The sequence below is a fragment of the Pseudoalteromonas luteoviolacea genome (assembly GCF_018100925.1).
Lineage (GTDB): Bacteria > Pseudomonadota > Gammaproteobacteria > Enterobacterales > Alteromonadaceae > Pseudoalteromonas > Pseudoalteromonas obscura.
Genome location: NZ_JAGJEH010000016.1, coordinates 1 through 57,671, shown reverse-complemented (window position 1 = coordinate 57,671; position 57,671 = coordinate 1). Strand labels below are relative to the sequence as shown.

Here is a 57,671-nt window from a genome sequence, read left to right as displayed (position 1 = left end):
CTGTGCACATACGCTATAGCGGATCGCCAGTAACATTTTCTTTTGCTCAGACTCCTCAAACTCAGTAACAATGGATTCGCTCACGGTCGCCCACACTCCGCCTGTTAACTCAAAGTTATTAACGATTTCGTCAAGCTCTAAACTACTATCTGTGTAAGATAATTCATCACACCCATTCACCGAGATACTAGAACTAAATAACAAGCTATTGTGCTGATTTGCGATATTGGCTGCCTGCTCAGAAAAGCTAAACTCAGATTTGGCCGACGTTTCATCGCCAGCGTATGTGCTATCCAATCGCATTCCAAACTCTTTCAAAGTCAGTAGTTGCAACGCCTGTTGCTCGGTATAGCCCGCGGATACATATTGGGCTTTAAGTTCAACGAGTGATGGTGCCAATAAATTATGCGACCGTACATAAATTCCTATATATGCGCCGATGACACATGCAATACCAAATGCGCCGATCCGCGCAGCTTTCGCATCGTTAAAGTAACGGTCGTTTAGCCCCAAAATTGCCCCTAAAATGGTGGTCAATGCGCCAAGTAAAATACTCACGGTTGGTGTCACGCTGGTTCCCATAACAACACCAAATAAAAGGCCAATCCCTGCGCCACCAAACACTGCTACTTTTAGATTTACTTTGTTTTCCAAGGCTAATTACCTTATTAACAAATTGGGCGTTTTGTATTTCCTTTTGCGCCTTTTAGTTTTTTTACTGCCAAATCTATACTCGTATTGGGCTGATACCGTATGGGTGTAGCGACTTTTGCTCAGCCATAATTTTTCCAGTTTGAAGGCCAATACCGAGCTGGCATTTAAGCGATACTCTATCTCTGACATTAAAGCTAACTGTGCACTACTGCCCCAATAGCTCTGTTTATTATGATGTGGAAAAACTGAATACCGCCCACCAAAATAACCGCTGAGATGTTCAGTAAAATGATAGCCATATTCAACCAGCAATGCGTGGTTAACCTGACTTGTGTCGTTCAGAGAAGCACTGCCAAAATTGAGTTTTCGATAACTCATGACATAGTCAAAATCTAGGTGAGCGCTGCGAAAATGCCATACATGGCTCAGTAAAAATGCACCTCCAAACTCTCTATCTGTTACATGACTTTCTCGATATTGATATCTTTCAGAACCAAAATACAGATCTACACCGCTCGAGAATCCATGGGGCAGTGCATATTCATAAAAAAGCTCAAACCTTGATTTGTATCTACGATAATCGACCGAATCAGAAAAGTGTGCTGCTCCTTTACGCGTTATTCTTCCTTTTAACGCCGTCTGATCCAAGGTTAATTCCCCATAGATAGACGCATGAGAAAATAACTTACCACCCAAAGCAAACCGACCCTCGAGGGTATGTGAATCGCCATCAAATTTATCACTTTCAATTGCTATATTTGTCGGTGACTTCGACAAAGACAGAGTCTGGTTGCGAGTTGAAACAATGCCGAAGTAATTTACTTTTTTATACCAAGGCTGGCTGCTGGTTTGTTTCTCCTTAAGCGCAAATAACGGTTGAGCTTCAACGTCCAAACTGAAAATTAGCGCCACTAAGCTTAGCGAGAGACAATACACGTTTCTTAGCCGTGATATTCGATTTTTTTTAGCCATTCGCACCTGTCGCCCCCGTTACAGAAGCCACCGCGTTGGCAGCCTGAATTTTCATCTGTAGCTCGGTACTTTGTCTTTGCAGCAACTCAAAATCAATTGTGTTTATTTGCGCCTCATGTAATGACGCTTCTACCGTTGCTGGCACGCCCTCGACCAACCCACTTTGCGCAAGTTTAACCGCGCTGGTCATAACTGACGTTTTAAGGTCAGACAAAGTATCTTGGACTTGGTGATTATCAGGCTCAGAAACAAATTGGCTGATCGCTGAAGACAAAGGGGTTAATAGCGTAATGTTTTCTGCAATTGACGCATTTACGAGACTTAAGGTCGTCATTGCTTGATCTGAAGAGTCACTTATCTTTTCAACATCTGACAAAGTACTGTCCAAAAGGTTGATATCACCCTCGCTCAAGTTCAGCGCGGTCAAAACTAATCGGCTTGCTTGAAGTGAGGCCGAATCAACCCCACTTTGGTTCACACCATCCTGTAATTGATTAACGAGCTGGTCATAAACTAACGTTGTAAGCGCGTTTACTTGCAGTGAATTACGCTGGGTGTTGGACGATGACAAATGACTGAGCCTCAACCCTGTCAGTTCTGACGCGGGCACAATTTCTTGGTAGTTAGCGATTAAATTTCCGTTACGGTCATAGCACTCAGCGGTATCGCATACCATGGTGGTATTATCTAAGAGGTCTATTTTGATATGAAATAAGCTATTTTCATGAACGCTGAATTGGCTTTCGAACTGTGCTAGCTCATTGCTTTGTCCTTGCCAGATAGTTAAGTGATTAACATCACTAATGGTAATTAAAGCATTTGCCAATGGCCCTTTCAAAAGACTGCCATTGAGCAAAAGTTCATTGCTCCCTCTAATTAACCCCTCTTTATAGCAACCAGAAAGCACTGTCGCCACAATCGCTAGGCAAAAACAAATTCGACGTTTTACATTATTCATCAGATACCCTTTAATGACCCACTTATATAAGGGAACATGCCCCTGATGCACTCGTTTAAAAAGCACATATTATTTAGAAATAACAATAGGTTGTGTTGGTTCAAATTTAACAGTGAGCTCAGTAGGTGGGCCAGGATCTGGTACTCCTTGTGGATTGAGTGCAGGTATCACACTTAATGCACACACAATGTCTCCTTTGAGAACAATTGGCGCCCCGCCTTTGAAAGTAACTTCCGATAAAACAATGTCATTGATAGCGCTGAACGTTACGGTACCGCCTGCCGCATATGCACCATTAATATACGGTGACATATTGACCTTTTTCGTCAGAAACTTTTCGATATCATCTTGAACAGCTATCTCACCATGACAAACCAGCCCCTGAGATGCGACCTCTAGTGGCCCTGCGGTTGGCACAACTAAAACGCCTTTATCTAGCAGTAAGTTGAAAACCGTACTTTCGTTAAGAATTTTTATCATTGCTATTACCTGACACCACCAATAAATACTTAAACATCTAGCAACACTCATTTACTCTGACTTTTCAAACCAATACTGTGCAGAATTTACGATTTATACATGGTGTTAATGAAATTGAGGACTATTACTCATACAACGCGTGAGCCAGGCAGGTGTGAAAAATAATTGCTGTTTAGTTTGCTTTCCTGTGCGACTAATCGGATTGGAGCGTGAATAAATATGAGTACTAGCTTGGTGAACACTTATTTTGCATACAATATATTGTTGACAACATTCACAGCAGTGGCTAATTTATAGTCTCTAGGAACATAAAAGGAAATTAAAATGAAATTAAAATTAAATAAGTCACAAATTAAAAATCTTTCTAATAATCAATCTCTTGACTTAAACGCAACGCCCGCTATTGCTGGTGGTAGACCTGGTCGTGAAACAGAATACGACCGGGGTTGTCCGTTCTTTACCCATAGAGAAGCAAAGACATGCGGTATGGGTTGGACTTGCGGTGGTGTAAAATAGTACTTTTAGGTTTACCAAAGCGTCGCAAGGCGCTTTTTTGCTTCTTGAATACAGTTAAACCGGCTTTACATTCATCACAACACTTTTCATAAATCTACCAAAGTCTTACTTACTCACTTATTCACATCACCTAACGTGTAGTGGCTACAACTAAACCAAAAAGGATTATCATGTTCACTTCTCAAACTATAAAACCCCTGTTGTTGGGACTCAGCTTATCTTTTACATCAAACTTGCATGCCGCACCTAAATCGGAAGAAGCGCCATTGCTTTTGATAGGCGCTTCTTTTGCAAATGCAAAAATGCCCTATTTTGACAATCTACAAGCACCACTTAATGGCATCGCCATTAATTCCGGTCGCTACCTTTCTCTTGGAAATGCCTTAATTAGAGAGCCTCGCCTCTCTGGCCATCTCATCAACGAAGGGCAAGCCGGTGCAACCACATTTGATAGGTTAACGTGTTTTCCGGGTCCTGAGTGTGTGGGGCCCGGCTGGGAAGGCTATGAAAAGCAGTTTACTAAAGCACTGAGTAGAGTGACCTCTTTTTCAGGAGAAATATCCGCCCGATACATCGTTATTATTCGAGGTAATGATTGCAACCACCCTGACGCATTTGGTATTCCAATGTCTGAAACTTCGGAATGTACTTTAGAACAAATGCACACTTATATAGATACTTTCGTCAATGTTGCCAACAGAGCGTTAGCTGCTGGGATCACACCTATTTTTTCTAAGGCGCCGGATTATGATGCCATTGATTGGGAAACCCTTAGACAACGGTTTAATTGGCCATGGATCATAAGTAAAGATAACTATGATACTTTTTCAGAATTGAGGCTAAATCGCCTTAAAAATGAAGTACCTGATGCCATTTTTCTAGATATATGGCGTGGCTTTGAACCTATGGATGATGGTTTACATCCAAATCGAAAAACAATGCAACGCGCCGCTAAACGTATTGCCAAAGCCATTAAAAAACACCGCAAGCAGACAACTGAGTAAACTCTCTCAATGTCTGTCTAAAAATGAGGCCGCTACCCCTTCCTTGCGCGTATACGGCCTTCATCGCCATGTATTATATTCAATACCTTACGCGCCCAAGTCTACGCAGGTATTTTTGCTGATTCTCGTCAACCTTGACGGCTTTTTTAACCCAAGCCTCTGCCAATGAGCCAAATTGACTGACAGAGTGTGTTTCTTTTCGGTGTCGATATTTTTGTAATACTGTATGACCAATATCGCAGGCCTGTGCCCGCTGAACTAGACTACGTACGCTCTGCTCTCCCTTACCACACTCTGTCAAAACGTCGACCAGTCCCAGTTCATATAAATCACGAGCACTAAAACGCGAATTAGAATACATGACTTCCATCAACGCACACCGTGACGCCTTGTGCTTTAACTTTGATACCAGCAAGTGCTCTAGCCCATGATTAAAGGCAACAGGTGGATAGAAAAATTCCGCCCCTTCTTCTGCAACAACACAATCAGCACAAAGAGCAACTTCCATTCCAGCTCCATAAGCCCTGCCCTGTACCAACACGATGCTGGTTAGATTATGCCGAGAACCTGCCAAAATACGATGTAGCAAGGTCATGTAGTTAAAAGCATAATCTCGGAGCCAAGGCTCATTTTGTTGCTTTACACAGTTTGTTAAATTCGCCAAATCGCCACCCAGACTGAAAACACCCGATTTATCACTACTCAAAACCTTAATCGTATGATTTTGAACACCGGGCTCTGGTAAATAAAAGTGGCCTAGCTGCTGTAATAAAGATTTAGTAAAATACGGAGCTTTATCTAGCTGCATTGTTGCCCAATGTAACGACCCAGATCGCATGATCGCCAAGGGCTCACTGGCATAAACGGAAGTTGCTCTCACTTGCACAAATTCATTACCTGTTCTGATGTGTTGTTCATAGTGCTGACGCACTGTCAGCCACTTTGTGATTAGATATTTTGAATTAACCTTATCCTTCCAACACCATTCGACACTCGGCGATTCTGCTTCTATTTTTATATAAAACCTCTGGAGTTTATTAATGAAAGCCTTGTTACTGAGTTTGCTTATTTTAAGCACGTACAGTTTTGCAGATAATCAAGTGGCAAAAGTCATGCTTGCCAAAAAACAGGTCACAGCTCAGTCAGACAGTCACCATCGTAATCTCACGCGTAAATCCCCTATATTTATTGAGGACGCTCTGCATACGGGTAAGAACGCACGCGCACAAGTGAGATTCTCGGAGGGAACCATTTTGTCCTTAGGAGAACAAACGCAATTTGTTGTTAATCAATTTGAGTATCAGCAAAGCTCAGATGCTAGCTTTGAGTTTATCTCTGGCGCGTTTCGGATAGTTACGGGAGAAATAACCAAAGTGACCAATCCAAACTTTAAGATTAAAACACCAATGGGTTCTATTGGCATACGAGGCACCGATTTTTGGGGTGGAAACCTCTACGACGAAGATACGATTGATGTCATTTTATTAGACAGTGAACACCCAATCGTCGTAGAGAATGAGCATGGACGAGTGATTATTTCAAAGCCGGGAATGGGCACTACGTTACAAAAAGGCAAAGCACCAACCACACCAGAGGTATGGTCAGATAAAAAACTTCAGGACGCGGTCAAAACGATTCAATAATTTTCTGCATTGTAAAACAATACTTCTGGTTACTGAGATGTATGAAAATTACTATCCCCTCGCTTAAATGGAGCTGCTATTAAGCTTTAAAAATCAAAAAAACACACTTCTATTTACATAAAATTCAAATTATTAATTATCTATAAACAATGAACTTATCTGCAATGATGATTGAACCTTATGAATAAAATAGTAGATATACTTTTATATTTACAAAGCCCACCCCAAAAAGCCAATATGTTATTGATATTATTATTAATATTAAATCACCATCCTGTTTGATAGCGACTTTTCTTGGTTAATTTGCCTCGTACCTATTTCGTTTGCTACTTTGCATCTCGTCAACACTTTGGGCCCAAGTGATGATTGACAAAACTAACAAGTGATAAACAACCGAACTAATGAACGACCAAAGGAAAGAAGATGAAAATGTTTAAATTAGGTACTCTCGCTGCTGCTATGTTAACTACTGTAAGTGCAGTTGCTGCGCCTATTAATATCGCTGATACAAATGGTTATGATCGTCACACTGTATACTCATACGGCCCGGTTAGCCGTGTAGTTATCACAAGTGAGTTCGCACATAACTTCTCAGCTGATATTGAACTTCGTGATGGCGCACGTTGCGATAATGGTAACCTATATTCAAACGTTGACAGCAGCCATGTTGTAAATGTAGGTATTCAAGCAGATGCAGCTAACGCTAACGCAGCAAGTGTTGGTGTAACAAATGCAATTGCAGAAGACAAACTGACTCACAATAAAACGCTTCACTTAAGCTGTTACGATGCAGACAACACTTGGTACAATGTACTTGTAAACGTACCTGGCGCACCAATTGTAAACTGGGACATCACAGTTGAGCCAGCTGGTGAGTTCGTTAACCAACCTTACTCTTTTGGTTACCACACGGCTTTCCGCGTAAAGAGCACGCTTAACGTAAACAACCAAAACAAGAGCCAGTCTTACTGTCATACTGTTGCAAACCGTGGCCTATCTCTAGGTTTATTCCACGGACGTGATACTTCAAATACGTTCCACTCTGACGTTTTCACGCAAGACAAAGTGTACACTAACGACACTGCTCAGCCAGTTTTATACCAAATCGTACAGTGTGAAAACGCTGCTGGTAAAACAATGGCTGTTAAGGTATTCAACCTAACAGATCCAAACGGCATCTATACTTACGAAGACCAACTTATCATCAAGTAATTGTTGATAAAAAAGATTCAAAAAAACGGCAGCGTCTAAGAGCTGCCGTTTTTTTAGTTAAAGAATAGGCTCGCCAGTTGTTCGCGAAGACAGGAAGATAAAGGCATAATCACTTTGGTTACTCTTATCAAGGTTTTTATATACATAACCTCGATATCCTTCAATATCACTAGGTGCCCCATCATACCCTGACAACAACAAATGAGATCTATATGACACTTTTTGCGTTGGCAGCGAAACCACATCCCCAAATGTTAGCTTGGGCAACACAGATTTCACTGAGCCAGCAATATTCCATTTTATAGACTCAGTACCTTCAATATAAAACTGCCATGAAGCTGTTTGAATGCGTGCATCAAGATCAGTAAAATCATACGCCATCGTTTGTTCTTGTTCTAACGCGGTTACTGCGGATGACAGTTGCCCTGCTAGCTCTGTTGATGCTTCAGGCAACTTGAAACCTGTCACTTGACCCATTTCATCTAGTTGCGCTCTCACTCCACTCGACATAATTACATGATGCCCCTCGTGAGCGAAAGAGATACTCTTATAGTTATCTAGTTTATTGTTAGAAGATATGGATGGATAGATTTTTAGTTTTACTTGTTCTGCTGCATATTCAAAATTTTCTAAAATTCTATTTCCGTTATCGTCTAAACCATAAACATCCACCCTCGTTTTTACTTCAAATTGTGATGTAGGTACATTCACACTTTGATGAACAAAATCACTGCCAGTGACCACGATTGAGTTTACGTCCTGAGGCACATCAACAACAGCCAAAGTGTTCAATTCATAGCCAGGGTTATTTATCGAGTAATACAATTTCGCATCACTACCACATACTTCGGGCGCGTCTTGATAATTACTTATTGAGCCGCCTCCTAACCTTGAAATGCTATACATGCTATGGGTTACAGCGAGTGCGCTTAGATCTACCGTCACGTCCTTACACTCACAATAAACTGAGAAATCTTCAAATTCGATCGTTTCTAATTCAGCGCCATTGGCTATATCCAATTTACTGTATATCTTTCGAGTCGTGTCGTTTCTACCATAGCTTTCCATTCCAATGATAGACACATGTTTAGCTCCTTCTGGTACCTCCTGACTAAAAAATCCCTCCTTGTCGCTTGAATACGTTGCAATGGGCTTTCCGTCTTCGCCATGAAAAATGACACTGGCATTAGGGTATTCAACTAAGCCACATTTTGTGCGCCTTTTTACATTAAATGTAAGCGTTGTTGTTTGAATTTCAGCTTTTGGTGAAATTACTTCTTTTTCTGGGGAATTATCTGTAGAACTACCACATCCTCCAAGCGCAAACAACGAAGCTACAACTGGAGAAACTACGAATTTTTTCATTTACTTTATATTCTTTGCTTAAATCTTCGGCGCATTGTACACGTAATATAGCTTGAGTGCGGCTAAATTTAAGAAATACGAATAATAACCAACCACCTGTTTATAAAGAACTTTGAAATAAACGTTATACTCACGCAAACCTTACAAAAGAAACATCTATTTAACCTCTATAAAGCTACGCATTAGCCTCAACAGAAAAGCAACACTGCCTCCGTCTACTTCCCCAATATTGAGTTCCCAATGCATCATTTTACAAGAGGTTTTCTATCACTTGTTCTACTTCAAGTACTGGGACCCTATAAAAAATGCTTCTTTTCACCTGAACTGTTCTCAAGTTCACTGTTTACTTTGACTATATTTGGATATGTAAAAATTAACCAACAAGCAATATTTAGCATAATAATTCCAAACAGCATTTATACATATGAAGACCAACTTATCATCAAGCTGTTTCCTCGAAAAAAAGCAGCCCTTTGGCTGCTTTTATAGAGTTTTTGAATGTGATTTTAAATTAAATTTCGTAAATAGAAACTAGTAAAGAGAGCCTGCCTCTAAATCAAAGAGGAGTACACTGTCATCCATTTTTGACGTATCTTCCATCCCATGCTTTTCTATACTTTTTGAGGTTTTAAACAACATCTCTGAAATAGATTTATATACTATCTCTAATCTTTCCATATTATTGTTAAGGTAATAAACACCACCGTCACTTTTAGAGTAAAACAGGAAGTTGTCTAACTCTTCATCCATCTCAAAAATATATAGCTCTTCCGCTAACTCTTTTATATAGTACTCTTCCAATAACTCCCGAAGCTCTGTCATTGCATAGAAGTATGAAATCCAGTCGCAGTGGCCTTTTGGTATTGGCGCAATTAAACCTGCTTGATTTCTACCCATCGTATACAGATACAACAGCAGCTCTTCGGATACTTCTATATTATAAACAGCCTCCAGCCGAGCAATCTCTTGCATATCGTAACCTTTCAGTTCGTCAATACGTGGATAAGCATGCTCATGATTTAACAAACTCAAAAAGCCAGTGACCTGCTCTTTTGTCGGAGCTGGTTTTACGGCTGGTAGTTGCTCAGTAAGCACCTCCCTATATAGAGTGCAGCGTTTATTGTGATGAAACTGCGACTTGTCAACCGCACAGCGATTGTCCAGATAAGCAAAGAAATCCCAGCCTGAATCACGAATACTTTTCGTCTTGTCATTGTAGACATATACATGCTGATTTTTCTTGTCAAAGTCAAAGTAATAATATTCATCACCGTTTATTTCTAACAAGTAGCACCCTTCCTTAGGGAGTGAGCGTAATTCTAGAAATATTTCATACAAATTTTCACATTCTAATCTTAAATTTAAAAAGCTCTGCTTAGGGCTAAAATGAAAAAAAGTACCAGAGTCCAATAACCCGCCATCTTCTAACCCCATCACTGAAAGAAACGTCAAAAACTGTGAATACCGCGCCATCAACGGTGGCGCATATTTTAAAATTTCATCAATATCTCGCGCTGAAAATCCAACACAATTCAGGTTTGCCGGGTCCCTAGGACCCAGCAGTTTGCTCATTAAAACTTGAGACTCATTCATTTATTTTTACCTTAAGACCCTGGAGTTGGACAGACGCATTTTAAAAGGCTAGTCGAATTACAGCCACCTTTTTCGAAAGTTGGGTTATTTTAATCAGCTTAAAATAATGGTTGTAAAGGGTAAATAGTAGGAAGAGCGTATAAATTAGGTGTAAAAGTATTTACTTTTGCTTTCAGTAATTATTAAAAGCAATTAACGAGACAGTCAATACCGCCTCGTTATAGTTGCTTAGTGCTGATTAAGCATTCATCAATGCTTCTTCATCGAAGCCTTGGTCACGAATACAAGCTAAAAGCTGGCTTAATAGTTCATCTTCTACTGGTGCAACAGGCTCTTCGAGCAGCAATTGTGTGATATTGCCAAACCCAGGATGGCTAAAATCAGGGTTAGGTAAACCACGCTCCGCGCGAAGGGCTAACAACAACAAAGCGGCATAAGGCGTAAACTGCCAATTCATGTTATCGAATTCAAAATACATTTTACTCGGCGGCGACGCAACTTGTGCAACTTGGTCGTCACATAATTGAGTTAGATAACCTGTTAGTTCTTGTAAATCATCTGTATCCCAACGAGCAACAATGTCCGCATAAGCAAAGTCATCAACAATGGGCACCAACTGTTTACCGCCTTTAACTGCATCAAACAAGAGTATAATAAAATCACCAATATGACTTTTTGAGCGAATTATCCAGTTCTTTGGATATCCCACTTGTAGCAATTTAAATATATGCTCTGCCCGTTCCGGTTGTTGCAAAATAACCGCCATGACCAAATACAATACATTTGCCGATAATATTGCACGTTCATGCTCCCTTCCAAAACGCGTAACATATCGTTTTAATCGACAGTAAGAGAGAATACAGTCTAAGTAAGCATAGCTCAGGCAATTACCTACAAGCTGTATACTAAATTGACTATTCTGTAAGTATTTACACTGTGCTTCTATTGCATAATAATCTGCAGAAATTTGTATCTCAGTTGTAAAAAGTTCCCATGGTAAAAAAGGCAGGTGTTCATTTTCGACATTCCCCCTTACAACACATCCATGCTCAATATAATGAAACAACTCTTTTTTATTCTCCTCAAATACGCTTAAGTATTTTTGAGGATATTTTAATGCCTGCTTACGTTTACGTGTAAACTTTTCAAGTATTTTATCTGTCATGGTTTTCCTACAGAAGAAAGGTTTTTGTCTGTTCTAAGTTATTTTCCTATCTACCCATCAAGACCCTACCAAGAAATGATTACTTGCTCTGCACCAGGTTTTACCAATCGTAAACTTCACCTTCATCACCCACAATTTTCGCTCCAACGAAATTAGCTATGCTCTTGACCACTAATCTAACAGGATCTTTTTCATCATCGATCATTGAACTGGTTCCATTAAATGAAGCAATGCCATCATTAAAAAATATACATGTTTGCCATTCTTCATTTTCAGGGAATTGAACTGATACATTGTTTGGGTTACCACCCACAGTGATTATTTCGCCTGTTTTGGGGTTTCTGCCGACTGTTGGCTGCCCCTCAAGGTTAGCCCCTTGCGTTTTTAATACCGCTTCAACCCAATCAGGGAAGCTAATATCCCCGTTTTCTTTTGTTATATGTAATGCATATGCCATTTTTATCATCCATTTAATGCTTGGCTATTAGGCCTAATTGAATAAGGAAGGGGTTATCACCAAAACTTCCACCACGATTTTTTGTTCTCTGCCTTTTCTTCAGCTTTAAGCTGTTCTGGTTCTTGTTCAACCCCAGACGATGTATCTTCCAATTCCGATTCTAACCCCATATCCATTGAAGCTGAGTTACAGGTTCTAGCAAAGTCATCAAGCTGACTATTTCCATAAAATTGTGCTACGTCATAAGGCAGTATATTTTCATTATAAAAGGTTAACCTCTTGATTGATTTAAACGCGTTTTCGTCTCGCGAATAGCACTTTATAAACTCTTTTGCTTCTTCTTCCGGAACATTTAAATAAAGAACCTCCAGAGGGTCAAGAAAAATATATGGATATGTTAACGATTTAAAGTCAGCAACAGCTCGCTCCCAATATTGAGTGCCCAATACATCATCTTGACAAAAGGCTATCATTAACTCTTTACTGTTTTTGAGGTTTTCTATCGCTTTTTCTACCTCAATCACAGGGGCTTTAAAGGAAAATATTTCTTGTTCAGCTGAGCTGCTCTCCAGTTCACTTTTTACATCGACTAAATCTTGCTCTTGAAAACAGAAAAACCAAGGCACTGGAACCTTGTTTACACCAGTTGCAATGACTTTATATTTAACATTACTAGAGTACACTTCTGCGGCACATGCTGTTTTCTTTTCACAGTTGATTAAATAAGCATTATTTGACAAAAAACCTCCTTAAATAATAAATTATAAAATAGTCATCATACTTTACTAGGGTAACCCCCAAAAAATGCGCCTTCAACCTTAGAAAGCATTAAAAACATAGATTTAATAATCTTTATATCAACATATCAAAATACATCAACCAGCATCAACATTTTGAAATAATCAAAATTAACAACCTTGTTATAAATATATTTATTTTTAATGTGAAATTAGGTCTCACTTTTATAATCTAAAATGTCAACAGCTTAAATGCGACTGGTGAGGATAAAGAAAAAGATAACGGGGCAGTAATACTGCCCCGGTAGATTTATTGTTCTAGCGGCTGAAATTCACTTAACAGCTTAAACTCTGGGTCTTCTGTATGAGGTGACTGACCAAATAAGAGTTTTCTAAGCTTTATTTGAAGTGCTCTTTGCTCCCCCACATCACTATCAAATGGTTTATCATAAGCTTTAATGTGCGTTACATTATCCAGCTCCGTGACTTTAAGCCAATCAACATCATACAAAGCTTGTTTGTCCAACCCTACATGCTTAAAAAAGTGCTTACCTAGCCACATTTCGGCTGACACGCCTTCAATATAACCGGGTTTAAAGCGCCAGTGTCCTGGGTTAACTCGAGTATCTATAATAGTTTGATCTATCGGGGGTGGCTTACCATTGCTTATTTTAGGTAAATGATGATGAGGCCAACCTTGGCTTTCATGGTATCCAATATTTCGCATGCTTTGGCTTGTATTATACTCTTCATCCATTAACCTGGCCATGACAAAACCTGAGTGTTGTAATACTGGTTGCCACCACTGCGCACGCTGCTCTATGAGTTTATCAAAACCATCTATAATCAGTTGATCAAAGCACAATTCATCCATAGGCATAAATACCACACCGTGCGTGCTCTCATATTCCCTGCTAGGGTGCCGAATTGAAAAGGTAGTCGGCCGAGTGCGCGCTTTGTCTTTACTTTTTACATAATTTTCAACCTTAATCGTACGGCAAGTATCAATGTTAACCAGTTTAGTTAACCCTTCAATCTCTGTAAGTGCTCGGCTCATATCCACCAACTCCCAGAGCGATAGGGCTCTGGGAAATTGATCCGGTATAAAATTGATATTGAGTTTTAGACTCATTTTCCTGAAAACTCCTTAATAATGACTTGGATACCATGCTCCCTACCAAAATCAGCTAATTTTTTGGCGGCTTGAAGCCCTCCCGGCTGTACTCTAATATCCAGTGTTCGGTTTTCTTTGGGGACCCTGGAGTTGGACAGGCGCATTTTAAAAGGCTAGTCGAATTAAAGCCACTATCCACTTAACTGTTTACTTTGACTATATTTGGATATGTAAAAATCAACCAACAAGCAATATTTAGCATAATAATTCCAAACAGCATTTATACATATGAAGACCAACTTATCATCAAGCTGTTTCTTCGAAAAAAAGCAGCCCTTGGGCTGCTTTTATAGAATTTTTGAATGTGATTTTAAACTAAATTTCGTAAATAGAAACTAGTAAAGTGGGCCTACCTCAAAATCAAAGAGGAGTGTGCAGTCTTCAGCTATAACTTCGTTTATTACACCATTCCTTTCTATTTTTTCAGATCTTTTAGTTAGCAAATCTGAAATTGATTTGTATGCCATAAATAGCCTTTCACTATCATTGTCAATGTAATAAACACCACCATCACTTTTTGCATAAAAGAGCAGGCAGAAATCCTCATCATCCATCTCTAATATAAATACTTCTTCGGCTAAATCTGATCTACCGTATTCTTCCAGCAATTCACGTAACTCATTCGTTACATCTAAATACGAAAGCATATTGTTATGCATAACAGGTAATGAACTTAGAATACCACCATGGTTTCTTCCCATAGTAAAAAGAAACAAAAGAAGCTCTCCGGTAACACCTATATTATAAACAGCCTCCAACAGGGCAATTTCTTGCATATTGTACCCTTTCAGATTGGCAAGGTGCGGAAACGTATTTTTGTGATCCATCAGACTCACAAAATCTGAGGCCTCCTTCTCTGACGGTGCAGGTTTTGCAGCTGGTAGCTGCTCGGGAAGCACCTCTCTATATCGAGTACAGCGTTTATTGCGATGGAATTGCGACTTGTCAATAGCACAGCGGTTGTCTAGATATGTAAAGAAGTCCCAACCAGTATCTTTTATTTTCTTATTTCGATCATTGTAAACATATACATGCTGATTCTCCTTGTCAAAATCGAAGTAATAGATTTCATCAGCACAAATTTCCAGTAGATAAACGCCAGCCGCTGGAAAATAATCAGCTTCACGCAATTTTTCATAAAAGTTCTCATATTCGGAAACTAGATTTAAAAAGCTAACTTCAGAGTGAAAATGCAGTATGTTTTCAGAATCCAACAAGCCACCTTCTTCTACCCCCATCACCGAAAGAAACGTAAGAAACTGTAAATACCCTCTCAATGAAGCAGGGGCACACTTCAAAATTTCTTCAATATCTTTTGGTGAAAAGCCAACACAGCTGACCTTAGCTGGGTCTCGAGGACCCAGCAATTTGCCTATTAAAATTTGCGAATCATTCATTAATTATTTCTACTCCTTATATACATCGTCGTACATAGTGATGTCAGCCTCAGATAATTTATTTGCAAAATCCGCTTTACTATAGTTACAAGACTTACACATACCTGGATAGGCTGAATTGGTATTCTCTACAGCCAACTCGATTTTACCCGTATGCCCAGCATATTGCTCTACTAAAAAGCCCTGGATTTTCTTTTCCGCATGGTTCCAATTGTCTTGATAATGATCATTAGAATCTCCAAGTTGGCTAGGCTTCTTAATATAAGTGCTCGCAACCTTGTGGTTGTCAACAGTTATCACTCTGTAGTGCACGCCTCCAATTGTTACGCTGGGTGACCCTTTACCATCGTGCTGGAACCCACTTGCCCAAGGTTTAGTGTCCATTTTTTCCTTTGACCATGGATTTTTCTTCGTGGGGCTACCACTTAAGGCAAGAAAATGACTGACGCTACCATCTTTTTCGACAACAGACGCAATCGCAACACTTCTCCGTATTGGCTCCTTGTTTGCCACTCGATTGAATTTAATAATCCCTTCTTTTCTTAAAAAGGCACGCATTGCAGCGGGATCTAAAGGTGTATTACGAACTTCAGCAGTGCGCAGTACAGCCAAGTTATTAGGCAGATTTGCCGGTGGAGGCGGTAAGACTTTAACCTCTACTGCATCTGGCACTCCGTCGTTGTTGATATCGCGAAGATCAATTCCATCTATCCCTGTGAGCTCTTTCATCCGGGTTGTGTCAACGCCCTTGGCTTCCAACTTTTGCAAGATATTTGACAGCTTAACCAGCACAGCTGGTGCAGCAGCACCCACAGTCACAGTTCCAGCGAAACCACCTGAAATCGCTGCCGCAACAAACCTCGCGGAAAGCGTTCTACTTTCTCTATCGGTTCCTACGGTATCTATTACATGTAGAACTTGAGCGTATACTTCCTCATGTTGCTCAAGCAAATCAGCAATTCCATCGACTGAATTTATAATCAATTGACCATTTTGCTCTGCTGCTTGAGAATCGCCGTTGAGCGTCATGCCTACTCGTATCAAAGCTTCGGCTTGCGTGGCAATGCCTGAACCAACATCTAATATCCCAGCTAACACTGCTGCGGAAATAGCGACTTTCTCTTCTTGAGATATAGCGATTTCACTAAGGCGTTTAGCAATACTATCAGGGAGTTTGTTAAATGCTGCCTGCACTTCAAGATCTCTAGCGATATCGAGGTTCAACCCCATCTGATAAACGTTCTCAGCTGCTATACCTAATTCTTCACCGAGTACACCATTAGGGTTTGATCTCAAACGATTCAGGTAGTCGGCGATTACTGACCGAATCATTTTTGCATTGATATAGCTTGAAAAAGCGTTGAACTCAGCTGAATTCGCCGCTGCGTTGGCTGCAATATTAATTGCATTTGCATCTGCACCAGCAACAAAAGCACCCAACGCGGCACCCAATTTACTGAGGTCGACCCCTTTAGCTTTCAGTCGATCCAGCTCGGCAAAGATTCTAAGTTTATTGGCTCCTTGCTCCAACCTCATTTCTATTTCTAGAGGACTCAGTTTCTCAACGTCACGCCAACGAATTACGTTGTTGGTTTCATCTTCAAGAAACTTGTCAAACTCAGCCCTCGCTTCTTCCTTGGCAGCTTTATACTCCTCAGAATTTTCTAACTCAGAAGCGATGTACTCCCCGATCACAGCACCGCCCGCACCGCTGGCGCAAGATACATTTTTACTGGCGCCATTACCCGATGCTTGAACCGTTGCAACACCGAGCATACAGCCAACCGCTGCATGGGATATATATTTTAAGGCCTCATCTAAGTTTTGACCGCCATTCTGGTTAGGGTCGAATGCCTTCCCGATTTTGCCGGCCATGTGCTCGCCAAGTTCATTGACCGCATACATTTTTAACGATGTTTTGAATGAATCTCTGAATTCGGTAAAACCATCGCCATTAATAAACGTTGAGATCCCTGCCTTAACAATACTTTCTGAGATCGCTTGAGTTGCCTGATTACCAATATCTATTGCCAGTTCGCTGTTATACCAGCTCGACCCAGCGTCGGCGTTACTAAAAAATTTAAAGCTCTTAAATGCATCGCTGTTTAAAACACCCGCCGTTGCCATTGAAATAGCAAGAGACTTCAAGCTTTCGTCGCTAAGCATTGAATCAAGTGTATCGTTAATACTGTTACCAGCAGCAAGGCTCGACACTGCATGAGTGGTCAGTGTCACTGCGCCCGCTGACATAGCAGCTCCCATTGCTGCGCTGGTTTTGAACGCGGCAGGGATCGTGCCTCCTTGACCTACCAAACCTCCAGCAGGCCCCATTGCAACTGAAACTGCAATTGCAACAATGGCCATCGCTGCGGGGCTTAACGTACTGGTTTTATCATGTTTATGGATTTTCTCTAGTTTGCTATATACAACATTTAGGGTGCTGCTACAGTTATTAAAATCAGCATCTTGCTTCATTGCAAGGAAGGCATCTTCACTGAATTGGTCGGGTACAGTGGAAGATGCAAATGACGGACATCTATACTGAGGATCATTGTATACATCAACCATCCAGCTAAGACTGTCACTCTGTGACATTTGACTCATTACATCATGTACAGATTCACCATTGTACTGACCTAACTCCAGTGTAACACCTTGTGTTGCCTTAACCTGTACCCCACCAATGATTTCGTTATACACCGCAGTATCGACCGTATCTTGCTTAGTTTCGGTCTTTATTTTCCAAGTGCCTTTTTTTACCTTGTTATAAAAATAGTGGTCCTGTTCTTTGGCAAGCAATAGGTTAACCCTACCATTACGCGCATCTATAACCGTGCCTTCGCCCGCGTTTATTTTGGCAGCTTGTAACGTAATATCACCGTAATGGGACGCGATCCTTACACCTTTACCCGCATCAAGTGCTGAACGGATAGCTATGGTCTGGAACTCTTGCTCTTCCTCTGTGGTTTTCCCCCACTTGCCAGATTTTTGACTTTGAGTTTCGTTGAATTCATTGAGAATGTAGACACCCTGACCCGCCAAAAGGTCAATCACGCCTTTGTCTGCATGCAGCTCCGCAGCTTTAAGTTCAATAGCACCTGATGCAATCAGATAGATGCTGTCTTTGGCTGTTAGTTTAGTAGTGAGATGCTTTATTTCACTGCTAGTATGAGAGTACTGACCAATAGGCTGATTATTAACATAGCTGGTTTGTTGTGAAAGCAAACGGATGTTGCCATCAGCTCTTAGGCTGATTGTGTTTCCACTTACCGTACCACCTTGAATAACCAAGTCGCCCATGCTGTATATGCTAATATTTTCGCCATTAACAGAAGCAATTTGGCCAAATCGGGTCCCCTGTTCATATTCATTAGAGAAACGGTGCACCAGTGTTTTTTGCTCATACTGGCCCGCGATGATTTTAACATTTTCTCTGGCACTTAAATTGCCGGAATGGTTTCTTAAAGTACCACCAACAAATAGGTTCAGATCGCCATCGGAGGCTACCTGCGCGCCTGGATTGACAGTAAGGTCTCGCGCTGTACGTAAATATGTATCACGACCTGTTAGCAAGGTGCCATTGTTAACAGTAATATCTCTAAAGTTTACATCAGAGCCTGTAAATTCGACCAAGTGGCCATTTACGGTACGTGTTTCTATTGTCGAAGCGCTCAGGTGTACCACTGGAGACAGTACTTTTTCCCCGTTGATGTCTCTAAACTCTGGCCAGATAAAATCTTTACCAAAACTGTCGTAGACTGATTTAGGTACTTGCTCACCAAAAGTAACACCGCCCTTTCCAGCCAATTCATAGGCATTTTGGTACAACTGCGTTATTTGAGCCGTTTCATCAGCATACGCGGTTGAGATCATGTTTCGGTTCAGCTCGGCATAAATTTGCGAGCGGATTAAACGTGATTGTACAAACCGGTCACCAACCTGCTTTGATAGCGGGTAACTTGGAAAAATGACTGTGATTGAGCTGCCAGCAAGATGAATCTTTTTAGGTGCTGGTAATGCGTGCTTCTTATTCCTCAACAAGAGCTGATGAAAACCAGCCATGGTCTGAGCATTTAAAGCGCGAGGTTGCTCCACAACATGCTTTGATTTCACATACATTGTTTGGCGGTTGTCAGGCACCTTAGTGATTGCGGGAGAGCTTGCCAGCAGTTGATTTGCATTGGTCTTATCAAAGGCGTTATAGGCCTGTGCCAGAGTTGGTAAACACACCTGCCCCAGCAACATAAAAATATTTAAGTAGGCAATGGCCTTTTTGTAAAATGGCACGGGCTTGTCGGCCAAGTTATCTTTTTTCATCTTAAATTCCATTTATTTACCATCCATCAAGACTGCCACAGTGACCGTGGGTGATTTGGATACGTCGCGAAGAGTTGGCGTGTCATGATCGTTTAACTCATCATCTATCGAAATTTTATATCTGTAATTCACCGTCACTTTCTTACCGTCATCGCTGACAATAACATTTTGATATTCGAAATTTTGCGCAGTACAGGAGTAACGAGTATTGGCACAACGGTAGTCTTCAGAGCCGCTTACGTACTGCCTACTTCTAGCATAAGCTTTCGCAGCATCGTCTATTTCTTGGAAGGTATAACCTGTGTTTTCAAAATCTGCATCTGAGGATTCGCCAAGTATTGTACTTAAGGCAACTCTAACTGAGGAGTAAGTGCAATCTTCTGTTTGTGTCAAACCATGCTCTTCATAGCGATAGCCATCACATTTAAACAAACTTGCTGTAACCCATTGGTCGTCAACCTTGGGAAATGAATAGCCTTCATAAGTATCTTCATCCACAACTTTTACATACCGTTGGAAGTACTCCTTAATCTTGGTATTGATCGTTGCATCTAGTGAGTTTGACTCTGTTACAGTCAGGTCGCTTTGGCTTTCCATATTGGGGTTAATACCATACACATTACCGTGAATGGCTAGTAAGGTCTCACCTTCTACAGAAGTATCGACTGCTGCACCGCTACAATTACCTAAAGCAACACACTGTTTAATGGCATGAAAGTTACTTGTTTCTACTGTACTACTTAATTTGATGCCGATTGACTCTAAATCCAACTTTTGGAAACGCGCATTGTCAAAAAGCTCAATATACGAAAATGCATTGACAAAACGACGCCTAGTCGAAGGTTCCGCTTTGCTGCCAATTTGGAACTCGCCAAAACTGACTATTCGCCCAGGTGGAGAATAAGCAGATATTTGAGTCCCAACTCCATGTTCAACTGTATCTTGGCTTCCTTTATTATCCGACGTATAAGCGTAACGAGATATGATGAAAGAGGTAGTTTCTAAACGATAACGTTCGTTAAATAATAAGGGTGTATCAATATGGAATATCCCCTGTTGGTTAAGACGTAAAATGGCTGAAGAGTTGCGAATATACTGACTTGCTTTTAGTTCCAATTTAGACTCTGCCGCTATTGAGACCTGCTCAGACTGAGCAGTGTTTACGCGAATACCTGCACTCCAGTCAACACCACTTGGCTCTTCAATATGGTAAGGGTTAATATTTTCTATCGCTTTCGCTATAATTTTTATGTTGTTCGCATGGACTTTTGCACTCAAGCGGCTCTGTGCAGATCCGGTAGCGCTGTAGCTAGAATATGGGCCATGCTTAACACTGTTAACGTCAATAGATGGCGCACTCAGTGACTTATTTTCCGGCCAATTTAACCTGTTGGTACGAGAACCATTAGTGAAAATACCATCGTTCAAATCAACGCTCAAAGTACCTGCTTTGATCACTCCACCAAAGGTATTGTAGACATCACCTTCGATTTCGATATTGATTTTTGAGCCACTTAGAATGCCAGAGTTGATCAGTCGACTTGCAGCGAATTCGATACTCCCTGCATCAACATAACCTTGGTTTAACAGCCCTTTGTCTGAAAAACTCTTGATTGTTTGACCAATCAATCTAGAACCAGAACGAAAAGTCGTCGCACCGATTGCTTTCGTTGTGATGATACGGTCGCTATAGAGCTTACCGTAAACATTCAATGTCGCACTTTCATGCTCCGCAATTTGAATAAACACGCCTTCTGCTGGCGCGTAAAATTGTCCCTGCCTAGTGCTCGTTGCCAAAGCATCTGACATGGTATTGAGCTCAGTGCTAGCAGGGATAGTCACTGGCTGCGACGCAACAATACCAATACTCGCAGCTTTAAAAGTACCAGACGGCTGATAAGTATTCGACAGAGTCGTCGATGAAATCATATCAAGATCACTATAGCGAATAGAAAAGCGGCCCGGATACAAGTTAATACCGCCAGAGCCCAGTACATAAGAGCCCCTACTTGATTGGATGAATCCACTATTAGGGTGACGCTCTGCGCGTAAATTTAAATCAATAACACCTGACGTTGCGATGCTATCTGACATCACTTCAAGAGATTGCAAGCCTGGTGCAGTTAGAGTTGAGATAGTCACCCTACCACTAGGTTGCGTTCTCACGATGCCGCCCGAAAGTGTGCCATTGATAAACGATACTCTTCCCGCATTATCAAAAGAACAGTTGCTACAACTAACAGTACCGCCTTGTGAAATAAACACTAGATCGATAGGCTTTCCCATTACTGAAACTGTATTTTGAATGTCAATTTCTGTTGCATTAATTACTAAGGTTTCAGTGCTACTATCATTAGGTATTTTGATAAGCAGAGGCTTACTAATTGTTGCGAATTTATTAAAGTTAAGCGTCGTTATTGCAGCTGTGCTATCAACAACCAGGAAATCACTGGAGGCTTCTGGTTTTTTATGTACTGAAAAAATAGGAGACTGGTTATATATATAATTCGATGCGCTTGCAGCGACACCTGAAGCAGCGCTTAACGTAAAAAAAAATATACATAAAAACACTCCCCCAAAAGGTTGAGAACGTTTTGCTTTCATTTCTATCCTCGTTTTTACAAAAAACGCCAATTGTATACAAATAAGAAACGGACTCAACTTTTACAAACCGAAATTTAAAAATTTTGAGATTTTATTTTTGTAACTGACATACATATAAATAAAAAATTAATATATTAATACCAACAATTAAAATTACCCTGATAGCAAATGCATTTTGTCAGTAATACGTTGGTATGAGTTGAATTAATCTTTAAATATCATGGTAACGAAATTAATTGCAAAACGCTCAATATACAACCAAGTTTAGTTACACATCATAAATCAGTCATGTCGATTAGTATGCTATGAGCAATTGGCCAGTAGAGGTGTCACACTGACTCGAACCACATTTTGCATAAATTCCGTACAAGCACAGGTATGCAATTTATATAGGCGTTCCAGTTCATTTTGATGTCTAAAAATAATTTAAGGGGAAGCCTGTAAGAGGCTAAACAGTGTTAAGTTTTTTCACATCCAATACTTATCAAAAAGCCGGATATAAAATTGTAAAGACATTTATTCCATATAAAAAGCAGCACAACGACTCCTTTTGGATTAATTCTAGGATATTGTTCTCAGTTGAATTTGATGTTTAGCAATCACGAAAGAGGCCAGCTCTTAATCACACATACTTTTACTCTCGTTATTATATTATGCATAAATGCGAGTTTTTCTTGTCAACGTCGAAGTAATCATATTGGACTTGCAGAAGTGAGCGAAGTTATAAAAGTTTGCCATATCGGAGTTTCGAGTAAAAATGAAGCAAAGTATCGGAGTTTTTTAACTTGCTATCTTCTCCCCCCATTAAAAGCTGTGAATACTGTACCATCGACGGTGATTTCCTCAATATCTCATGCTAAAAAGCCAATTCAATTAAATTCAGCCACTCCATAGGCCCAGCTATTTACTCACAAATTTTGAGATTCTTCATTTATTACTTTTTCATAAATACAGCATTGCTGCATGACACATTCTAAATCGAAATATGTCTATTTTTAAAACAAAAACTTGTAAGATCCATAGAGATGATTAGCAATATGAAAATGTTAATATAAACACACCTCATGAATATCCTTTAATTGATACGTTAATAAATTGAAGTTTAGGAGCAGATAGTGGTACAATGCTGATTAATATCATCTAATATCAATCAATTAACGCTACATAACAGGACAAGTTTTAATCGATTAAGTAGATATTAGGGATACTGATAAGATATAAATCTAATAATAAGGATAAGATAATGGACTCTACTCTATTTGTACCAATTTTAATCTCTGTGCTACAGGCAAATGGACCTGCACCACTAGAGCCTCATCAGGCTGAAAACATCTACTCTTGCCCAAAATTCACTATACCAGTAGACGGCTGCACGATTGTTGAATCTGACATAAGTGGCGTGCCTGACAAACTAGAAAACTGGTTCTTTGATATTGTCAACGAAGTTGCTGAAGAGTACACAGATGAGTGTAACACGCATGATAGAAACTATTGGACACTAGGTAAATCGAGGGATAGCTCTGACCAACAGCTTAGAGCCGATTTCAAAGAAGAGGCGACTGAATCATGGCTCGAAAAGCTTGGACCTGAATGGACGTTAGTCAAAAAAGCATGGGAAGTTATGGCTGGGGTGCCAGATGACGCCTACTATTTCCCAAGACAACAAGACGCATATAATACCTACACAGGTATCGGCAAAAAAGTTAAGGCCAATCAGTGTTTCGAAACAGCTGCTGACCTCCCTATTGACGCATCGCTGTTAAACGTAGCCAAAGCCACTTTCCGTTCTATTACCAGCCGTGAACCTACATCTTATGAAGAGTTTGATATGGTTGAGCTGTACAACTCAAGAGATGGCGGCAACTTGAACAACTTCAGAATTGCAGTTGATGCCTATGCAACGAGCAAAATCAACGTATCAGGCCCTGAAGCGAAAGTAGTCGTAACTAAAGATGTAGGCATAGACCAGTCTTCAATCACGTTCAGTGTTCCTCAATACTCAGCTGACGGCCAGAAACTGGAAACATACGTAAGAGCATTCGGTAAAGATTCAAAAACTGGTTCTCTAACTTTGTCTTTCAAAGAAAAATACGACTATACATATACAATCTCTGGATTGGTCGTCGTGACTGATGAAAATGGCAACAGTGACTTCAAGAAGTTTGAAACGCAACTGAAAGTTAATGGATGGTGCTCAAATCGTGAAGGGGTAGCCTGCTACTAATTTTCAGCTAGTCTGATTAACAAAAAACAGTTGGCTAATTTGTTGCTGAGACAAACATAGTCAACTGTTTTTACCCTTGAAGCATAGTCAACTTGTATCAGCTCTTACTTCAATGCCACTAGTTTCCTCCAGAAAAATATACGAGTTTATTAAGTTAGATAGTTTTATTCTCAGCAGGTATTAACGAAATTTGAACACAGTTTCCAGCGCTCGTTGCCATTGAATACACTCCTAGCCATCTCGTTTTATCAGTACTGAATTGGCTTAATACTACTGAAAAGTGCGCACTCAGTTACCAACCATATCCTATATTTTAGAGATGTAGTGGAGTTAATTACCTTAGTTAGCCTCACCGGGATAACGTTTTTGAGATTCGCGCTTACATTGAATTAAACGTACTGGGTCTTAATCTACAAAAGCCGTACTGCTCTATATTATTTTTATGCAAAAAAGCACGGTGTAAACACCGTGCTTTGAATTGATAATAGGACATCAAAGGCAAATCTATTAAGTCTTCATTGCTTTCGCCATTAAAATTCAAGTTTCATTATGACTGAATATTTAAACGGCAAAATAACTTGATTTGAGCAATAAATTTGCAGCTGCCTTGTCCGTCCAATTATCTTGCCGAATTATTGAAAGCGATATTTATCTATTATATTTTCAATTGTTAACTTGCCACTTTTTACTGCATTGAAGTCCTGTTCCGTAATTTCCTTAACGGTTACGCCTGATCCATGTGCACCACTGTCATAATTGACAAAAAACTTGCCCCTCTCTCGGACAACCATGCAGCAAACCCCTCTTATTTCTTCATAATCTGGTTTCATAACCTTATACTCCAAACAATTACTTAAACTTGAGCATTCTTAAGGGAACTTGAGTTACATCTAAGATAGCTTCTCGTACCCCCCCAGAAGTAACACCTCCAGGTACCCACATATCGTTCGCCCCCATCTCATTGCCACTTGGTAGACGTATCCCTCCCAATTCAGAAGGTAAAATATGCGCTGCTACGGTACCTCCATTGCTCAAGTCACCTGAATTTAAACCCAGCGCAATTTCTATTTCAGAAACATTGCCATTAGCACGTCGAACAATTTCATCAAAGTCACTTTTAGGCATAATAAAAGCTTCACTTGGGCCAATACTACCAAACTGATTGATGGCATCTTTTGTAGTAAATCGAACTGCTCCCCCTTTGAATCTATCTAAGTGAGAATCTATATATTCCTGTGACAGGTAGTCTTCAACTGGAGGCCTCTTTCCATTTTCTGGCTTTTTGAGAACTTCATCATATAACCTGTTAGCATCCCAGCCTGATTTTAAACTAATTTTATTGTCTTCAATGAAGCTGCCTAACTCAAGTTTATTCTCAACTTTGGCGCCCCAAGCAACCGGCCCAAATTCAAAGTCGACATGAGACTGCTGGCTTTCACCTGGTTTATAGTTCTGAGGTTTTCCAGACTCTAGCTTAGTCAGTATAGAATTAAGCTCTTCAACGACACGCTCAGGAACAATCCCTTTAGACTTCGCTATTTTAATCAAACTACCTAATGTTTCTGCGGCAGTTTTTCCAACAACAATATCGATACCAAGCGAAATAGCATGCTTTTTGATAATTTCGATCTGCTTTTGAGGATTGTCTTTAGCTGCAGCTAACTCCTCTCCAATAGCGATCGCACCTTCAATTGTTTGATACAAGTCGTATGCTTTGTAGAGCATATAACCGGCCTGTAAAACAAACCAAAATGCATTATGTTCCGCTGCATTTTCGCCAGCATTAGCAGCTATATTAACCTCAGCTCCAGCGATAAACGCCCCTACTCCAGCGCCCAACTTCGCAAGATCAACCCCCTTGGCTTTGATTTCGCTAAGTTGTTTCATTAGATTTGGCGCATTGGATTTAAGAAGTGCTTTTTTCTGCTCGTGCGTTAACCCAACAAATTTTGACTCATCTAAACCAAGGTCTTTTAAGATGCCTTCTAACTCAGCTTGCTTAGTATGATAATCTTGACTTGATTTGTATTTGTCAGCGACTACCTCTCCAATTACGGCACCGCCCGCCCCAGATGCACATGCAGTGCCTTTTTCAGCATTATTTGCACTCGCTGAAGCGGCTCCTATTGCACAGCCAAGTGCTGCATGAGATAAGTATCTAACAGCTTGATCTATCGTTCCATCATCTGCCAGTTCACCGATTTTGGAAGCCATTTTTTCACCAACGGTGTTAATGGCAGAAGCTCTCAATGAATTAACAAATTGACCTTTGAAATCACCAAAATCACCACCGTTAATTAGCGTTGATACGCCAGCACTAACCGTAGCATTTGCAACAGCCATGGAAACTTGGTTTGCTAAATCAATCGCATTTTGGCTTTCAAAAAATGTAGAGCCAATGTCTGCATTGCTAAAAAACTTCAGGCTTTTAAATGCTTCGCTGTTTAATATACCCGCGGTAACCATTGAAGTCGCAAGAGAGCGGATACTGTCTTCTTGTAACATCGACTCCAAAGTACCATCGATTCCCTTGCCACTGGCCAGTCCTACAGCTGCTTGTGTTGCCAACGCCAAAGCACCCGCTTGCATCGCGGCACCATTGATCACACCGAAGGAACCAATTGATCCTGTGGAACCGATTAATTCCGCGCCACCAGGACCCATCGCAACAGATACAGCAATCGCAATAACCGCCATAGCCGCTGGGCTCAATGTACTGGTTTTATCGTGTTTATGGATTCTTTCTAATTTTTGATAAACGAGATCAATATTGCCTGAAAGCTCAGGATCATTGTGCAGATCTGACATCCAGCTTAAGCTGTTGCTACTGCTAAATGTATTTAGCGTATCCTGTAGGCTTTCTCCTTCATACTGCCCCAGTTCAAGCGTAATTCCGTGGGTCGCTTTGACCTTAACACCGCCGATGATCTCGTTATACACCGCAGTATCGACCGTATCTTGCTTAGTTTCGGTCTTTATTTTCCAGGTGCCTTTTTTAACCCGATTGTAAAAATAGTGGTCCTGCTCTTTGGCAAGCAACAGATTTACTTTGCCGTTACGCGCATCTATCGTAGTCCCTTCACCAGAGTTTATTTTGGCTGCTTTTAATGTAATATCGCCGAAATCCGACGCTACCATTATGCCTTTGCCCGCCTCTAATGCTGAACGCACGGCAATAGTCTGGAACTCCTGCTCTTGCTCTGTAGTTTTGCCCCACTTTGCACTAGATTGCTTCTGGAACTGATTAAACTCATTGGATACAAAAATGCCCTGGCCTGCCAGTAGCTCAATAACCCCTTCATCGGCATGTAACTCTGCTGCTTTGAGTTCAATCGCACCAGACGCCATTAAGTAGATACTGTCCTTAGCAGACAGTTTTGTAGTCAAGTGTTTGACTTCAGAAGTTGATTGCGAATATTCGCCAACCGGTTCATTGTTAACGTAGCTAGTTTGTTGAGAAATTAGTCGAATATTGCCATCAGCACGTAAACCGATAGTATTGCCAGTTATCGTACCGCCCTGAATAACAATGTCACCCATGCTTCGAATACGAATATTCTCGCCACTGACCGAGGCAATTTCACCAAAGCGAGAGCCTCGCTCATAGCGGCTAGAAAAACGGTGTACTAACGTTTTCTGCTCATATTGACCAGCAATAATGTCTACATTGTCTCTTGCTGTCAGGCTGCCTGATAAATTTCTTAAAGTACCACCAACAAATAGGTTCAGATCGCCATCTGAGGCGACTTGTGCTCCGGGATTAACAGTAAGGTTTCGCGCTGTGCGTAAATAAGTATCACGGCCTGTTAGCAAGGTGCCATTGTTAACAGTAATGTCTCTAAAGTTTACATCGGAGCCTGTAAATTCGACTAGGTGACCGTTTACGGTGCGCGTTTCTATTGTCGATGCGCTCAGGTGTACCACTGGAGACAGTACATTTTCTCCATTGATGTCTCTAAACTCTGGCCAGATAAAATCTTTACCAAAACTGTCGTAAACTGATTTAGGTACTTTCTCACCAAAAGTAACACTCCCCTTTTTAGCCAGTTCGTATGCATTTTGGTATAACTGCGTTATTTGAGCCGTTTCATCAGCATACGCAGTTGAGATCATGTTGCGGTTCAGCTCGGCATAAATTTGCGAGCGGATCAGGCGTGATTGAACAAACCTGTCCCCCACCAGCTTTGCCAGCGGGTAATGCGGAAAAATAACCGTGATCGAGCCTGTGGAAATAGGGATATATTGTGGTGAAGGCAGTGCTGACTTTCTATTGTCCAGAAGCAGTTTATGAAAACCAGCTATGGTCTGAGCATTTTGAGCGCGTGACTGCTCCACGATGTGCTCAGATTTAACATACAATGTCTGGCGATTGCTCGACTCCTTAGTAAATGCAGGAGAGCTTGCCAGTACTTGTGCAGCATTCGTCTTGTCAAAAGCATTATAAGCGTGAGCCAGGGTTGGCAAACACACCTGCCCTAGCAACATAAAAATATTTAAGTAGGCAATGGCCTTCTTGTAAAATGGTACGGGCTTATCAGCCTCATTATTTTTTTTCATTTTAAATTCCATTTATTTACCAGCCATCAATTCCGCCACTGTGATCGTGGGTGATTTGGAGATATAGCGAATAAAGGGTGTGTCAAAATCGTCTAACTCATCATCAATCGAGATTTCATACTTGTAACTCACTGTCACTTTTTTACCGCCGTCACTGACTACAACATTCTGGTATTTAAAGTTTTGCGCGGTGCAACTGTAACGTTGATTATCACAGCGGTAGTCTTCTGCGCGGCTCACATACCTCCTGCGACTTGCATAAGATTTCGCAGCATCAGTCACTTCTTTAAAGGTGTAACCTGTATTTTCAAAATCTGCGCTTGATGTTTCGCCAAGTATCGTACTTAATGCCACTCTTACTGAGGAATAACTGCAATTCTCAGTTTTAACTAAACCGTGCTCTTCATATCGATAGCCATCACATTTATACAAATACGCCGTAACCCATTGATCTTGTACTTTAGGAGATGAGTAGCCTTCATAAGTATCTTCATCCACAACTTTTACATACCGTTGGAAGTACTCTCTAATCTTGGCGTTGGTCGTTGCATTCAATGAGTTTGAATCAGTGACAGTCAGGTCGCTTTGACTCTCTACATTCGGGTTAATACCATACACATTGCCATGAATGGCCAGTAAGGTTTCACCTTCAACAGAAGTATCAACCGATGTACCGCTACAGTTTCCGATGGCCATACACTGCTTAATGGCGTAAAAATTATCTGTTGCGACCGTACTGCTTAATTTGATGCCAATTGATTCCAAATCTAGTTTTTGGAAACGCGCGTTACCAAAAAGCTCAATGTACGAAAATGCATTGACAAAACGACGTCTGTTCGAAGGTACTGATTTACTGCCAATTTGAAACTCGCCAAAACTGACTATTCGCCCCGGAGGTGAGTAAGCCGCAATTTTCGTCCCGATTCCCTGCTCTACCGTATCGCGGCTTCCTTTATTTTCTGACGTATAAGCGTATCGAGAAATAATGTAAGAGGTCGTTTCAAGGCGGTAACGTTCATTAAATAACAGCGGTGTATCAATATGGAATAGCCCCTGCTGGTTAAGACGTAAAATGGCAGAAGAGTTGCGAATATACTGACTTGCTTTAAGTTCTATTTTTGACTCTGCTGCAATAGAAACCTGCTCCGACTGTGCTGTGTTTACGCGAATACCAGCACTCCAGTCAACACCGCTTGGCTCTTCAATATGGTAAGGGTTAATATTTTCGATGGCTTTTGCCACTATTTTTATGGTGTTCGCATGAATTTTTGCGCTGAGGCGGCTTTGTGCTGTACCCGCTGTGCTATAGCCTGAATACGGGCCATGCTTTAAGCTATTGACATTAATAGACGGTGCCTGCAATGACTTGTTTGTAGGCCAGTTTAGTCTGTTGGTTCGAGAGCCGTTGGTGAAAATACCATCATTCAAATCAACGCTCAAAGTGCCCGCTTTTATCACACCGCCAAAGGTATTGTATACGTCACCTTCAACTTCGATATTAACTTTAGAACCATTTAAGGTGCCTGAGTTAATCAGTCGGCTAGCAGCAACCTCTATACTCCCTGCATCAATATAGCCCTGATTTAACATCCCGCGGTCTGAAAAACTCTTGACGGTTTGACCAATCAGCCTAGACCCAGATCGATAAGTCGTCGCACCGATGGTTTTTGTTGTGATGATACGGTCACTATAGAGCTTACCGTAGACATTCAACGCCGCACTTTCATGCTCAGCTATTTGAATAAACACACCTTCTGCTGGCGCGTAAAACTGTCCCTGTCGCGTGCTAGTCGCCAAAGCATCCGACATGGTATTGAGTACAGTGCTAGTAGGAATAGTCACTGGCTGCGACGTAACAATACCAATACTTGCTGCTTTAAAAGTACCAACCGGTTGGTAATTACTCGAAAGGGTCGTCGAAGAGATCATATCGAGATTGCTATAACGAATAGTAAAGCGACCGGGGTACAGGTTAATCCCCCCAGATCCCAGCACATACGTGCCCCTACTTGATTGAATGAATCCACTATTAGGATGACGCTCAGCGCGTAAATTCAAGTCAATAACACCTGATGTAACAATACTATCGGACATCACTTCAAGAGATTGCAAACCTGGCGCACTTAGGTTTGAGATAGTCACTTTACCACCGACTCGCGTTCTGACAATGCCACCAGAAAATGTGCCATTTACAAAAGATACTCTCCCCGCATTATCAAAAGAACAGTTATTACAACTTACAGAGCCTCCATTTGATATAAACACTAAATCCACGGGCTTACCCATCACCGAAACCGAATTTTGAATATCAATTGATGACGCATTAACCACTAAGGTTTCAATATTACTGTCACTGGGGATCTTGATAAGTACAGGCTTACCAATTGTTGCAAACTTATTAAAGTTAAGCGTTGTCACTGCTGCTGAACTTTCTACAACCAAAAAATCTGTGGAGGCACTAGGTTCATGATGTACCGAAAAAGTAGAAGATTGATTATATATATATCCCGATACACGCTCAGTAGCATTTACTACCGTACTTAATGCAGAGAAAAACATACATAAGAGCACAACCCGAAAAGGCTGAGAACATTTTGTTTCCATATCTATCCTTAATTTCACAAAAAAAACCATTGTATACATATTGGAAACAACATCAACTTTTATGTACCTAAAGTTAACTTAGCTAAAATACAAGGACATGTTTGATTTATAAGTAAAAAAGCAGCCATAAGGCTGCTTTTTCAGGTTTTTTGGTAATAAAAATTTCGAATCCCCCATGAGGAAATGAATATTTTCATGCGACCAATTTAGGACCATATCTGGCCATTGTTGTGTGTTGCCAATTAAGTTTTGGCATGGTTATTTGTTCCTTTAGCATGTTGTATCGATATAAGCCGCTGCGCAATGGCACCCGCTCAAATCTAGAGAGCAACATAGTAAACAAACAAATGAATGGCTATTACAAGGTATTACACACATTGAATAATCAACAACGATAGCGGCAAAGCTACATCAAAATGAGTCGCTCTTTTTCTATACTTTCTAAAAAGTCTTTCGCAGCTTCTTTATTGTCCTCATTTTTAGACTTGTTCTGACGATAGTCTGTTGCAATCTCTTCGAGTTTTGCGAGGATCACTCTGCGTTCTAATATTGAGTGAGTCTTGTGGTATTTCTCCAACTGCTCTGCGACTTGTGCCTTGCTAGTACTAAACTCAAAAATCCAAATACTTTTGCGCTGAACCGCTTCATTCCAAACTTTGGGTGTCCATATATAAGTGCCACTGGTAGGTAATTTATCTCTCTCCGCTTTGATTTTTTGATAGGTTTTTACAAACTTAAGACGCTGTGGCATCAACTTGAGCAAGTTAGTATACCTTTCACTCACATCCTCTTTTTGCAGTGGGCTCAAATGGCTATAAACCGTTTTCCTCGCAACTTCTGGCAGCTTTCTCTTCGCTTCATCTTCTGTGTACTCAATGTGACTGTGGTCTTTCTCTAGCTGATTGACCCACTTGTCAACAGAGAGTGTTTCTTTAGTTACTTTTACGGGTTCAGGCTTGTCTTTGACAAACTTACCTTGTGAACGTTCAACGATGTAACCTTTGCCATTCGGGCTCCTGTTAATTGTACCATCTAGCGTATATTCACCTAGGGTCCAATCTCCTATGGAAACAGATGCAATCTCTTTTTCAAATGTCAGTACTTTAGCTTTGATGGATGCCCCAACTTCAGCTTCTAACGATCCAGTTAAGCTGAAGTCACCTTGCATTGGCCAATCTTTATCGATACCAAACTGCCCAAAGCTATCTCCACCTTGCCCACGGGTGTATTTTAAACGACCCGACGTCAAGATTTTGCCCTCAATACCGCCACGTATCTCACCAAATAACCCACCTTGAACCTTGGCCAAGTATGGGACGCCAACAAACGCCCCGGCTTCAATTCTGGCCTTAGCTTTTGCACTGGCAGAGGCTTCACCAAATACATTGAAGAGCATTTGCGTTTCTGTGTTATCTTCTTCCTTGTTTTGAATCCGAGCACCAATTCCGGCTGCGAAATCAAAACCTCCAGTGATATCTACACCCACTCCAGCAACGCCAGCGCCGACTGGAAAATCTAAGGAAAATGCAGGAAAACTAATGCCCTTCTTCCACTCTCCCGATATTCCACCTTCGCGTTTTTCGTTATCGTAGTATGCTTCCAATCCTAATATGCGTGCTCTAAGTAACTGCAATCCATTATTTTCATCTTTTTCATAAGTGAACTTTCCACCTTCGAATTTGAGTGAATTCAGCCCTTGATGCACTTTTAACTGTTTGAGTTCAAACACTTTCCCAAAGTCAAAATTACCGGAGAAAAAGTCTGATTCAACAATGGCCTTCTTGTTTAAAACCTTGGAGTTGTCGTGCTCCAGATCCATATAAGCGTTTTCAGCTTCAATGGCGTCTTTAGTAAACTTTGCCTTTGTCATTGCCAGCGTCATGGTCGTATGTTTACTGACCGGGATCTCAACATCTGCTTGCTCAATTTCACCGCCTAGTTGCTCGTCGTGATACATCACCTTAGCTTGGCTTATAGATGCCTTAACGCCTCCTGGTAAACCATGTAAAGAAGCATCTGTACTGACTTCAAATTCTGGCGCGGTGTCTTTTGCAATGTCAACTTCACCACTTGGGTTGCTAATCGATAAGAAGTTAGGGATCACTTCAAACGTATCTGACGAAGAAATTTTTGTTCTACCAGATTTGAATCGACCTGCGGTATCAAGTTTTAGGTCAAATTCCCCATCCAGCTTTTTTTTGTCCCACAAAGGAACATGTGCGTCACCTGCAAAATGCACTTCTTTTTGCTGCTTGTTGTAATCCAGTGACATTAAGTCTGAATACACACGCTTATTAGCAATATCAAGCCCTACAATACTGGCTTTAAAACGAGATAGGCCTTCTTCATTTATCACTAACTCATCACCTAAAACCTGATGCGCTGCGATAAAACCACTAAACCCGACCCCCTGCTGACTGGCAAATACGGGCTTAACAGACACTTCCCAACCACTACCAAAGGGTAATTTGATATCTACGTCCCCACCAAATTGCTGGCCGAGCAAGTTTACTTTTGCCACACCAGTACCATGAAGCCCCGCTCTTTTTGGCTTACTGACTCCATCTTCCCAATCCATCAGCTCCGGTTGATTAATACCCAATGAAACGAATTTATTATCGACAATATTGGGAGATGACTGCTCTTCTTCATCTGCGGGCTGTCCTGAGTCATCTGCTTCATCAGCTTCAGATACTCCGATTAAACGGGCTACGCGGCTAGCAAGTTTATCTTGGATGTACTGCACCCAAGCTTGCAAGTCTGCAACTAATGCACGCAATGCTCCATGGGCATCACTTCCTTTTTTAAGCCATTGATAAATATAGGGCTCATCTATATCACCCCATGCTGTAGCGATCCAGCCACCGTTGTAAAACTTATTGGCCGCCCACAGCCAAATTTTTCCCACAGCCCACAGTACTGCAGACACAACACCTGGGGGCACTTTGGCTAGCATTAGCAAGGCTTGTGAAATAGCAGTTACCCAAGGGTTTAAGGATTTTAAAGACGTAACCGCATAATTAAATACACTTGAGATGATCAGTTTAGCTGTGGCATCTCCTTTGAAATGGTCCCAAACTACTTGGGAAGCGTAACGCTTGGCGACATCGACACCTGATGACAGCAAATCGACGTTCACTGAGTCTGAATTGAGTGCATTGCTTACCGAAGACGCGGTACGCGTTGGGTAAGTAGCTAACTCTTCTTGTTGATGCATGTAGATGATTTCCTTTTGTTGCTTGTATCGAAATGAGTCGTGGTAGGATTGTTGGGAACTCACAAGCCGTAAACCTTTCATGGTGAGGCAATAAAAAGTGTATGCCTTGGCGAGGTGAAATAAGCGGCTAATCTTTTAACGCCACTTTCAAAGCATCGATACGAGTTTGCTCCGATGTCCAAAGCTTGCTGTTTTTTTGCTTGCCGGTTCAATCCTTGTAGTCTTTATCACGAGTGCGTTTGCCGTCGCTATGCAACAAATCAAGCGGCTTAGTCAATCCTTTTTTAGTTGGTCAGCGCCGTATATATAGCCTTGTTGTCTTACTAATGACCGCCTTATTTGCAAATGCCGACGTAGCCCCAATGCCTACCGTAGAGTCATGTATTGTCTTGGGGACTGATATTGTGGTACTCAGGGCTAGCCTTCGGGTGATTAATACTGATCACATCTGTACAGGAGTACTCAGAACCTTTACAGCACAAGCAAAGATTGCTTTGGGTGTCACTTCATTTTTATAAGGTGTGGGGGCCATTGGTAATTAACACATCAATTCAGACTGTGCAAAATAGGCTGGTCGTAACTAAACTTATGATGAGTTTGGCTTGTCTGAGCATGTATGTCACGAATCTTTGGTTGCTCCTTTATCTCCTGCGTTCTGTTTTTTTGCACCGTAATAAGCGCTCAGGATAATGCACTTTCTGTATATACCGAACACTTTGCCCCCTATACCATAGTCGGTGAGGGTAACAGGCTTTCTGGTAGTGCCGTGTCTAAGGTCAATCAAGCACTTACCCTGACAGGTATTGAAACCAATATCGAGGTTGTTCCTTGGGCTCGCGCCTATAATATGGCTTTGAGCCAACCCAATGTGTTGCTCTTTTCCATGGCAAAAACGCACCAACGTACTCCCCTGTTTCACTGGCTCTATAAAATCACCACCTTAAAGTATGATTTTTATTCTCTGCGTAGTGGCAAAATCAGTGTAGCCAGTATCGAGGATGCCCTTACTTATACAACAGTCGCAATCCGGGGCAGTTATGAAGAAAGTAAGCTTCTGAGTTTAGGTTTTACAGAAACCGACAACCTTGTTGTCGTTGCCAATATGGAGCAAGCATGGCAAATGCTTAGTAAAGGCAGGGTGCACACTATGTTTGCCTCTCATATTCCTGCCCAAATTGCGACCAAGCATGCTCCTCAATACATACGTCACCAGGCCATAGATGACAGCCAAGAGCTCTATGTCGTGGCGAGTTTATCTACTGACGTGCAATTTATTGAAGCGCTTAAACTAGCCTTTGAGCAGTTGGAAAAAACTTCCCCTTAAACTGCGATCCCGTCCGCCTGCCCTATCAACAGTCCTCTTACCATCAAATCTTGACAAACAAGCGGTATAGCCTACCCTCCAAAGATATAGGTAAGACCCTCGCTGACGAAAAAAGATCACCGTTTTGATTGTGCGACACAGTCATTGATCCGCTGCAGTTCGTAGGGTTAAGGCGAAAGCATGACTCAAATACATCACAACAAAAACCTAGTAGCCCTAATATGCTCCGCCGCCCTGCTCACCAGTTCAATAACGTATGCACATAATGAGCAGTCCGGCACATTAATGGAGCTCAGTCTTGAAGACTTGCTCGACCTAACCGTGTCATCTGCTTCCGGTATTGAAGAAACACTGCGCGATGCCCCAGCCGCTATGGTAATCATCACTGCTAAAGATATTAAACAGCGTGGTTACACCAGTATTGATGAGGTCATTCTAGATTTACCTGGATTTGACAGCACAGTAACCAATGGTAATGGCGGCGTGATCACCTATCAGCGCGGTTATCGAACACCACTCACCCAGCGCACCCTGATGCTAGTCAACGGCATAGTAGATAACCATTTGTGGTATCACGAAGCTACCCTGTCAAAAAACTATCCACTATCCAACATCGAGCGTATAGAAGTACTCTATGGCCCGGTTGGTGCAGTTTACGGACCCAATGCATTTTTAGGGATCATAAACTTGGTTACCTCAAATGCTAAAGATAGGTATAAGAATGATGACTTTTTTACAGTGAACGTTCAGTCAGGTAGCTATGATACCCAGAGCGTTGACCTAACCGCAGGTGGCAACCACAAAAAACTGACCTATAACCTGTCTGCAAAATACTACTCCAGTGATGAAGCAGATATTGATGATCTAGCTCCCTGGGGGTTTGTAAGTAACGAACTATTGAGTAACCGAGATATCTGGGGACCTGTGATTTACGACACTGCTCTGTCAGCTAATTGCGATGCAGATGGCTGTCCTCACAGCTCTAAATACAACGACTTTGGCAGCTACCACGACCCACAAAGGGAATGGGGAGTTCTAGCCGATGTGACATTTAAAAACCTGACTTTGGGAATTATTGAATGGGACATGCGTCATGGCTGGGGCCCACAATACCCTCATGACAGAGCCCAGCCAGCGGCCCAGTGGTATCGCACTTCTGAACAGTTTTACCTGCGCCATGCCGGTTCGTTACAAGACAAAGTGCAGGTAGACACTATGCTGCTCAGCAGAAAAAGTAATAATGGTGGCTACTGGGTTGAGGCCTTTCCAGGGTCAACTGCACTGACTGGTCCAGAGGTTGTCTCAACACTGACTATTTCGCACTGGCGAACCTCTAATAAAAGCTGGCTTTTCAAACAAGATTACGAGTTCGATTACAGCGAACAATTAAAAATAAGTGGCGGTATTAAGTTTGAGGATAAGGAACTGACTAAAGCATATGATGCCTGTGGTTATTTTGCAGAGACATTCTGCTCATCAGATACGCCCGAAACCGCGGGTGATGGAGTTGCACTCAACACAGACAGTACTATTAATATCCAACCTGATACATTAAGCCAGATGCCCGACGAAAACTTAGCCAGTTTAACTGACAGAGGGGCCTACATTCAGGCCATCTGGAACATCAATAACTGGCGCATTAATGCCGGGCTAAGACATGACAAAAATAGTCTGTACGGCAGCACCACCAATCCCAGAGCGTCAGCTATTTATTTTCTCTCTAATCAATCAACTGTCAAGTTACTTTACGGTACGGCTTTTCAGGAACCCGCTCCAATACAATTGTGGGGAGGCTGGAGCGGCCGATCCGCAAACCCTAACTTGAAGCCCGAAAAAGCGGAGAACTTTGAAGTCATCTATATGTACCAACAAGACAACTGGCTGCACGACCTATCACTGTTTACTGCCAGATACGACGATGTCATTAAAGAAGAGGCTGAAAATGCAGGAAAACGCAGCACTTATGGGCTAGAGTATCGCGGCAAGTTTGAGTTCAGTAACTTCATGACAGGCGCAGCTAATATCACCGGTTATCTGTACTACACCTACACGAAGTCAAAAAGCAGTGTCAGCTACGACCATGAGCTCGGAACATGGGTTGGTGATGGGATCGAAAACTGCCATGAAATAGCTCAGGAACATACTTTGTCATATGATCCATGTAGTAACCTCGATGCAGAGCTTGGCGATATTTCTCCGCATAAAATTAATGTGGGTATTAATGTGCCTGTCAGTGACCAATTCAATGTAAATTTAAGAGCCAACTGGATAGCCAGTAAGCCTCTGTATTTAAGAAACGCGCTGCGCGCAAAACACAGAGAAAATGACACTTACTTAACCGTTGATGCGAATATCTCTTACCAATTCGAATCGTTCAAAGTAGCATTTAAGGTGAAGAACCTCTTTGATGAAATCTACTACCATTCCGGCGCAGAAGCCGCAGCCAGTGGCGACGACTTTGAGCAGCGTTCTCAAGGCTGGGCAAACTCTCTGATCCCACAGCCAAAACGCAGCTTTATGGTGACGGTAAGCATGCAGTTTTAGTTGAGTTTGTGTTGTTAAACTGTACATCCTTAAAGCAAGATTTTGTGTCGTTTGAACCAAATTGTAATACAGCCACGCTGTATCAATGCGTGATTTTAGGCAGACCCGATTTTAAGTTAACTCGGAACTGTTGATATTTAGTGTTCGCTTGGATTTCTACTTAGCCAAAGCCAATTGATAAAACACTTCCTGCTCAACCCCAGTGCCTTGTGTCTCCTCTAACGCTGTAAACCCAACGCGCTTTAAAATACGCCGAGAAGCAGTATTGTGTGCCCACGCAGAGGTCTTAATATGAGATATATTCTGGCTTTTTGCGAGGCTCTGAATCGCTAAAACAGCTAAATTAACGCCTATTTTTCCAAAGCCGCGATTTTGGTAGTCACATCCAACCCAGAAAGATAGATGCGCATTGCATTGCGAACTTTGCTTATCGCTGACATCTGGTGTCGGATAAAAGTCTACGATGATTGCGCCCACAAAGCCAAACGAATCATGAACAAGTGCATAGTGGGCCTTCTTGCCGCTGCAACCCTCTTCAAGCCAAGTTGGCCATATCCCTGTTAGCTGACTGAATTGATTGAGCTTTACACCGCGCAAACGCTCAGCAATTTCACCTCGTCGGTATTGACTATAAAACTCCCCTAGCTGGTGCTCTCCAAGGGGTAAAAGTCTCAACCCGGATGCCTCACACTGAGTACTCTCTTGCTTCATGTCGAACCAAGCTATGTGTTGACAGTAATCTAGGTAATTTGCAATGTCCCTATTAAGCTTTTTAACTTGCACATCTTGAGGGCTAAAATCGAGCGCCAACTCCGCGCTTTGAGCTGCAATTTCAAGCTCGCCTGTAGCCCATGCCACCAGCGCTAAATTATGTAAATACGCAGTGTTTGGACCATTGATCTCCATACAGGCCAACATACAGTTTTTTGCTAAAACCCAATGACTAAAATCAATGGCCAGTAAACCGAGCTCAAAGGCAAAGGATTCATGTGCGCAGTCAATAATATGGTTTTGCCATACTTGCGACAGAACATGGCACCACTGCATACGGTTTTCGACCAATACGCCTTCTTTAAGCAATCTGGGAATAAAAAATGCCAACACTTTTGGGTCGAACTTGCTTTGTCTGATATAAGCTAAGATTTGCGTTTCAGTTAGCTCCCTCGCTCTGCTTTTAATACTTTGACTAATTTCAGCTTGGCAGATTGGTGAGCGATAAGTGCAAGCCTTCTCGAAAACATGCCGTGTGTAGTTAAATTCATCTGATTTTTCATGGCTCATGCTCATATAGATAGCCACATCACTGCCATGTAACTTTTCAAATTCAGAGCTATAAGAGCAAGGGTTCATCAAACTCAGCATGTTCATGTCTACTGGTAAATCTAGCCCTGTATTCGGTAAAACTTTTGGCAGATTAATACCACTGTCTGCGACCATGTTATCGCTAATTAATTGATACAAACCTTTTGAAAAATTCTGCTCGAGCTGAAATAAAAGCTGGGTCGCTGTGAGTGGGATAGCAACGGCTTGGCTTACTCCTCTGGCGATAAGTTTTCTAAACACAGTACCCAATTGTGGCGCCAATTCTCTTTCAACCAGCTCGACTTCTCTATCTACATTAGTCTTGCGCCACTGATAAACTGTACGCTGCTTATCGTCTTTCTTTGCCACGCTTTGAGCTGTCTTCAAATCCCACAAGAGTGGCAGCTCTTGATAGTGTTTGTCGCTATGTGTTTGTTCAAGCTCTCCCGGGGTTTGGAGACAGGCAATTTCGGCACAATAAATATCTTGATAGTGCATGTAATAAATTGCTTGTGACAACTGAGAAAATACCCCATGAGCTAAACACGCAGCGGGATTTGCTGCTATCGCAAGGGTTTCACCGTCAATATCATGACTTGGTATTGGCTGGCATGAAGTCATATCCCAATTTACTATGCGGGCCTGCCCGTTTTGATAATACTCATTAAAGTCTGGATGACGAACTAGCTGTGTCTGCATAGCTTGATCATCAATGCACAACAGCAAACAGATGTTTATATCGCCAAGCCCTTGCTGTTGGCACCCCTGCCATAGTTTTTGCAATAACGCCAAGCCAAATGCGTAGCGTTCACACCCAAGTAACAATAAATACACAGGTTCAGATTTGTTCAGCACCTTACTGTCTTTTAAATCGTGTAACCACGCGAGCAATGAGTCCAAATATACCTCAACCCAAGCTTGGCTGTGCCAGCTTTCCGAAATTGATGGTACTTGTTTTGTAGGCCAAATATCAGCATTTAGGGTTTTCTGAAAAGTGCATTGTTGTTTTTGCTTGTCGCTTAATAGGGTCGACATAGGAGCAGGTGTTAAGGTCGCATACTCGACGCCATTAAACACCTCCTCCGGCTTTTTTGAGAGTCTCTCATCTGTCATGGTAATGCCTTTTTTATTGTGTAAGGGTTATGGCAACTTAATAATGTACTGAAGTTGATGGGGGTTATTGAGCGGTGCATGCAATAATGGTTTTCCTTCTTTGCCATTACAAAGACCATAACCCGCAGGTAGTGTGGAGCCATACCATAAGAATATTGCGCCCTCTGGGGGCGAGTCTGACGATTTAGTTGCGACATCAGACGGCGATGATTGCCAGTGCTGAGCGAGCCAAAATGTTCCCTCTACAGTCAGATCTCCTTTGATTCTCAAATTTTGCGTAACTTCAAGACCCCTTTCGCTCTTTTCTATACCATCTTCGCCTTGCAGTAAGCATGCATCTAACCACTGTGCAAATTGTGATTCCGTTGGTTTTTTTCCACGTTTGAAAAATGATTTTAGGGTTTTCCTCAACAGATTAGCCATACTGTTTCCCGCTCAATTGTACCCACCCAATTTACACCTATTGAGTCTGTAACGGGTCTAGTCCATTCAACTCAAAAGGCTGCCAAATCTGTTTCTGCAAACTAATTTCAATCAATTTAAAATATTGATTCGACTCTCCATTTTGACTACCAAGTGCCACGATATTGCCAGACTCTAACTCTGCAAAGAGCGGTTGCCAGAGCCCGCGTTCGTCAATTTGATACATCCCATTTTCACTCGGATTTTGCTGTGCAGTTAACAACACTGTGGACTGCCAATCACTTGGCGGCAGGGGCTGCGCGATGTTCATAGGCACCTGAATTGCTCGGTCAACAACGCCGATAAAACCCACAAAGCGCTCTACATGTTGTTGATGGCCGATTATGCGATTGAGTAATGCATTAATATTTATATATTTATTAGTCATTGATGGTACTCACCTCAATGTAAAAGGACCAAGTGAATTCACTTGGCCACCAAGTTATACAGCCGCTGCAACGGCACCATCACTGAGTGAAACTTCACTCCATTGATCGCCCTCCATCAGTTTATAAAACACGGTAGAAGACGTCGGCGGAGTACCAAGCAACTCCACTAAGTTGCCAAGTTCAACGTTTGGATAAGTAATTTTATTCAGAGTGTCAGCAATTCTTTGGTAAACCCCATTTTGAGCTGGCGTAGATTGCTTGGTAAGCAAAATTTTATCTCCATCCGCTAGGTTCAATGTATTGGTTAAAAAGTTATCATTGTTTGCTGTTGATAAATCAACATTGGTATCTTTTTTGACAGCATTTACGCGGTCTATAATACCTGTATAGCGATATAGGGATTTAGTTGCTGTCATATTTACCGCGATTTGCTCTGCGTCGATAGCAGCGAGAATACCAGAGAGAGTTTTTTGAGCCATTGTGGCCTCCTTGAATAGGTGTAGTGCACCTGAATTGGTGCGCTACAGGTTAGAAAATGAATCGAATTGAGTAACTGCGCCGTAACTGTTCTATTTTGCGGCGAATAAATTAGAGAGACTGGGAAGAGACATCAGGGATATGCTCAAATAAGCGATAATCCATAACTTGATAGTGCACAAACGCACTAGTGCCGTTGTCATTGCCAATACGCGTGATATGTCCAACTATGCCGCCCTCAATGACAACCGTGCCGCCTATAAAGTCAGTCGTGGTCAAATCTATCAGGTTGTCCGCAAACCAATTCTTTGTACCTAAGTTATTAAAACCTGGGTTGCTGCTATGGTGAGTGTGTGCAGATGTTGTCGAGACACTGGGTTTATCTTTAAGGTAGTTTTTCTCTTCTTTTCCTGCTGTGTAGAGTGCCAAAATGCGTCTGCCAGCAGGCGCGCCGTGTTGCGATAGCGCCTGTTCGGCCAAGACATTCTGTGTCTCATTCAATAAGTAGGTATCATTCCACTGACTCTTATCAACCAAATTACCGATGTAGGAAACCGCATTTTGGGAGATTAAAAAGCGCTCTTTACTTTGTGGATTAAACACTTTTCGAATGTAGCCTAAGTGGCTTTGAATGCTTCCAGAAATCCTCTGCCAACTGCCGTTGATATACTCCCAGACGTAGTTGTTTTGCGCATCGTAGATTTTTGATACATCTAAACCGCCTCGTAAATCGGTGTCTAAATAAGTCGAATTCGGTTGCGAATATGTAATGTAGCCGTAAGATTGTTTGCCTTTAAAGCGATGTAGATCTGTATCACTGTTCAAGTCCACAACTATTTCACTGGCCGATTGGAAGTTGTCTGTTTGATTCCAAGGCGTGACATAAAACTTAAATATGTCTCCCTGACGCTGAACTTTTACCCTTACCCGTTTATTACTCCAACCACCACCAGTACCAATGTTGTATTCCCCGAGCAATTTCTCCCCTGCTCCAACTCCCGCGTAGCCAAAATACACCCCACAGCCGGTAGCACTAGGCTGCGTTCCGCCGGTATTGAGCACAATCGTCAGTACATAGTTTATACTGCCTTCTCTGACAAATGCTGCAACTACGCCAATGGTATCGTTGTCAGTGTTATCCGAGCTCAATGTTGCTTCTAACGTATAATTATCTACTTTTTCGGCTGACACAAATCCATTAGGTGGAGAGACATTCAGAGGCATCACGACGCTGTCTGTCGGCGCATTGTAATACCAAGCTTTGGCGTTGGTACTGTTACGTGCCTCTGCATCTTGCTTATTTAAAAAATACTCATTACCGTTGAATCTCGCCCAATTATTGAAGATATCTTGCATCGTTGGAGGGCTATAGCTGTGCCTTGCTTGGTCGGACTGTTCCTCTGTGCGATAGATAAATGACTCGAGTTCTGGCAATGGTGTAATATTGATATACACAGTACCCGTTTGTTCTACACCATGACCGTTTCTTACCCGATAGTTAAACTGTGCAGGCTGCTCTGCTAGGCCTGTTGAGACAAAAGTAATGGTGTCCCCACTTTGTGATACTGTGCCTCCTTGCGCATTCGTCACCCCGATCAAAGACAAGCCGGTACCTGAGCCGTCTTCATCGTTTGCAATTAATTGCTGCTTGCTAATATAAATTGATTCGCCTTGTTGCAAAGAGAATGTATCAGGGTTGCAGACGATCGGCGGAACAGCCACTACTGACATGGTTACAAAATGGGTTTTTCTGATCCCAATACTGTTTTCAACAACATAATCAAAGCGCGCTGCGCTCCCCACACTACTTGTCGATGTAAATTCAATATTTGCACCATCTATCCGTACGGTGCCAAATTGTGGGTTTAGTACTGTGATTAAACTAACGGGATCTTGCCCATCACTGTATTCATCAAAACTGCCTTCTAGCACATTAGCAATGGGAATAATTGCAGAACGCTGTGTATAAACTTCAAATGTCTTGTCTTGCAATCGAATCGTCTTTGCCGACTTTCCGTAAAACTCGCTAATAGCTATGGTATCGCCAGGTAGCTTACTAACATGCTCACTAAAAAAACCTAGTTCATGAGGCTGCTCATCTCGGTATTCATCACCAATATCTTTGAGTGAAATTGGACCACTTGTTTGTAACGTCATCTTGCTTTACCCCCGTTATTTGGACTCATGTTCCACTAACTGGCTCTGCAGACTAGTAACTTTATTGTTGAGCTCCTTAATGCTTTCAACCAATAAACCAACGAGGTTGCCATACGCCACCGACAAGTGTTCATCTTGTTTATAAACGGCCTCTGGAAAAACTTTGTCTACGTTTTGAGCTATCAGACCTGTGTAGCGTCTATCAGAATGTGTATCAACACGCTCAAACGTCACCCCTTCTAATTGATTGACAACATCTAGTGCATTTTCAATTGTTTTAATATTTGATTTTAACCGAGCATCTGAAAATGCTGTCACATCGCCAGTCGCAGTAATTGCACCAGTGACAGACATATCGCCCGCAAACGTCGCCTGCGATATATCCACTTGGCCTACTAACTTGGTATTAACAGCTTTTAGGAAGCGTTGATCAGATTCTGATTTGGTATAGCGATTTGCCGAATCAGCTACCCTATTATTAATTTCTTGCTGTAAACTCGTTTGCAATGAAGAGACCTGCAGGGAGCGAGTATTTGTTTCATTCGTTAAGTCACTTTCTAGTTGCGAACTGCGAGCATCGTTAGTCAATACATAGTTGGCAAATGCTTCGTCTGACTCGGTATCAACAGAATTGATTAGATCAACTATTTCTTTGAATGAATCAGCATCCGCGTCACTGGCCTCTAAGATACTATCAATGCGCTCTTTTTGAACCGTGATTTTGGCGTTGTAATCTGCTTTTAACGCGTCAGAACCCGACGACTGCTGCGCTTTAAACTGCGCTGCATCAAGTAGCTTATCCGATACGCCTGCCTCTATGTCTGCTGGTGTAGCGATATCAACTCCAAGCTGGTTATTGATGGCCTTGATCCCAGCCCCTGCAAGCGTTACTTGAGCAGTCGCTTGCCAATGATTTTCATTGCTGCCTTGCGCATCTGTAAATTGAGAGGTTAATACAAACACCTTGTGTTGATGTTGAGTGCCTGCCGCAATTGCCACAGCAACCCCCGGGTACAATGAGATATCAGACGTCGGGATTGCCAACGTTTTATCTATTTGAACCTGCCATATTCGATTTTCTCGGGGGTCATGTTGCGCATTTAACAACACGAGGTCACCATATTGAAGTCCAACACCATCCAGTGTGTTTAGAGGCAAAGCCGGATCAATACTTACTTGGGTCTCTACACAAGTGACAACGGTTTCATTGAATGAGTAAGCACCGAGAGATTGGATTTTTTGATTCAACCAATGGCCCTGAGTTGCATTCAGTATCTTTTCGTCACTGCCTACTTTCAAGTCGTCTATATGCGCAAAGTCCAGTCTATCTGGCGAAACCTGACCATTCTTTAGTTCTCTTGCGTCTAAGTTAGTCAAATATTGACCGTCACCCACAATGTGCTTAGCTGTGATGCTCGAATCATTTGCAACTTGAGTCAAATCAATTTGCGCAGGTAAGCTAGTGTTATTCAGATCTGTAATCGCTTCACCATTACCAACTAAGTAATTCGCCGTGAGTCGGCTATTTGTGATATCACCTTTTTGAGTCAAGTCTACAGCTGCTGGGAAACGAGCATTTTGAAGGTGTTCAGAGTAGTATTCTGGTACATCAAAATTCTCAATTTTGGACCAATCTAAATTTTGGGAGTCGTTTTGCATTACGTAGTGATAGTAGCTCGCTCTATCGTCCAAAGATCGGTTGGCCTTTATCAACATTCCTTCAAATTCATTGATAGACTGTTTTGTCAGGGTTGGCGTAGCACTCTGTCCGGCTTCAACCAAATTATAGATATATACCCCATTCTCTGAAATATTCTCTTGAAGGTATAAAATGACATGCTCTCCGGGGACCAGCGCGTAAGGTGTTAGTTCGGTTGCCAAAGATTCTGCATCATTTAAGTCGGCAATGACTTCACTAATTGCGCAATCGACTGTTGTGCCAAATAAGTGTGCCAGTAAGCTAAACGTCGTTGTGTTGTCTGTCGCAGCATCGATCAGTTTTTCAAATTCCTGTTCGGTTGGGATGTCTCCATTTTCAAAATAGCCACGGAGTTCAGTATTGAGTTCTGAATGTTTCATAGTTAACCTTTGGTGATTAGTCGTAAATTAAGAAGCATTGCTACTCAGCGGAAGTGGGAGTAGCAAGTAAAATAGAGCAAGAATATTGATGAAGGTATTAAGTTGATTTGTTATCCATTTGCGTTTCAATATCTTGGACAATGGGTAAGATATCCGGAGTAAATACCGGCACAGGCAATGATAACGACAGCAACAACGTTGGTTTAGGCGTTGACCCTAAAGCCTGCCAAACCTGTCCACTGACCTTTTCACTGTGTTCATTGCCAAATAACTGAGTGCGAACGCCATAGGGTTTGTCGTCTACCCCATGCTTTTCCAGAATATCCTCTGGCAAGAAGTCATAAGCGCCTAACCCACACAGTAAATAACTGAGTACCATATGCTCCAACTCTGCACTTCCAGCATCCGCTTTACTCCACACTGTTAACATATAGGTGAGGGACACAAACCTAGGCTCTTTATGATATACACGGTGGGTCTGCGCCGTATTCAAATAGCTCCTAGGGGGTTCGCTTTGTCGACGAGTTACATCTTCTGCAACGCCTATCAAATAACAGTTTACTGTTGGTTCGTCACTCACTTTATTGTCGTAAAATGCCTTGTCTGGTGCGACAAAGCTCAGCGCGATATCACCTTCTAACTCCGTATCTACACCTTTGCTCATTGATAAGATGCGCTCTGTTAAAAAGGTTTCCAGTGCCTGCTGTGTGTTATAAACAATCTTTGGGTCCATATTAGTTTCCTTGCAACCAAGCTTTAATTTCATGCTGCGCCATAAACCCTTCATGCTGTTTAGCAAGCTCTCTTTTAAGTGCATTAGCCAATGAGCTCGGATCAATGTGCGTTTCTTGCACCATCAAACGTTGTAATAATGCAGATTCAGTTATATTAATAATTTGCGCGGCGCTAAGTTCAAATCGCTGCGCCAAGCCATCGATGGATTGCGTCAGTGCTTCGTTTGCATTATTTGCAAGTACTTGGCGCCATATTTGAAGCCTTTGTGATGCTGCTGGCAGTGTAAATTCAATAACGTTATGGAATCGACGTAGAAATGCATCGTCTAGATTCGATTTTAAATTGGTGCTTAGTAACAGCAGGCCGCTGTAGTGCTCCATGCGTTGAAGTAGGTAGCTCACCCCCATATTGGCATTTTTATCCTGGCTAGACTCAACCACACTGCGTTTTGCAAAAACCGCATCAGCTTCATCAAACATCAATACCGCATTGTGCTTTTGAGCTTCGTCAAACAACTTTGCAAGGTGTTTTTCTGTTTCACCAATCCATTTACTGGCGATATTTGCCAAATTCACGATGTATAGTGGCAATCGCAATTCTCCAGCAATGGCTTCAGCTGCCATAGATTTACCCGTACCTGGTTTTCCCCAAAAAAGTGCTTTGCACCCCGGCGTGAACCTCGATAACTTCGATTGGAGGTGGGACTGCATTTCAATTCGCCCAACTAATTCTGTCAGCTGATCGGCAACAGTCGACGACAAAACCATATCTGATAGCATAAAACGTGGCTCAGATAACTTCGCCAACTCCTCAGGTCCTTGATTTAGTTCCCGTAAACATAGCCCCTGCAAAACAGACCAAAACTGTGAATTAGACTGGGCTTTCGCTTGTTGGGCCAATTCGTTCATTCTATTGAGGGGCACTGGATATCGAGCAGCAATTGACTGTGCCTGCATATCATCATGAATTGGTGATAGCGTATTCCAAACTCTTGCTAAGGAGCCAATACTCGGAGCGTTATACTCAACCATGTGTGGTTTAAACGCTGTTTTATCAACAAAGCCTACATTTAATGAAAATAAATGGAGTTTAGCCGCAGCTAGGCACTCGTTTGATAGTAGCTTACTTTCAATTGGTAAAAGGCTTTCAAAATCAGACAAGTAGAGAAATATACGTTGACCATTTGCCGCCAGTATGACTCCAGCAAGCATTTGTAGCATATCAGTGCTCTCAAGCTGACTGAACTGCTCGTTATTTAATACACCAAATATAGCATCTGATTTAACAGCAAGCTGCTGGGCATACCAACTAGCGGTTTCTGACTCTTTTGTATCAATATAAAAGCAATTGGCCTGTTCGGTATTCCATGATTTCTCGCAACAAGCGAGAAACACCGGATCAGTTTCTATCCCCTCATACATCTTAATCGGATGCTCTGCGGTCAAAACCACTTTTCCAGTTTGCAAAAATTGCAAAAGACATGAGTGCAAGCCAACACCTTCGTGCAGCTTAGGCACAGAGCCAGCCTGTAATAGGCCCCATTTAAAAGCAGAGCAGCAAAAGATCCCTTGCGCAAGCAGTTGTCGTTTACCGCCGAATTGACAAAGAAATAGTAGTTTGTCCAAACTCAGTAGCGGCCCTTGTTCATACCAACTTAGACCTAGATAAGGCGTTAATATGTCGGGCTCAAGTGTTTGGATATAGATTAATGCGATCAGTCTGATCTCAAACTCGTCGAGTGAAAAAGTACTGGTTACAAGTTCAAACCTAGGTGTGTGCACAAGATTGTCTAAGACTTTTTGCAGTGCAGTCAAATTTTGTTGCAAGTCCTGATCATTGTTCGCCAGTGCAGCACCTACTTTGAAAAATTGCTGTGCGAGTTGTTTTTCAATTTTAATCTGGGATTGGACCTGCTCAGCAGCTGAATTCATTGCTATCACCCCTGTTTCATCATAATCGCCAGCTCCATGGCTCTATCGCTATGTTCACTGATCCATCCACCATGCCAAATTTCATCAGCGGCTAATGTATAGTCTTCAACGCACAGCGCAGCTAATAGCTTTTTCAGCCTCTTTACCCCCTCGACACCGATGCTGAATGCCATATTTAACAGCACGAGTTTTCGCAACTCACTCTGCTGGTTAAAAATTGGTAGCTCTTGGGCCAGTGTTTGAATTAATCCAGTGATGTCGTTTTCCAACATGCGCTCTGCTTCTTGTTCACTCACCCCTACATGTTCTAGTTTTCTGCCAACACCTATGATCAGCTCTCCCTGCGCATTTCGTGTTGGCTTGCATAGCAAGCCTTCATGGCAGATCAATTGCACTTTTAAAGACTCTATTGCTTCTTGTGAAACAGACTGCTTCATGACGCCTCCACAATCTGCAACATATCCTGAGGCACAGACATCAATAGGCTTTGATCTAAGCCCTGAATCTCTATTGCAAACACGGAATCATTCTTGTATTCAAGTAGTTTTCCTTGATAACCCTTTAAAGCCCCCACTTTTATCTCAGCTAAACAGCCAACAGTTAGTTGGTTTGGGACAGGCTCACATCGATAGCCAGATGCAATAACTGCTTTAATTTTGGCGACCTCTGTAGGGCTTACAATACTGGGTTTGCCATTGAACTTAATGTAGTCAACAAAGCCATTAAGTCGCTTTATATGGTGATATTCAAAGTCATCTACATAAACAAATACATATGATTTAAACAAAGGAGTGTTTACCGATTTTACCCGGTCACTCCATTGCTTTTTCTCAACTTGCAAAGGTAAAAAGACATCACAACCACTTTTTATACACGAAACTTGCTCCGTGAATTTTTTTTCTGTATTCGGCTTAGTATAAACAACGTACCAATTTCTTATTGTTGTCATCTCAAATCCTAGAAACGCTCCGCCACATCTCCCACACGATGGGACAAGTTGGAAAAGCCTTATTGTTTGATTTAACAATAAACAGCTTAAGGCTGGTTATTGTGAATGTAATACCCTACTGACGAAGCAACATATTTTTTGTGAAAAGTTTTCGGTGATAACTAAACGGTAGTATGTAAATTGCGGTTTAAATAGAAAGTGGCCTCTTTTACAGAGACCACTTTAAAGGTTGGGCTAATGTTCAAAAACCTAGCGACTTATAAACGCTAGCTATCGATATTTGTGAATTAATTTATTGATAATTACTCAGACTGCACAGAGTTTTTATATTATTATTTTCATACTAAAATTTAAGTATTATAACGGCTTAGCTGTACTTCCTATATTCTTCCTTTAGACTGATCAATTGACGCCTTGCTAGTTGCACTCTTTTCCTCACATTTTCAAGTGATAATTGAAGTCTGGATGCAATTTCAGCGTACTCCATTTCGTATAAAAATTTATATTGCATGACCAACCGCAGATCTGTGGGTAGTATAGAGATTTCTTTGACTAGCTTATTATATAAACTGGTATTCCAGTGGTCACTTTCTAATGATGTTGATTGGTTATCTGCGAAAAAAAAATGGTCGGGTAATTCGGATACATGATTCACAATATCTTGGTGTTTTGCTTTTGCTCTGTGCTCATCCATACATAGGTTATGAGCAATACGACATAACCAGGCAAATTCGTTTTCAATCTTATAGTTTGACTGGCTATATGCTCTAAATGCTTTTTCACATGTCAGAGCTAAAACATCTTCTACCTTATCCCCATCATTTCTTAGCCACCGATGGCAACAACTTAATAATTTTTCTTTGTTTTCTAACCAAATTGTCCAAAACTCACTATGTCCTTTTAGTTGCCTTTGTTTCGCTGCAACTAACTCCCCTGTATGTAACATCATTTCTCCAATAAAAAAATTTATATCGGAGGAAAGACGTACATTTAAGAATTATGTGAAAACAAAATTAATACAATATATAAACCATTACTTAATTGATGTATAACCAAATTCTGTGTTGAACAAAATAATTCAATCGAGAATAGGTGGTGTTGTGAACATAATTTCCCGTAACCGCAATTACGAAAAGTGTTATGATGAGTAAGACAAAAAGCATGCTTGCTTAATCATTGGGGCGTCAACATTCAATAAAAACTAGCCGCAATTTTGCATGCTTTCAACACGACTATTTACTCATTAAGCGAGGCGATTTCACACTCAACAGCACGTTTGATAGACGTAATATCTCCACCCTCATGAGCATACGAAATTCGTAATCTTCCTTGATATGTACTGACAACAATTGCCAGTCCAGCTGGAGGTAATGGAACACTAAAGTTATAAATATCAATAATTTTACATTTTCCGATACTTGTTAAATCAAACTCTAATTTCCCTAAATTTGACAAGATCACATTACCATTAAGAAATAATCTTTTATAGCTATCTACGAGTAACTTAAGCCCTCGCCTAGGCATCAAGTTTATTGAAAAAGACTGCAAACGCTGCTCAGCTTGATGAACAACATGGTCACCAGATTTCAGCGCTTCTAAGCGTGACTGATATGTTTGAATCCAATTGCTATCGCCGCCTATATCCGAGCCAAATGACAGAATTAAATTGTTATATGATGACGACAAGTTTCGACTGGACAATGCGCGTAACGACATTGTTTCTATCATGGTATATTTTTTTCCATTGTTTAATACACGGTTGAATACATAGTTCAATACAACGTTTGCTGATAGTCGATGTTTTCTTGCCCATGCCAGTAAAGACTCGGTAGCTTCAATGCCAAGATCATGATAGTCAATCTGCCACTGGCCTGAGGCCTTGATAGGAATTTCTTTTTTCGCCTTGAATAACTCACATGTCAGACGGACGCCGGCTTTAAACATCGCTTTGTATGTCACTCTACTGAACAGTAAATGATCTTCACAAAAGCTATTGTCCTGATTTGGAATTGGCTGTTTAGCCAGCAATGCATTCAGCTGTTCAAACAAAATATAGCCACTTCGTGCATCTGACGCTGCATGTGACGATAGAAACATCAGCGCACTATATGTTTTAAATTTAACGCATACAAACGAGACTGGAGAACCTTCAAAAGGGTCTATGGGGTTATCAATGACAAACTGGCGCAGAGCCGCATGCCATTGTTCAACACCACTATATTGCTCGCTCCAGTCAAAACACAGCTTTTCAGGGTAAAGTCGGCTATCAAATTGCCAGTAGTATCTAAACCCCTTTTTAACCACACGACTTTGCATGATTGGATGTGTACTTGCGATCTTATTGACACATTCTGTCAGCAAATCAATGTCAAAATGCCCTTCCACAATGGCGAGATCGCATGAATTTGCATTATTTTTATTAGCTGCAGCTAATGCGATGAAATTGAGAGACCGATCGCTTAAAGGCATTAAATTCATTTAAAAAAGTTCCTGTATTGACTACACAAACTTTAAACGAGAATTATTTACTTGTCCAATGAGCTATTCTAATTTACGGTACAAATATATGCAGTTCGTTAATATTTGTTACACTTGACTTAGTAACAATGTGACAACTTTTGTTCCAGCGCAATAAAATCGTCATTTAAATTCAATAATATGAGCTAAAACTAGGTGTATCGTTAAGGACTAAAAATGGCATCATTGAATTTACATCGCGTCTATATTCCAACTAATGCTCGAAATAACCACTATATCTTGGCGGAATTTAAGCCTGAAAGCGCTTTCTATGATCGTTTCGACGACGTTGAAAGTGCATATCAGCGCCTCGCTAGAAAGCTGTTTGCGCTTTGTGATGAATATGAACTATACAACGTACAGCTTATCGTCAACGATAAGCTACCCGTTGTGCGTTACCATGAAGAAGCATATAGCTTGCAAACAGACAAACAAATTCTATTTTTCTACAACCCTAAGTATCATGAAGCGCACAAGATTTATAGTGATGAAGGTCATCAAGCGAGAAAGATCCGACTGTTGTTTTTAGCAACCGGTGATGAACTAAGAGCAAATGCGGCTGCATTTCATAGTAAAGTTAAACGTGCACTGGACGCACTTCAAACCCAGTATGAAGAAGAAAATATAAGTTTCAAAGTCAGAGATCATCAACATCTAACTTATGACATTTTCTCCAAAATTAAGGGCCACAGAGAGACATATGGTTACAAATTGAGGAGCTTGTACCCTAGATACCAAGCTCGCAATTGTTCATTGCCCGAAACACACAGTGAAATCACCTATGTAACCTTTTCTGTCCCGATCACTCGCGCCATTAAAACCGAATACCAGCACTTGTTACGCCCTGGCGACTACGGCGCATTTTACAGACATATTGAAGACATGCTGTTAACGACATGCAGCCAACTTCAATTGTCGCATGTCGGCTTTGTCGCCGATGGAAGAATGCCGATTATACGTAATAGCCAAATTGACAAATCAGCTCATAACAGAGAGCTTCAAAAGCTCAGTTTTGATACTTCTTTAGTCGATGGACAAACCCACACAATATGGGATGCCACTCACTTATGCGACGTAATGCATTTTGTTCTCGTTGCCAGCGATAGTGATAATAAAGATGCTGGTTACGGTAAATTTATGAATAATGTTGAAACCATGGTAAGACGTTTCGTTACCCAGTTACCTATAAACCCTGAAAAACAAGACGTAACTATGCGCTTTTTTCAACACATTAGCTACAGCTACTAAAAATACAAAAAAAGTATTGGGCAGGTCTTCAGAAGGCAACGACTTGCCCATGTGCTGTGCGTTTTACATGAATAAGGCGACTTTCCAATTCGGCAAAAATATTACCAAAGTCGCCTTCTTCTGAGCATATTAGTGCACCAGAAAAATTGATGGGATGTAACTGCTTTTGTGCTGTAAAAAAGTGCTGTAATACAGATAAGCGTTTTTGTAAAACTGGCTTTTTCATGCCCTGACACAAGATGACAAACTCGCGCTCACTCACTCTACAAACCAAGTCACCGTCATCTCTAAATTGCATAGATAACTGCTCCGCTGCAAACTTCACTTCTTTTTCGCTACATATTGACCTGTCATAGTCACCGGTATTGTCTGTATCGAACTCAATAAGTGCCATTGCGTAATCGAGACCATTGTTGGTAATACGCTCAAACTGCTCTATAAAATAGCGGCGATTGTATAAGCCAGTATTGAGATCTTTGTAATGCAGCACTTTGGTTAAGTTGCTTCTAGAATGTCTATAGTACACAACTACTACTAATAAAATGGTAATCAATAAGCCAATTATAATATAGGCTTTTGTCAGCTCTTGATCCTTGCGCTGGTATGAGCTCGAGTTATAGTCACTACTTTGCTGTGAAGCTCGCATTTGCAGATCTTTTCTATCGAAAACAGAGGTCCCTACTATTGCGTTAAGCTCCAACCTCTCTTGCGATTGCGCTGTGTTATCTTCTAGTAGCTTAATATAGGTCCGTAATGTGGAAATGGTTTGTGGTAGGTCTTGCTTCGATTGATACACATCAGCTTCAATTTTCAGTGTCTGACGGGCATAACGGTTATTCAATGGGCTGTGATATGACTTCAGTACAGATTTAGATTGAACGATTTGCGCGAGTGCACTATCAAACTGTTTAACCTGAGAGTAAGCATAAGCCAAATTGTTATGTAATACGATAATATGTGCAGGGTTAATAATCGCATTTTGCTGGGATTCTTGAGCCGCTTTTAGGCTAGCAATGGCTTTGCCAAAATCTTTTTTTGACAAGGCTATTTTGCCAAGCCCTGATAAAGACCAAAACTGATATCTTGGTAAATTATGTTGCTCTGATAATTCATGCATTTGCTGATAACATAACTCAGCTTTGTCGATAAGCTGTGCCCTAAGTAAGGTCAAGCAAAGGTTGTACTTTACCGGTAAGCCGTCCAAAATATTATTGTGTTTACTCGCCAACTCTTGCGCTTGATGCGCATATCCCAGCGCTTTAACATAAAACTTAAGTGTTGAATAATAGGCTGTCAGACCATCATAAACCATCAGCTTTGTAATACTATCGAGTTCTGAGTTACTCCTCGACATAAAACTTTGTGCGGATTGTAACGACTTTAGAGCGAAACTGTACTCTTCGCGCCAGACGGAAATTACAGCTTCCATAGCATAGGTGCGTATAAGAAAATCGGTCGCTTTATTGTGAGTGAAGCTCAAGCGAGCTTGGTTAATATATTGCTTTGCTTTATCTAAATCACCTTGTTCTATAGAAAAAAAAGCCCGATACAGAAACCAATAACCAGAAGACAACTGTAACGGCGCATCTTGTACACTATATTTCACAACATCAAAATACGAAGATGCAGCTTGGATATCCCCTCGAAAAAAAGCGGCCCGAGCCTTTAGGGTTAACCAGAATACATTATCTATGTCAGCAGGTGGATTTTGCACGGACAGCACAAGAGAAGGTGATGGAACCACCTGCAACTCATGCTCCAACAACTGCTTTTTTGTAAAAGCGGATACAGATAACGAGCAAAGCAAGGTAACTGCGAAAACGATAAATAATTGCAAATAGACAAGCCTGTTGTGTAACACTCGTTTTAAATGTAATCCTTTATTTTAGAATGTACAATAAATTACAGGCTCTAGTTTTGTCTACACTCTCGGGGCACATTGCTATGAGTATTATTCAGCTACTGCAGCCTCCGCTTTATTCAATGTGACCTTTCGAGTTGCTTGTGTAGATGACGCAGACTTCAATGAAGTAGATTTTTTCATTGACTCCAACGGCAAATCTAATTGCTCTTTGCTTTTTTGGGAGACTGTCAGCTCATCTGCAATCGTCGACAGCAGATGTTGGTTTATTTTTTGGTTCTGAGAAATAGAGTCTTGAATGTCTTTATTTTGTTGTTGTAGTTGTTCAGCCAACTCTGCTTGCGTCAGCGTATTTTTAACCTTCTCTTTAGTTTTTTGCTCAGCACTTCCCATCAATTGGTTCACTACTTCCACCAAACGACTAAGAACGCTATAAATAACATCTGCAGAAAAGCCTCCAAGCAATGCTGCTAAAGGTTTATGAAAGTCCCCTATTGAAGAGTGATTTTGCGTAATTTCCTGAGTGGGGATTAACTCGGCAATCATCAAGCCAGCCATAAAGCCCATTATCACCATAGACCAATATGTCGAGTCGAACTTAGGATCGTAGTTGCACATACGAATAAAACTGCGAGATTTATGTAAGCACGCGAATGTAGCTCCAAGTCCTGCACAACATAATAGAAATAGTTGGTTAAGCAATAATACTTTGCCCTCAGAATTAAATAGCCCCTCGTTAACTGTCTTTTGGTTTACTTCAGGTGAAATTGACAATCCAATGATTGAAACTAAGAAAAATAGTGCAAGTAAGGACATATGCCGAACAAGTTTTACTGGGCCTAAAAACCTCAGCCAGCTCACTGAACTCGACTCTTTATCCATAATAGATAATGTGAGCGGTTTAGCTGGATAAACAAGTAAAGATAATTCTTTGTGGCATTTAGTCAGCGCTGACAACTCATGCTCTAAAAGCAAGTTATGACCATCTCCATCATTTACAACTTGTTTATTTTGCAGTTGATAAACAGTATTTGGAATATAGCTTGGCATGGTTTTCCCCTCGCCTGATGCGTAGCGGATCATGACATCACATTCTGTAAGTAAATGACTAACAAAGTCCTTTTTGGACATAGTGTTACCTATTGCTATTATGCCGAAAAGAAGTTTATAACAGGGTTTGTGGTATTACTTCAAGTACAATCAATTACAGATAAATATTAAAAATAAATAAGTAGTTAGATTAAAGTCAAAAACTAATAATAAGAGATGAAGTAGGTTCGCTAAAATTGGCAATGAGAGCAGAATTTCAGTCTATCTATGAACTACGTGTACGCCGAACTATTATTGTCATTAAAGAAATAGTATTTCATTCTTAGCATGAGAAAATACAAACACATGAGTATTACTATAATGCCAACAAACAGGGCGAAAAAATCAAATGGCAAAGTTCGCGGCGCTAACATTATCTTTGCGCAAGTTGAAATGAGTAGTTTTGAGAGTTGATGCGGTCATCACCTCCAATACTAAGTTCATTTTAAAAACATAGATCCTGAATCAAGTTCAGGATGACAGCGAGCGAAGTGAGTTTAGGATGATGGCGAGCGAAGCGAGTTCATTTTCTTTACGCAAGGTGAAATGGGTAGTTTTGACAGTTGATGAGGTCATCACCTTCATTGCTAAGTTCACTTTAAAAACATAGATCATGAATCAAGTTCAGGATGGCATCGTGCGAA

40 protein-coding genes (1 of these 40 running past the window's edge) are annotated in these 57,671 nt (G+C 41.3%); 8 read left to right on the top strand and 32 right to left on the bottom strand.

Annotation, left to right across the window (positions count from 1 at the left end):
* The 4 genes from J8M00_RS24975 to J8M00_RS24960 form a co-directional block, all read right to left on the bottom strand.
* A protein-coding gene (locus J8M00_RS24975) for a hypothetical protein (protein WP_211013115.1) crosses the window boundary here: on the bottom strand, window positions 1–654 show its 5' portion. 183 nt of this gene lie to the left of the window's left edge; the window shows 654 of its 837 coding nt (coding positions 1–654); the start codon lies at window positions 652–654; the stop codon falls past the left edge of the window.
* Window positions 655–660: 6 nt separating this feature from the next.
* Entirely contained in the window at window positions 661–1,626 is a 966-nt protein-coding gene (locus tag J8M00_RS24970) for a hypothetical protein (RefSeq protein WP_211013114.1), read from the bottom strand.
* The gene (locus J8M00_RS24965) at window positions 1,619–2,584 is read right to left on the bottom strand and encodes a hypothetical protein (RefSeq protein ID WP_211013113.1); all 966 of its coding nucleotides are present in this window, start codon (window positions 2,582–2,584) and stop codon (window positions 1,619–1,621) included. Before J8M00_RS24965 ends, J8M00_RS24970 begins: the two co-directional genes overlap by 8 nt.
* Before the next feature lie 69 nt (window positions 2,585–2,653).
* Window positions 2,654–3,064, bottom strand: coding sequence for a hypothetical protein (locus J8M00_RS24960; protein ID WP_211013112.1), 411 nt, complete (start codon window positions 3,062–3,064; stop codon window positions 2,654–2,656).
* A 324-nt stretch (window positions 3,065–3,388) separates the two neighbouring features.
* Here J8M00_RS24960 and J8M00_RS24955 point away from each other — a divergent pair, with 324 nt between their 5' ends.
* Together J8M00_RS24955 and J8M00_RS24950 are read left to right on the top strand one after the other, a co-directional pair.
* The gene (locus tag J8M00_RS24955; protein WP_211013111.1) at window positions 3,389–3,580 is read left to right on the top strand and encodes a hypothetical protein; all 192 of its coding nucleotides are present in this window, start codon (window positions 3,389–3,391) and stop codon (window positions 3,578–3,580) included.
* Between the two features lie 170 nt (window positions 3,581–3,750).
* Window positions 3,751–4,584: a hypothetical protein gene (locus J8M00_RS24950; RefSeq protein ID WP_211013110.1), complete on the top strand. Its 834-nt coding sequence runs from the start codon at window positions 3,751–3,753 to the stop codon at window positions 4,582–4,584.
* A gap of 79 nt (window positions 4,585–4,663) precedes the next feature.
* On the opposite strand, the gene J8M00_RS24945 is transcribed toward J8M00_RS24950, so the two are convergent.
* Entirely contained in the window at window positions 4,664–5,515 is an 852-nt protein-coding gene (locus tag J8M00_RS24945) for an enoyl-CoA hydratase-related protein (RefSeq protein WP_211013109.1), read from the bottom strand.
* A gap of 109 nt (window positions 5,516–5,624) precedes the next feature.
* Here J8M00_RS24945 and J8M00_RS24940 point away from each other — a divergent pair, with 109 nt between their 5' ends.
* Together J8M00_RS24940 and J8M00_RS24935 are read left to right on the top strand one after the other, a co-directional pair.
* Window positions 5,625–6,227, top strand: a complete 603-nt coding sequence (locus J8M00_RS24940) for a FecR family protein (RefSeq protein WP_211013108.1) — start codon at window positions 5,625–5,627, stop codon at window positions 6,225–6,227.
* A 423-nt stretch (window positions 6,228–6,650) separates the two neighbouring features.
* Window positions 6,651–7,439, top strand: a complete 789-nt coding sequence (locus J8M00_RS24935; RefSeq protein ID WP_247687559.1) for a hypothetical protein — start codon at window positions 6,651–6,653, stop codon at window positions 7,437–7,439.
* A gap of 57 nt (window positions 7,440–7,496) precedes the next feature.
* Here J8M00_RS24935 and J8M00_RS24930 read toward each other — a convergent pair whose 3' ends face one another.
* The 9 genes from J8M00_RS24930 to J8M00_RS24890 all read right to left on the bottom strand — a co-directional run bounded on the left by J8M00_RS24930 (window position 7,497) and on the right by J8M00_RS24890 (window position 22,248).
* A complete protein-coding gene (locus J8M00_RS24930) occupies window positions 7,497–8,804 on the bottom strand; it encodes a hypothetical protein (RefSeq protein ID WP_211013107.1) in 1,308 nt (435 codons plus the stop codon).
* A 531-nt stretch (window positions 8,805–9,335) separates the two neighbouring features.
* Complete coding sequence (locus J8M00_RS24925; RefSeq protein WP_211013106.1) at window positions 9,336–10,397, bottom strand: SMI1/KNR4 family protein; 1,062 nt, start codon at window positions 10,395–10,397, stop codon at window positions 9,336–9,338.
* Between the two features lie 238 nt (window positions 10,398–10,635).
* Entirely contained in the window at window positions 10,636–11,562 is a 927-nt protein-coding gene (locus J8M00_RS24920; RefSeq protein WP_211013105.1) for a hypothetical protein, read from the bottom strand.
* A 100-nt stretch (window positions 11,563–11,662) separates the two neighbouring features.
* On the bottom strand, window positions 11,663–12,019 hold the full coding sequence (locus J8M00_RS24915) for a hypothetical protein (RefSeq protein WP_211013104.1): 357 nt from the start codon (window positions 12,017–12,019) through the stop codon (window positions 11,663–11,665).
* A 56-nt stretch (window positions 12,020–12,075) separates the two neighbouring features.
* Window positions 12,076–12,759, bottom strand: coding sequence for a hypothetical protein (locus J8M00_RS24910; protein ID WP_211013103.1), 684 nt, complete (start codon window positions 12,757–12,759; stop codon window positions 12,076–12,078).
* A gap of 307 nt (window positions 12,760–13,066) precedes the next feature.
* Window positions 13,067–13,888 carry a hypothetical protein gene (locus J8M00_RS24905; protein ID WP_211013102.1) on the bottom strand — a complete coding sequence of 274 codons (822 nt, stop codon included), beginning with the start codon at window positions 13,886–13,888 and terminating at the stop codon, window positions 13,067–13,069.
* A 377-nt stretch (window positions 13,889–14,265) separates the two neighbouring features.
* Window positions 14,266–15,327 carry a hypothetical protein gene (locus J8M00_RS24900; protein ID WP_211013101.1) on the bottom strand — a complete coding sequence of 354 codons (1,062 nt, stop codon included), beginning with the start codon at window positions 15,325–15,327 and terminating at the stop codon, window positions 14,266–14,268.
* A 9-nt stretch (window positions 15,328–15,336) separates the two neighbouring features.
* On the bottom strand, window positions 15,337–19,644 hold the full coding sequence (locus tag J8M00_RS24895) for a DUF637 domain-containing protein (RefSeq protein WP_211013100.1): 4,308 nt from the start codon (window positions 19,642–19,644) through the stop codon (window positions 15,337–15,339).
* A gap of 12 nt (window positions 19,645–19,656) precedes the next feature.
* On the bottom strand, window positions 19,657–22,248 hold the full coding sequence (locus tag J8M00_RS24890) for a hypothetical protein (RefSeq protein ID WP_211013099.1): 2,592 nt from the start codon (window positions 22,246–22,248) through the stop codon (window positions 19,657–19,659).
* A gap of 1,243 nt (window positions 22,249–23,491) precedes the next feature.
* Between J8M00_RS24890 and J8M00_RS24885 the strand changes: the two genes are divergently transcribed.
* A complete protein-coding gene (locus tag J8M00_RS24885) occupies window positions 23,492–24,472 on the top strand; it encodes a hypothetical protein (protein ID WP_211013098.1) in 981 nt (326 codons plus the stop codon).
* Window positions 24,473–25,104: 632 nt separating this feature from the next.
* Here the strand turns inward: J8M00_RS24885 and J8M00_RS24880 are convergent.
* From J8M00_RS24880 to J8M00_RS24865, 4 genes are all read right to left on the bottom strand, one after another.
* Window positions 25,105–25,302, bottom strand: coding sequence for a hypothetical protein (locus J8M00_RS24880; RefSeq protein WP_211013097.1), 198 nt, complete (start codon window positions 25,300–25,302; stop codon window positions 25,105–25,107).
* Window positions 25,303–25,321: 19 nt separating this feature from the next.
* Window positions 25,322–29,029 carry a DUF637 domain-containing protein gene (locus tag J8M00_RS24875; RefSeq protein WP_211013096.1) on the bottom strand — a complete coding sequence of 1,236 codons (3,708 nt, stop codon included), beginning with the start codon at window positions 29,027–29,029 and terminating at the stop codon, window positions 25,322–25,324.
* Window positions 29,030–29,041: 12 nt separating this feature from the next.
* Entirely contained in the window at window positions 29,042–31,633 is a 2,592-nt protein-coding gene (locus J8M00_RS24870) for a hypothetical protein (protein WP_211013095.1), read from the bottom strand.
* A 406-nt stretch (window positions 31,634–32,039) separates the two neighbouring features.
* A complete protein-coding gene (locus J8M00_RS24865) occupies window positions 32,040–34,850 on the bottom strand; it encodes a hypothetical protein (protein WP_211013094.1) in 2,811 nt (936 codons plus the stop codon).
* A gap of 616 nt (window positions 34,851–35,466) precedes the next feature.
* Here J8M00_RS24865 and J8M00_RS24860 point away from each other — a divergent pair.
* Complete coding sequence (locus J8M00_RS24860; protein WP_211013093.1) at window positions 35,467–36,174, top strand: substrate-binding periplasmic protein; 708 nt, start codon at window positions 35,467–35,469, stop codon at window positions 36,172–36,174.
* A gap of 180 nt (window positions 36,175–36,354) precedes the next feature.
* Window positions 36,355–38,718, top strand: coding sequence for a TonB-dependent receptor plug domain-containing protein (locus J8M00_RS24855; protein ID WP_211013092.1), 2,364 nt, complete (start codon window positions 36,355–36,357; stop codon window positions 38,716–38,718).
* A gap of 156 nt (window positions 38,719–38,874) precedes the next feature.
* Here the strand turns inward: J8M00_RS24855 and J8M00_RS24850 are convergent, their stop codons facing one another.
* The 12 genes from J8M00_RS24850 to J8M00_RS24795 form a co-directional block, all read right to left on the bottom strand.
* Window positions 38,875–41,133, bottom strand: coding sequence for a GNAT family N-acetyltransferase (locus J8M00_RS24850; protein WP_211013091.1), 2,259 nt, complete (start codon window positions 41,131–41,133; stop codon window positions 38,875–38,877).
* A 27-nt stretch (window positions 41,134–41,160) separates the two neighbouring features.
* Window positions 41,161–41,556, bottom strand: a complete 396-nt coding sequence (locus tag J8M00_RS24845; RefSeq protein ID WP_211013090.1) for a hypothetical protein — start codon at window positions 41,554–41,556, stop codon at window positions 41,161–41,163.
* Window positions 41,557–41,593: 37 nt separating this feature from the next.
* Window positions 41,594–41,983, bottom strand: a complete 390-nt coding sequence (locus J8M00_RS24840) for a hypothetical protein (protein ID WP_211013089.1) — start codon at window positions 41,981–41,983, stop codon at window positions 41,594–41,596.
* Window positions 41,984–42,037: 54 nt separating this feature from the next.
* Window positions 42,038–42,463: a hypothetical protein gene (locus J8M00_RS24835; RefSeq protein WP_211013088.1), complete on the bottom strand. Its 426-nt coding sequence runs from the start codon at window positions 42,461–42,463 to the stop codon at window positions 42,038–42,040.
* 109 nt (window positions 42,464–42,572) lie between these two features.
* The gene (locus J8M00_RS24830; RefSeq protein WP_211013087.1) at window positions 42,573–44,618 is read right to left on the bottom strand and encodes an Ig-like domain-containing protein; all 2,046 of its coding nucleotides are present in this window, start codon (window positions 44,616–44,618) and stop codon (window positions 42,573–42,575) included.
* 15 nt (window positions 44,619–44,633) lie between these two features.
* Window positions 44,634–46,697, bottom strand: coding sequence for a tail fiber domain-containing protein (locus J8M00_RS24825; protein WP_211013086.1), 2,064 nt, complete (start codon window positions 46,695–46,697; stop codon window positions 44,634–44,636).
* Window positions 46,698–46,794: 97 nt separating this feature from the next.
* Window positions 46,795–47,430, bottom strand: coding sequence for a Pvc16 family protein (locus J8M00_RS24820; RefSeq protein ID WP_211013085.1), 636 nt, complete (start codon window positions 47,428–47,430; stop codon window positions 46,795–46,797).
* 1 nt (window position 47,431) lies between these two features.
* Window positions 47,432–49,363 carry an ATP-binding protein gene (locus J8M00_RS24815; protein WP_211013084.1) on the bottom strand — a complete coding sequence of 644 codons (1,932 nt, stop codon included), beginning with the start codon at window positions 49,361–49,363 and terminating at the stop codon, window positions 47,432–47,434.
* Window positions 49,364–49,368: 5 nt separating this feature from the next.
* A complete protein-coding gene (locus tag J8M00_RS24810) occupies window positions 49,369–49,800 on the bottom strand; it encodes a glycoside hydrolase family protein (protein ID WP_211013083.1) in 432 nt (143 codons plus the stop codon).
* Window positions 49,797–50,312 (bottom strand): UpxY family transcription antiterminator, encoded by a 516-nt coding sequence (locus J8M00_RS24805; RefSeq protein WP_211013082.1) that lies wholly within the window; start codon window positions 50,310–50,312, stop codon window positions 49,797–49,799. The genes J8M00_RS24810 and J8M00_RS24805 overlap by 4 nt, the downstream gene beginning before the upstream one ends.
* Before the next feature lie 367 nt (window positions 50,313–50,679).
* On the bottom strand, window positions 50,680–51,261 hold the full coding sequence (locus tag J8M00_RS24800) for an RNA polymerase sigma factor (RefSeq protein ID WP_247687558.1): 582 nt from the start codon (window positions 51,259–51,261) through the stop codon (window positions 50,680–50,682).
* Window positions 51,262–51,548: 287 nt separating this feature from the next.
* Window positions 51,549–52,790: a hypothetical protein gene (locus tag J8M00_RS24795; RefSeq protein WP_211013081.1), complete on the bottom strand. Its 1,242-nt coding sequence runs from the start codon at window positions 52,788–52,790 to the stop codon at window positions 51,549–51,551.
* Window positions 52,791–53,006: 216 nt separating this feature from the next.
* On the opposite strand from J8M00_RS24795, the gene J8M00_RS24790 reads away from it, so the two are divergent.
* Window positions 53,007–54,077 (top strand): DUF3083 family protein, encoded by a 1,071-nt coding sequence (locus J8M00_RS24790; protein ID WP_211013080.1) that lies wholly within the window; start codon window positions 53,007–53,009, stop codon window positions 54,075–54,077.
* 28 nt (window positions 54,078–54,105) lie between these two features.
* On the opposite strand, the gene J8M00_RS24785 is transcribed toward J8M00_RS24790, so the two are convergent.
* The gene (locus tag J8M00_RS24785; RefSeq protein WP_211013079.1) at window positions 54,106–55,914 is read right to left on the bottom strand and encodes a tetratricopeptide repeat-containing diguanylate cyclase; all 1,809 of its coding nucleotides are present in this window, start codon (window positions 55,912–55,914) and stop codon (window positions 54,106–54,108) included.
* Window positions 55,915–56,028: 114 nt separating this feature from the next.
* Window positions 56,029–57,069, bottom strand: a complete 1,041-nt coding sequence (locus J8M00_RS24780; protein WP_211013078.1) for a hypothetical protein — start codon at window positions 57,067–57,069, stop codon at window positions 56,029–56,031.
* Between the last annotated feature and the right edge of the window lie 602 nt (window positions 57,070–57,671).

Excerpts from the sequence above, each read along its gene's own strand:
- J8M00_RS24865 (WP_211013094.1), bottom strand. The coding sequence starts at position 34,850 with ATGCATCAACAAGAAGAGTTAGCTACTTACCCAACGCGTACCGCGTCT.
- J8M00_RS24830 (WP_211013087.1), bottom strand. The coding sequence starts at position 44,618 with ATGACGTTACAAACAAGTGGTCCAATTTCACTCAAAGATATTGGTGAT.
- J8M00_RS24890 (WP_211013099.1), bottom strand. The coding sequence starts at position 22,248 with ATGAAAGCAAAACGTTCTCAACCTTTTGGGGGAGTGTTTTTATGTATA.
- J8M00_RS24815 (WP_211013084.1), bottom strand. The coding sequence starts at position 49,363 with ATGAATTCAGCTGCTGAGCAGGTCCAATCCCAGATTAAAATTGAAAAA.
- J8M00_RS24835 (WP_211013088.1), bottom strand. The coding sequence starts at position 42,463 with ATGGCTCAAAAAACTCTCTCTGGTATTCTCGCTGCTATCGACGCAGAG.
- J8M00_RS24790 (WP_211013080.1), top strand. The coding sequence starts at position 53,007 with ATGGCATCATTGAATTTACATCGCGTCTATATTCCAACTAATGCTCGA.
- J8M00_RS24870 (WP_211013095.1), bottom strand. The coding sequence starts at position 31,633 with ATGGAAACAAAATGTTCTCAGCCTTTTCGGGTTGTGCTCTTATGTATG.
- J8M00_RS24800 (WP_247687558.1), bottom strand. The coding sequence starts at position 51,261 with ATGATGTTACATACAGGGGAGTTAGTTGCAGCGAAACAAAGGCAACTA.
- J8M00_RS24900 (WP_211013101.1), bottom strand. The coding sequence starts at position 15,327 with ATGAATGATTCGCAAATTTTAATAGGCAAATTGCTGGGTCCTCGAGAC.
- J8M00_RS24970 (WP_211013114.1), bottom strand. The coding sequence starts at position 1,626 with ATGGCTAAAAAAAATCGAATATCACGGCTAAGAAACGTGTATTGTCTC.
- J8M00_RS24895 (WP_211013100.1), bottom strand. The coding sequence starts at position 19,644 with ATGAAAAAAGATAACTTGGCCGACAAGCCCGTGCCATTTTACAAAAAG.
- J8M00_RS24795 (WP_211013081.1), bottom strand. The coding sequence starts at position 52,790 with ATGAATTTAATGCCTTTAAGCGATCGGTCTCTCAATTTCATCGCATTA.
- J8M00_RS24810 (WP_211013083.1), bottom strand. The coding sequence starts at position 49,800 with ATGAAGCAGTCTGTTTCACAAGAAGCAATAGAGTCTTTAAAAGTGCAA.
- J8M00_RS24940 (WP_211013108.1), top strand. The coding sequence starts at position 5,625 with ATGAAAGCCTTGTTACTGAGTTTGCTTATTTTAAGCACGTACAGTTTT.
- J8M00_RS24905 (WP_211013102.1), bottom strand. The coding sequence starts at position 13,888 with ATGAGTCTAAAACTCAATATCAATTTTATACCGGATCAATTTCCCAGA.
- J8M00_RS24955 (WP_211013111.1), top strand. The coding sequence starts at position 3,389 with ATGAAATTAAAATTAAATAAGTCACAAATTAAAAATCTTTCTAATAAT.
- J8M00_RS24845 (WP_211013090.1), bottom strand. The coding sequence starts at position 41,556 with ATGGCTAATCTGTTGAGGAAAACCCTAAAATCATTTTTCAAACGTGGA.
- J8M00_RS24820 (WP_211013085.1), bottom strand. The coding sequence starts at position 47,430 with ATGGACCCAAAGATTGTTTATAACACACAGCAGGCACTGGAAACCTTT.
- J8M00_RS24885 (WP_211013098.1), top strand. The coding sequence starts at position 23,492 with ATGGACTCTACTCTATTTGTACCAATTTTAATCTCTGTGCTACAGGCA.
- J8M00_RS24950 (WP_211013110.1), top strand. The coding sequence starts at position 3,751 with ATGTTCACTTCTCAAACTATAAAACCCCTGTTGTTGGGACTCAGCTTA.
- J8M00_RS24935 (WP_247687559.1), top strand. The coding sequence starts at position 6,651 with ATGAAAATGTTTAAATTAGGTACTCTCGCTGCTGCTATGTTAACTACT.
- J8M00_RS24850 (WP_211013091.1), bottom strand. The coding sequence starts at position 41,133 with ATGACAGATGAGAGACTCTCAAAAAAGCCGGAGGAGGTGTTTAATGGC.
- J8M00_RS24780 (WP_211013078.1), bottom strand. The coding sequence starts at position 57,069 with ATGTCCAAAAAGGACTTTGTTAGTCATTTACTTACAGAATGTGATGTC.
- J8M00_RS24875 (WP_211013096.1), bottom strand. The coding sequence starts at position 29,029 with ATGAAAAAAAATAATGAGGCTGATAAGCCCGTACCATTTTACAAGAAG.
- J8M00_RS24960 (WP_211013112.1), bottom strand. The coding sequence starts at position 3,064 with ATGATAAAAATTCTTAACGAAAGTACGGTTTTCAACTTACTGCTAGAT.
- J8M00_RS24825 (WP_211013086.1), bottom strand. The coding sequence starts at position 46,697 with ATGAAACATTCAGAACTCAATACTGAACTCCGTGGCTATTTTGAAAAT.
- J8M00_RS24805 (WP_211013082.1), bottom strand. The coding sequence starts at position 50,312 with ATGACAACAATAAGAAATTGGTACGTTGTTTATACTAAGCCGAATACA.
- J8M00_RS24855 (WP_211013092.1), top strand. The coding sequence starts at position 36,355 with ATGACTCAAATACATCACAACAAAAACCTAGTAGCCCTAATATGCTCC.
- J8M00_RS24925 (WP_211013106.1), bottom strand. The coding sequence starts at position 10,397 with ATGAATGAGTCTCAAGTTTTAATGAGCAAACTGCTGGGTCCTAGGGAC.
- J8M00_RS24840 (WP_211013089.1), bottom strand. The coding sequence starts at position 41,983 with ATGACTAATAAATATATAAATATTAATGCATTACTCAATCGCATAATC.
- J8M00_RS24880 (WP_211013097.1), bottom strand. The coding sequence starts at position 25,302 with ATGAAACCAGATTATGAAGAAATAAGAGGGGTTTGCTGCATGGTTGTC.
- J8M00_RS24930 (WP_211013107.1), bottom strand. The coding sequence starts at position 8,804 with ATGAAAAAATTCGTAGTTTCTCCAGTTGTAGCTTCGTTGTTTGCGCTT.
- J8M00_RS24860 (WP_211013093.1), top strand. The coding sequence starts at position 35,467 with ATGTCACGAATCTTTGGTTGCTCCTTTATCTCCTGCGTTCTGTTTTTT.
- J8M00_RS24915 (WP_211013104.1), bottom strand. The coding sequence starts at position 12,019 with ATGGCATATGCATTACATATAACAAAAGAAAACGGGGATATTAGCTTC.
- J8M00_RS24920 (WP_211013105.1), bottom strand. The coding sequence starts at position 11,562 with ATGACAGATAAAATACTTGAAAAGTTTACACGTAAACGTAAGCAGGCA.
- J8M00_RS24965 (WP_211013113.1), bottom strand. The coding sequence starts at position 2,584 with ATGAATAATGTAAAACGTCGAATTTGTTTTTGCCTAGCGATTGTGGCG.